Source organism: Pseudoalteromonas sp. Of11M-6, assembly GCF_022347905.1.
Lineage (GTDB): Bacteria > Pseudomonadota > Gammaproteobacteria > Enterobacterales > Alteromonadaceae > Pseudoalteromonas.
Map to the genome: position 1 here is coordinate 1 of NZ_JAKRFW010000042.1, position 49022 is coordinate 49022.

The window sequence follows — 49022 nt, forward strand, 5'->3', positions numbered from 1 at the left end:
CGCCAAATACAGAGAAAGGCTCGCAGATATTAGCTGGTTTATGCGAGTGCTTAACGAAGACATCGCCCGCCGAGCAAATAAAGAAGATAATTGTACAGGTCGGTTTTGGGAAGGACGATTCAAATCCCAAGCATTACTGGATGAGGCAGCACTGGCTGCTTGTCTCGCTTACGTAGACTTAAACCCCATTAGAGCCAAAATCGCCGCAACGCCTGAAACCTCAGACTACACCAGCATCAAAAAGCGCATCGACCACGCTAAGCTGGGCAAACAACCAAAAAGCCTACTACGCTTTGCTGGTAGCCCGCGAAAACATATGCCAAAAGGCCTGCCTTTTGAACTCAAGTCCTATATTGAATTAGTTGAGCTCACGGGAAAATGCATTCGAGTCGATAAACGCGGGTATATCAATGAAGTACAACCGATTCTTACTCGACTCAATATAGAACCTGAGAACTGGATAAAACTCACCACGCAATTTTCTCGGGTATTTCATGGTGCAGTGGGCCGAGAACGAACAATAACCGCTTACTGTGAAACACTGCAAAAAAGACGGCGGACAAACCTAACAAACTGCGAGCGTTTGTTGGCTTAGCAAAACTCACATTCTCAACTCTAGAATTTCTTACTGCTGTATTTGCAGCGCGTTGTCGTGCGCGATAAACCTGTTTTGGTGAAAAGATACGCTTGGGCGCTAAAAATTAGCCTATAGAAAAATGTTTTTGTACCCAGCGACTGAAGTATTTTTATACTTTTTACTTCACTTCCTCAGCTTTGACGTTAATAGTGGTGGGTGTCACTTCTTTTAGTTATAGCTGATTAGTGAAATCAATGATACTGAACCTCCAGCTTATCTAGCTCTGTTTCAAGAAATTTGACATCGTGTTTCATTCGTTCATTTACTTCTGCTAGTTTCTTGCACAGTTCAATGGAACAGTATGGTTTGTTTTTATATTCTTCAAATATACTTACCAAACAAGCAATATTGTTAGATAATTGACCCGCATAGTTAGCCCACTGCCATTGGTTTTTTACTACTATCGTATCAAGAGTGCAAAAGCGTGATGAAAGTTCCTCAAGCACCGCATCTATTCGCTGTTTTTCTACCTCAAGTAAATCGGTAGATTCTATTTGCGATGTTGAATTAGCGTATGCCGATATATACCACTGCATGTTTAGACTCTCAAATTTCCTTAACGATTCCATACAACTCCATATAAGCGATATATGTTTGCCGTACTTTAGCTGCTTCTTCCATACATCAATACCTCTATAAGCTGTGATAGCAGCTATTATTCCTGCACAACCACCAAAAAAACCTCCTAAGGAGGATAGCAAGTTTACTAACCCCAAGTGATTGGCCAGATCAAAGTCGCCACTGGCTACTAGAATCGATGCACCAAATATACCTATGCACAAGCAAACTAAACATAGTATTAAAACGGCAAAATTGTTGATATCGGGTATCTCCAAGCTTAAGGGTAACAAAACTAGTTAGTTAACATAAAACCCACACAGTCTCTGGTTACAAACAATCCAATACAATTCAAAAGTAGAACATTAACTTAAAGAGGTGGCGTACAATTTTGTGGTTATCTCGGGTCTAGAAAATCGATCAATGATTGCTTAAATAGCCGAACACCATCGGGGTTTAATTCTTGCAGGTAAGAATAAATAGCCTCTTTTGACATAAGTTGCTTCCCCGCATGCACCCTGATTAGTTTCTTAAATACATTCTTTGCCCTAGTTGATTCACCTTTTCCTTCAATTGACTTAACCCTCGGGAGCCTTGCGTCTTCACTCAGATACTGTTCATAAATGACTTTCTCAATGCTAGCAAATGGCAAAAAGAACACTTTATTATTATCTTTAACATAGCGTTCGCCTTTCTGATCACCGTCTAATACAGCGATTACGTTATCTGGCTCTGAAAGAAACTTGCCAACTTCATTTCGATCCATAAGGTCAACAACTTGAGTGCCTCCCGCAATATGGATAATTTGGTACCTAAAGAATGGATGTGTACCATCAGTTGCCAGTAAATACTTCATGTACTCTTCTAGGCACTCATCTTCGGTTAATATGTATCTGTCAAATCCGATAAACCCGTACATAACACTTTTTATGAAGTTGTAAGAACGCGGTGATAATGAAACTGAATTGCCTTGGTCGGTGCTCTCCATGTAGTAAAGTTCGCCTTTTTCCAGCGTTTTCATTAGTGCTAGGGAGTGGGTTGTGAATACAATATTTATTCCATACTGTGTACAGTACTCTCTCAGAAGTCCAACAAGGTTAACTTGAGCGCTAGCATCTAGAGATATATCAATCTCATCAATTACAATGAGTTTTTTTCGGCGAAGCATTTGTTTGTATAAATTTATAACAAAGTACTCACCCGAACTGAAATAATCTTCGCGGATATAGAATCGCTCTTTTTCATCTTTAAGAATGAAATAATAAATATTCTTTTTTATTTCAACCTGCTTTAAATTTTCAAACCTTTGGTCACCATAAACCTTTTCTAAGAAAGCGATCAGTTCTTCTGGTCTAGTGTATGTGCCAACAGCAATGTTTGCTCTGAGATCTTCGTCAATATCTGCCAAAAGCCTAAAATGATTAAACCTTTCACCATGAGGGATAGGAAGCTCTACATTTATCATAGAACGCACGCGGTCAGGAATATGCTGCTTGCTATCAATGCTCTTTAAAAAGCGGTTGTATGTAAACTCTATCGCGCCAACCCCTTCAATTTCATAGCTTATAGAGCTTTCGGAGGTAAAGATGTATGGAGCAGCGGTTTCTTGGAATGTATTATTAACAGATAAGTTTTTAATAGCCCTTATTAGGGTCGTTTTTCCCATACCGTTTTTACCTGCAATGCAAGTCAGTTTATTTTCGGACAAATCAAACGTAACTTGCTGCCTAGCAAGGTGCTGAACATTATTGATAGTTATTGTTACTTTCAAGTTAGGTCACCGACTTACGAATAAACATATCGATCACAGTATTCCCGTATTTTCTTCTGAGCTTTGCAACATACTGTTTATCCATCGCATTAAACGCTATAAGCTTACCAGACAACATGCCGATGGCTCTTTCTCTGATTGTTTTATCATCCGTTTCTGGTGTTTTACTATCAGCGCATTTTTTAAAGAAATCCTCAAACTTTTGATCATCCGTCAAGAAGAAGTACAGTAGCGACTCTACTTCTTTTTTATCCGGACTAGGGATTGTCACAACGCCATTAGGTAAAATGTTGAACCCTAGTATCTTAAAGCTATGCCCAACTTTATGGGTCTTTGTCTTTGCCTTATTGATACAGAGAGAATTATTTACGTGCTCAATGAGTAAATTATCAATGACCGTTTCTATTGATTCCGTAAAGTCGTTTAAACTCCCAGAAACAATTAGATCATCTGAGTACCTTGTATACTTGAGTTCATTAGCTTCACAGTATGCTTCTAATGCATTATCAAATCTAAACAAGCAGATATTGCTTAATAGTGGAGAAGTAGAGAAACCAGCAGGAATATGATCATCAATTACAACTAAATCAACAATCTTCTCAATGAACAAATCAATGTCGGATACTGGTGCATTCGACAGCTGACTTTTCAAAGCTGTCATCACATCGTCACGGTGAATATTATTGAAAAATTTAGATAAATCAGTTTGAAATATATAGTTGCTGTGTGAATGTATTTCTACTGCGTCACGGGTGCTAACCCCTTTCCTGTAGGAGAAAACAACATTAGTATTACAGTCAGCAAACTCAAGGATGGTTTTGTTAATAAAGCGATGCACCTGCTTCAATTTTGCTGAAGGAGCATACACTAACCTCTTTCTGAGATTTATAGTTTTAAACTCACGGTTTACGTCTAAACGCAAAAAGTCATCGAATGACATTTTGTCATGAAACGTCGAACTAAATATATCCTTTAGACTTCGTTTAGTGCTTTCATTGTTCAACGCGCTAATTCCTCAATAGCAAGCTTTTGGTACTTTCTACACTCTACAACTTAGGAACCTTTTGAGCTAGTCATACTACAAGATAATAAAGACAAATATATAAAGATTGGCACAATGAAGATTAGCGAATAAATACTTGGTTGGATTAATTGAAAAAGCAGTAGGTCTGGTGAATCTGATAAATGATAGTAATAGAAAGAGTTACTATTCCGTGTAGAACTCACAATCACAAAGAGTATCTACACGGACGTAACATGACTCATAGCCTGTAGTGACCTTGCAAAATGACCGGAGATTCTCCTAGTCGCATGGTATGTGTTTAGGATATGAGGTTTGAGAGGTAATTGCAAGTGATCCGCTTAGTTGTATCTGCAACTGCCCCAGCTTTAGTTCGGCTTGTTAGTAGAATCATACTGCCCCAAGATACCCAACTTGTAGCGGAGCATTTCTTCGAGCTATAAACCCGATATAAAGTACCGCGACACACAGCAACATAGGCACTGATTTTAAGTAAGCAAAATAGTCATAAAAAAAGGTTACTTCCCAGAACACCTTTGCGGTTTCTTCGTTTATACCTAAATGCTCCAGATTGCGCAGGAAGTTCTCCATCAACGCAAAAAAATCTATTAACGCTAAGGTCAAAACTAAGAAATGTAATGGCCCCTCCGCATAGTTTTTTTCAAACACTGAGGCACTTTTTCCTCGGGTAAGCAACACCGCAAAAGCCATCCGATGTTTTAGTAAAAAGAGTAATAAAAGGCTGAGCGAAAATTGAATGGTGAACGCACAGATATTCTTATGATATCCACTATCAAGAATTGGGAAAATAACATTTACCAGCGCATAAACAGCTACCGTTGAACACAAAAATACTACTACAAAGCAAAGCGTCAACAGCTGACTATTTTTGTCTTTGTAAGAGTAAAAGAACAAGACTAACAATAAGATAAATAAAGTGGACTCAAAAATAACGACGCCAAAAGCCGATCCCAAGATAAGCGTAAGAATACTGCCCTTGTCCTTCATATTGTCTGGATACAGTCGTGAGAGCGCTTCGGTATCATCCAAAATATCAGCGAGTTTAACTCTACATAAGTCAGCAAACTTCATTAACGTACCAAGCTTAAAAGAGCTAACACCATTGAGATAGTTGTCTAGCGTTCGCATGCCAATCCCGAGGTGGCGACATATGTCTTCTCGAGACATCCCGCGTTTATGCTTTAGACCTTTTATTAGTAGCCCTATGCGCTGGCTTACTTCGTACTCTTCTGGCGTTTGCATCGCCCTACCGTTTCCTGAATCTAATAATTAATCTATTGTTATTAAAAGTGTGATAGCTGCTGGCGGCTCTTCTTACGTGCGAGCAATCCAATATACAACAGAGTAATGCACAATAGTGTCGGAAAAGCTTTTAGATACGCAAAGTGGTCAAAAAAGAACGTAACTTCCCAGAATATTTTAGCAGCTTCCTCATCCACGCCTAGGCGATCTAAATTACGAAGAAAGTTTTCCATCAATGCAAAGAAGTCTATAAGCACTAACGTTAAAACTAAGAAATACAATGGCCCTTCCGCGTAATTTTTCTCGAATACCGAGGCTGATTTACCACGTGTGAAAAAAACTGAAAGTGACATTCGATACTTGAGCAGAAATAACAGCAGTAGGCTTGAGATTAACTGACCACCGTAGGCATAAATATTCTCTATGTAATAGCTTTCAACCACCGGAAAAACAATATTTTTTAAGTAAAATACCATTACTGCATCTAGTGAAAGCACAACTGTAAAAATCAAAGTTAGCGATAAGCTATTTTGATCTTCTTTACATAAATAAACTAAGACAAAAAGTAAAATACAGGTGATCGGCTCAAAAACTGTAGCACTTACTACCGTAGTCATTAGCAAGGCTAGAATACTACCTTTGTCCTTCATATTGTCTGGATATAGTCGTGAGAGCGCTTCGGTATCATCTAAAATATCGGCAAGCTTGACTCTACAGAGGTCAGCAAACTTCATTAACGTACCAAGCTTAAAAGAGCTAACACCATTAAGGTAGTTGTCTAGCGTTCGCATGCCAATCCCGAGGTGGCGACATATATCTTCTCGTGACATCCCGCGTTTATGCTTAAGACCCTTTATTAATAGTCCTATACGCTGGCTTACTTCGTACTCTTGTGGCGTTTGCATCGCCCGCCATCTCCTTATTCCGTGATTTACTTATCGACTTATTATTACGCGCTTTGGGGCTGCTGCGTATTTCTTTTCCGTGCAAGTACCCCTGCATAGAGAAGTGCTATACTAAGCAACATCAGCGGGGCTTTAAGGTATTCATAATAATCATAGAAGAAGGTCAACTCCCAAAATATTTTTACCTTCTCTTCATCCATACCTAATCGATCTAAATTGCGAATAAAATTCTCTATTAGCGCACAAAAATCAACAACTGCTAGGATCAGAGCAAGGAAGTAAAGTGGAGCTTCAACAAGGCTCTTCTCAAATACTTCGGAAGATCTTCCTCGCGTGATAAGCACCGCAAATTTCATTCTATATTTAATTAAAAAGAGCAAAAATAAACTTAGTGCCAAGTTTATTGAAAAAGCGTATACATTTTGAATGAAGCTATTAGCAGCTGCGGGGAAAACAACGTATTTAAGCCAGTAACCAAATGCATTACTTAATGCATAGATCACTACAAAAATTGCGACCATACATTGATTGTTTTTGTCTTTGTATGAATAGCAAAGCAACATAATTAACAAAAACAAAGTGAGTGACTCAAAAAGCATTGCCGTTGCAAGAGAGCCGAAAAGCAATGTAAGAATACTGCCTTTGTCCTTCATATTGTCTGGGTATAGTCGTGAGAGCGCTTCGGTATCATCCAAAATATCGGCAAGCTTGACTCTACAGAGATCAGCAAACTTCATTAACGTACCAAGCTTGAAGGAACTAACGCCATTAAGGTAGTTGTCTAGCGTTCGCATGCCAATCCCGAGGTGGCGACATATATCTTCTCGAGACATCCCGTGTTTATGCTTTAGACCTTTTATTAGCAGCCCTATGCGCTGGCTTACTTCGTACTCTTCTGGCGTTTGCATCAGTCCGCCGTCTCCTTATTCCGTGATTTACTTATCGACTTATTACTACGTACTTTGGGGCTGCTGCGTATTTCTTTTCCGTGCGAGTATTCCTGCATAGAGGAGTACTAAACTGAGTAAGATCGGCGGGGCTTTAATGTATTCGTAATAATCATAAAAGAAAGTTAATTCCCAGAATGTTTTAGCGAAATCTTCATCCATACCGATATGCTCTAAGTTGCGAATAAAATTTTCCATCAATGCGCAAAAATCAATGAGCGCTATCATCATTGCTAGGAAGCACAGAGGTGCCTCGATAGGGTTTTTCTCGAAGACATCTTCAGACTTGCCTCGCGTGATAAATACAGCAAATTTCATTCTATATTTAAGTAAAATGAATAAAAGTAAGCTTAAAGACAAATTAATTGAGAAAGCATAAATATTTTGATAGAAGACATTAGTAACCACGGGAAAAAGAACAAAATGCAGCCAGTAGTTAGCTACATTCGTTAATATATAAACAGTGACAAAAATTGCGACCATGCATTGACTGTTTTTGTCCTTATATGAATAGCAAAGCAGCGCTATTAATAAAAGCAAGAAAACCGACTCGAACAGCATAGCGGTTGTCCCTAAGCCAAAAAGCAATGTTAGAATACTGCCCTTATCCTTCATATTGTCTGGATATAGTCGTGAGAGCGCTTCGGTATCATCCAAAATATCGGCGAGTTTAACTCTGCAGAGATCGGCAAACTTCATTAACGTACCAAGCTTGAAGGAACTAACACCATTAAGGTAGTTGTCTAGCGTTCGCATGCCAATCCCGAGGTGGCGGCATATATCTTCTCGAGACATCCCACGTTTATGCTTTAGACCTTTTATTAGTAGCCCTATGCGCTGGCTTACTTCGTACTCTTCTGGCGTTTGCATCGCTCCGCTTTCCCTTTAACCAAAACACCAAATTAACCCAAACATTACATTTTGTTTAACATAAAGACAAGTACATGTTCTAAATAGATGAGAACAGCGTAGGTATTGGGGTTAAAACGTAACGAAGAGAATAAAATGTTCGTGTTTTCTAACTGTGGCGGGTGTTTGCAATATAAAATTGAAACGCAGTATTCGAAAGCTACTGCGTTTACATAAAATTTAGCTAATTTTGGATTGGCTGTCTTTTTGTTCTAACCACTAGCCCAACGTACAATAGGGTAACACACAGCAACATGGGAACACCCTTAAGATACTCAAAATAATCGTAAAAGAAAGTTACTTCCCAAAACACCTTAGCTGTTTCTTCACTTACTCCCAGTCTCTCCAAATTACGCAGAAAGTTTTCCATTAATGCAAGAAAGTCTACCGATGCCAAGATTATCACTAAGAAATATAGGGGTCCCTCAGCATAGTTTTTCTCAAAGACTGACGCTGATTTTCCGCGAGTAAGCAAGACTGCAACTGTCATTCTGTGCCTGAGCAAAAAAAGTAGCAGTAAACTAAGTAATAAACATATAGAAAAAGCAAAAATATTACCTATAAAATAATCATCAACAGCCGGATATATTAAAGTCTCGAGAACTAACATAGCAACTGAGGACAGAATAAACACAACTGCAAAACACAGTGTCAACAGCTGACTGTTGGCATCATTTTTTGATAGAAATACCAATAAAACCAAAGCTAAAGACATTGTAATCTCAACGAATGGCGCACTAACCATTGTTACCAATACAGCCGCAGCTACACTGGTCGAAAAAGCTAATTTAAATAAACTTTTCATACTTCCCTCCTAGTTTACCGGCGCTTGCTTTGTTTCTGCTTCGGCAACTTTTGGACCTCCATCTTTAGAACTCCCAACACCTCCAGAAACCTGTTTACACAATGAACGACTAAGATCTATTTTTATTGGCTTTTTCTGTGCAGCCTTCATTGTTCTTTTCCTCACTTTTTTCTCCATACAGGCCAGAGAGCTTATCTGTATCTTCTAAAATATCTGATAACTTTACTTTACAGATTTCAGCAAACCGAAGCAATGTCCCAAGCTTAAAGGAGCTAGAGCCATTTAAATAGTTATCAAGGGTCCTGTCACCCACACCTAAACGTCGGCTAACCTCTTCTCGGGTCATCCCTTTTTTGCGCTTTAGCCCCCGTATCAGTCGGCTGATACGCTGGCTTACCTCGTATTCTTCTGGCGTCTGCATCGCCCCACCATATCTCTCAATCACCCCAACCAAGTTAACCAAAAGTTTACATCCAGTTAAATATAAAGACAAGTAGATGACAGTACTATTTTTAGGTGCACACTCGCAAAAAAAACCCAAAACAGAAACAAACTTATCATTATATTTGAATTTTTGGTATCAATTGATTCAAGCAACCCTCGCTAAACCTGCTTATTTGTTGTTTTGCAGACCATTAAAATCAATAATTAAAAACACACAAACTTCTCTATTTTTATGTGAAAATGTTCACATTATTGTGTAGGCGCAGCATTTGCTTTATTTAAAACCTGCTTACGGCGCGCTGTTATTCCTGCGTATAAAACAAACATACAGAGCAGATAAGGCACGGCCTTAATATAAGCAAAGTAATCAAACATAAAGGTCAGCTCCCAAAATGGTTTGGCAACTTCTTCATCTATACCTAAATGCTCTAGGTTACGGATAAAGTTTTCCATCAATGCGGCAAAATCAATCAAAGCTAACGTACATGCGAGTGCATAAAGCGGCGCATCTACTTGGTTCTTCTCAAAAATACTGGCTGAATTCCCTTTGGTAAACCATGCACCTAAAAACATTCTGTATTTGATCATTAGCGCCAGCAGTAAACTCAGTAAAAATTGAGTCGCAAAAGCATAGATATTTTCAATGTAATAGCTTTCAATAGCTGGGATCAATACAAATTTAAGCCAGTAAACAACGGCGATTTCTAACGAAAAAGCAAATATAAAAATTGCAACAATGCTTTGGCTATTCTTGTCATTACGCGCATAAAAAAATAACAAGATCAGTAGTGCAATGAAGATAACTTCAAATACTAAAACGCTGACAATAGAACTCATAAATAGTAAAAAGATATTGCCTTTGTCTTTAATATTCTCAGGATACAAGCGCTTCAGCGCGTCGGTATCATCCAAGATATCAGCCAGTTTTACCTTGCAAAGATCCGCAAACTTTAACAATGTCCCAAGTTTAAATGAGCTCACTCCGTTTAGGTAATTATCTAACGTGCGCGAGCCTATACCTAAACGTTTACAGACATCTTCTCGGGTCATACCTCTGGTACGCTTTAACCCAAGTATTAACCTACCTATCCGCTGGCTTACCTCATATTCCTCTGGCGTTTGCATCTGTCCACCATTGTTTTACGTTAGCTCCCTTGAAATTAACCCAAACATTACATTTAGTTAAATATAAAGACAAGCTTCTCTCGATAAATTGCAATGAAAAAACAATAAAGCACTCAATACTTCACCAACTTTACGTAATTTGAAACATTTTCATCGTTTTTCACGCTTAACCGTTCTTTAAAGCCAAACCTTATTGAGGGTACACCCCTCATAGCCCTAAGTAATCCGCAGCCGGCGTATTAAAAAGATCGCTGGATAAACCAGCTCCTACGAGGTGGTGTATCGCTGGGTAAACCAGCTCCTACGCGGAGGTGTATCGCTGAGTAAACCAGCTCCTACGCGAGGTGTATCGCTGGGTGAACCAGCTCCTATGCGGTGGTGTATCGCTGGGTAAAACAGCTCCTACGCGGAGGCGTATCGTTGGGTAAACCAGATCCTACGCGGAGGTGTATCGCTGAGTAAACCAGCTCCTACGCGGGGTGTATCGCTGGGTAAACCAGCTCCTACGCGGAGGTGTATCGCTGGGTGAACCAGCTCCTACGCGGGGTGTATCGCTGGGTGAACCAGCTCCTATGCGGTGGTGTGGAGTCAGTATAAAGTGCTTTGTGCAGCGGTTGGTGCCTCATAAAGATCGCTGGGTAAACCAGCTCCTACATGGAGGTGTATCGCAGAGTAAACCAGCTGCAATATTAAAAGGTGATTGTTATGCTTTACAAAAAAGTACAGTTGTTCTATTTTAATAAAAGTACAAGTGTTCTTTTTTAGAGGTCAGGATGAAATTCAGCTACTTTAACGACAAAGACGGCTCGCTTATTACCAAGATAAGTCGGGGTGTTACAGGGCTTATGTGCACGCTTGCGCCACCTATTACTTCGAGGTTAGGTCAGGTACTACTGATGAGTCCGCATGGTAAGCGTCAATATCAGTTTAAAAATAAAAAACCCAATGGTGAGTTCAATATTCTGACCTCGCTTGGTCGCGTTCATGTAAACGTGTTTGGCCTTGGCCCGAAGACCGTTGTATTAAGTCATGGTTGGGCCGATAACAGCAGTTGCTTTGATACTTTGATCCCTGAACTCGTAGCAGCGGGATTTTGCGTTGTGGCGATTGATCATGTTGGTCATGGACAATCTCATGGTAAGCAAGCCCATTTGCTGGCTTTTGTTGAAGCACTGGATACCCTGATTGAGAAGCTAGAAGCCGATCGCCATGATATCGTGGCTTTGGTGGGGCATTCTATGGGCGCTGTGGCGCTGATGAACTTACCGGATTATCGCCTAGAAAATCGTGTGGTTATAAATGTTGCAACTCCCGTGCAGTTTTTTGAGCTGATGTTTGAGCGCGTTTCGCAAGCGGGCATTTCTGAAAAAATGCTGCACCAAGTGTTAGGCGCTATCACCACAAGATATGGCACGCATTGGCATTTGATCCGAGATAAATTCCACGACGGTGTACTTAAGTTTAAGCCGACATTTATTCACGATACCGAGGACCGATTTGCGCCATTTGAACACGTAGAGTCGCTTATCGCTGCCACTCCTGAGCGTTTAATCCAAACCTCAGGCCTTGGACATCGCCGCATTTTAGGCGATACTGGCGTTATTCAACGTATTACTCAAAGAATAACTGCATAAGTGATGAATAAAGGCGAGAGAACGAGACAAACCATTTTAGAGCAAGGTATGCGCTTTAGTAGCCAATATGGCTTAATAGAAGTCACTATTGGTTCTATGGCAAAGCTTTGTGGCTTGTCTCGCAGCGGGCTTATCTCGCATTTTGACAGTAAAGAAGATATGCAGTTGGCGATCCTCGATTACTGTGAAGATCAATTTATGCTGCATGTCGTCGCACCGGCACGGCACCAAGATCCCCTAGTGCAACTCAAAATGCTCTTTTCTATTTGGGCAGACTGGACTCGCGAATTATTTAATGAACCACATTCAACTTGCCCGTTTATCAAAGCGTTGGTTGAATTTAATTGCCATACAGACAGTCCTATTCATACCAAAGTTACCGAGCAACATAACCGATTATTTAGCTATATTAAGCATAAAATTGTGCAAGGGATAGAAAGCGGTATTTTTCATCCTGAGCTTGATGCGCAGTGCGCGGCGTACGAGCTATACAACTTGTATCTAGGCCATGCGATAGCGAAAAATACGGTACTAACAGAACATGCCAGCGAGTTGTTTAAACGTAATATTGAGCACTTACTTGAAAGTTATCAAGCTGATCCAAAAACACGGAGCGCATCTGCATGATTGAAATAATCTCTACCCCAACCCGCGATATTGTTGAGCAGCTTACTGAGCTATACATCGTGACCTTTTCAGCGCCACCACGCAATGAAGAAATAGACCAAGCAGCTATTCGCTTGCTTATGGAAAAGGAAATCGAAGAAGGCGAAGTACGTGTTATTTTTGATGACTCAACACAGCAACTTATAGGCAGTTTGTCGCTAGTGCCAATCGCGCATTTTAAAGATAAAGCGCGCTTTGATCTTACGTCAGGCCTATACATTTCGAACTTTATGGTTGATGCGAATATTCGCGGCAAAGGGATTGGCAAGCAATTACTACAAGACACCTTAGCCGCTACTCGCCAACCTATCCACACTCGTTGTCGAGTAGATGCCTTAGCAGTGAATCATTTATTTCAGCGCCATGGCTTTAAATTGGTTGCTAATTACACAACAATTATGAATAACTCGGTTGCGGCGCGTAATATCTACACCTATCAAGCTGAATAATCTGCGGATAATCCTTGGATTGTCATTGTTGATTAATACATTCACTCTTATACTTTGCCAAAGAGTCGTCGTGTAGAGTAATGAGATGCTGAGGTTTTTTTCGATTGAACACGGTGTAATTTCCGAAATGGAACCAAGCACCGACACCCCGATTGAAATAGCAATCAAAAACGCCCATTGGATAGATACTATTAATCCCACTGAGGAGGAGCGAGTTGCTCTGGCAAACACGCTAAATATTACCCTTCCTGGTGCGGATGACGTAGAAGAAATCGAAGCCTCTTCGCGCTGTTTTATCGACAGCGAAGGTCTGCATGTACACGCTTTATTTATGTCTCCCAATGACGGGCGTTTTAATACGGTGACCGTGGCCTGCTTATTACAAAAAAACTGCTTATTAACCATTCGTGATGACGAGCTTGCGGATTTTAGGTTGCTGCGACTGCGTGCGCGTAAAGGGCAAGTAGCGTGCGATAACCCAAAACAGCTGTTAGTGACTTTATTCGACCAAAAAGTCGAAAACCATGCGGACATGCTTGAGGATATGCACCACCAGCTTGAAAAGCTCAGTGCCTATGTGCTTGAGGAAGAAGACTCAGATCTAGAAGAAGCTGTTAGTCGTATTTCAAGGCTAGAAGATGCCAACGGTAAAGTGCGCTTATGTTTGATGGATACGCAGCGCAATATCTCATTTTTAATGCGCCATGTGGGGGTGCAATCTGAGGAGCGAGAAACGCTACGGGAAGTCACACGAGATATCGAAACCCTAATGTCGCACTGCGCCTTTCTCTTCGATAAAGTGAATTTTTTAATGGACTCTACGCAGGGTTTTATCAATATCGAACAAAACCAAATTATTAAAACCTTCTCCATTGCCTCTGTCGTATTTTTGCCACCCACTGTGGTTGCCAGTGTGTATGGAATGAATTTTGATAATATGCCAGAGCTAAACTGGGCTTGGGGCTATCCTTTTGCCATTGCTATTATGCTGCTCTCTGGTTTTGCGCCTTATTTATTCTTTAAACACAAAGGTTGGCTGTAAACTTTGGTTAATCTAGAGGTGTAACTTCATTTCAAGCAGGCAAGGTGTAAATCCCGCTTTTTCATAAGCGCGAATTGCTGCGGCATTACTACTGTATACATCAAGGTAGAAGTCGTTGACGTTTTGGGTTTTACACCAAGCGATTAAGTGCTCCATGATCGCTTGATTCAAACCTTTACCACGATGCTCAGGTGTTACATACATAAACCCAAGATAACCATGCTGCGTGTGCTGTAGCTGCTGTTTAGATGCTCTTATTTGCACATACCCTGTTGCCACTATTTGCTCTGATACTTCACCAACAACCACTAACGTATTCGAACAAGTGAGTAATTTTTCAAAATCGTAGTATTTGGCGTCTTGTGATTTGATTGTTGAGTTATACGGACGCTCCGCTTCGATCACTTGCTGTTCTAAACCTAGAAGTGTAGTTAAGTCGTTGATGGTGGCTGGTCTAATTATCATATTTTTTCCTTAAAAAAAGCCACCTTAGCTTAACTAAGGTGGCAAAGCCACTATCTACAGTGTTAAAAATTGTCAGGGACTACATGAGGTTAAGTGTTAATGGTCGTGAGATTCCTCTGCAGTAATACCAAGCCATACTAGTTTTTCTGGTACGTAATCTAGCTCAAATGTGTCTACCAGTTTGGCTTCTTCTAAATCAAACTTTTTAATTTGTTTTGCGATTGGGTCGCTCACATATACCGCTTGCTCTGAATGAGAAAATGTAATTTGGAAGCCGTGACCTTCTGGCATCGTAGTTAAATCAGCATCACTTACTTGTACTTCACCTGCAGCTTCAAAATGGTGTTCACCATCATGCTCATGACCGGCAAAAATGCTGAGTTTACCTGCAGTATCCATCACCACAACATGCTCACCCGCAAAGCTAAATCCAAAACTCGCAATGCGATAGTTATCACTTACTTGCCATTCAAGCTTCTCGATATGGCCGTGCTCTGGGTCAACCATCAGCACATCATTACCTGCTGATGCGATAAATTGCTCTGCATCATGGTGGCCTTTGAGGGTGCCAATTCGCTGCCCGTCAGCAAAGTAATCTGGATTAGCTAGTTTTACTGCACTAAAGCTTTCGCCTTGCTGAGTGATAACCGCAACACCATCACCACAACCAAATGCCACTGCTTCTTCATTTTGTGCGCTGCCGTGAAGTGCTGGACAGCTTACGTTAAATACCTGCTCTTGATGAAAATGGTCACCATGCGCATGATACAAACCAATTTGCGAGGGTAGAGAAGTTTCGGTTTGAGGGTCTCTGATCGTGCTAATTAGAAATTCGCCTCGAGCTTGCGCCGCACCGTGCATGTAAGTGTCGTAATGTAATGCAGCGACTTCGCTTTGCTCGCCGCTAATATGCGCTTCACTAAACATCGCGGCACTGGCATTTTGTTGGCTGTCTTTGTCGCCATCTGAGAACACAGCAATACCAGACTCACCGACAGTCACGTGTGTTGGCTTCACTGATTCTAAATGGAACGAAGCAAGTGCAGGCGACTCTTCGTGAGTATGGTGATGGTCGCCATGCTCCTCTTCATATAAACCACCGTCAATAAACTCCACTAAACCTTGGTCACGTTGTACCAAGACAGCAAAGCGGTGATTTTCAGAGCTATATACATATTTTGGATAGTGTGTAACGCCAATCGAGTCGATAAGTGATTTATCCGCCGTTGAGTACACATTCACAACGTTACTTTCTGCGCTAGTGACTAACAGGCGACCATTTGCGTCTGTGATCGCATCTCCATGATCATGATCATCATGACCATCGTCATCATTGCCATTATCTTGTGCTGGCGGGTCTACTTTTACAATTGTGTGCTCAGTACCACCACATGCAGAAAGAAGAATTGCGGAAATGGCAACTGCCAAAAGTTTACCTTTTAATACCATGAGAGAGATCCTATTTTTATTTATGTTATACCATAACTTTAAATATGTTATCTTATAACAAAACTAAAAACAACACCTCGACTAATCACCTATTGACTATTTTGCGCGCAAACCCAATAGTGAAGTATGAAATCCACTTGGCATTACCAGACAAAAGACACTCTCAAGATAACAAATGCCTTGATGTAACACTCCGGCTATATAAAAAGGACTACTTAATGGACTATTTGGTTGCTATCACTTTATTTGCTATTGCGTCTTCCGTAACGCCCGGGCCAAACAATATTATGGTAATGACGTCTGGTGTTAATTTTGGCTTACAGAGAAGCATCCCCCTGTTAAGCGGTATTTGTGTGGGCTTTTCGATCATGCTGTTGCTGGTTGGCTTGGGTTTTGCGCAGCTTTTTGAGCTATTTCCTAGTTTGCACTTTATTTTAAAGTGCATTGGCGTCATTTACCTTTTATATCTTGCCTACCTTGTCGCGATGTCTTCACCCACGACTGATGCAGACTCAACCCTTCAACCTTTTTCGTTTTTAAAAGGCGCGTTATTTCAGTGGGTAAACGCAAAAGCATGGATTGTGGCAATAGGTGCTATTTCAACTTATACCTCCGCTGACGCAGACTTCATGAGTCAAAACTTGATGATCACCATTGTCTTTCTGTTGGTGTCATTTCCTTGTGTTGGGATCTGGTTGGTGTTTGGTTCATCGCTGAAACATGTATTAAAAAATGAGCAAAGTCGTAGATGGTTTAATTTTGTGATGGCTGCATTACTTGTGCTTTCAGTAATGCCAATTGTGCTGGAGATCTTTGCAGGATAATACCCTGCAAAGATTACCGTGTTATTGTTACTTGTTGTCCGCTTTTTACCGACGGGCGATCACCCACACTGCATGCACAATTCCTGGTATATAACCCAACAATGTCAGCAAAATATTTAACCAAAAAGCCCCGCCAAGACCGACTTGTAAAAATACACCAAGTGGTGGAAGCAGAATTGCAATGATGATCCTCAATAAATCCATTGTTCTCTCCTAAAAGTTATAGACGCTTTCATCCTGCATGGGTTATGCCAACTCAAAGGAATGCCTTTTGCATTAACCCAATAACAGTATAGGAGATAAAAAATGCCAGATTGGATTAATCTTGATTTAGCACTCATTTGGTATCACTTTTACCAAATTGTTTTTGCGTTTTTACTTACATTACCTTTAGCTATTAATAGAGAAAGTCGCTCTGATAGCGCGGGGCTTAGAACATTCCCATTAGTCGCTATTTCCTGTTGTGCTTTTATTTTAACAAGTATGGATGTATTTGAGTCACATGAAGCACAAGCGAGAGTCATGTACGGTGTCATTACTGGAATTGGTTTTATTGGTGGCGGTTCAATTGTGAAAAACGATAATTCCACACATGGCACAGCAACCGCTGCAGGTATCTGGTTAACCGGGGCAATAGGGATCTCTAGTGCATACCAGCGATATGAAATCGCAATTGTATTAAGCGCGGTGGGCTTTATGGTATTTCGCTTACTTGAGCCTTATAAAAAGCCTTCCAGCTCCCAATAAGTTTACATTGAACCTTTAGTCCGCTTGCTCGTCACTTGACGTTTGAGCTCTAGCTTTTCACCAAAAAAGTATTCGTAAACGATAACTGAAGTAAAATAGAAGAATCCGAACACACTGATATCAATTAGCAATTTGCCAAAATCGAAAGGCTCTTCAAAAAGTAAATATTCAAAATCAGTGATGTAAAAGACTAATTTAGTTAAAAAAAGTGCGGGTAAAAGAGAAATGATAAATTTCAAATTAATGTCCTTTTAATTTGCGTGACCTACAATCCATAATGAAGTCTAACTGATTTATTCAGAGATTGCACGCAGTATACAATTTATTTCGATAATTTACAAAGAGTTACTATGTAAGCCCCATATTAGCTGAGCGAGCGCCCAGCTAATATGAACATATCAAAATTTAATGATAGTGGAAACCGCTTCCTCGTTTGCCGTTTCAATAGACATTTTCAGCTCACGATTTTGCCAATCAATGTCTATCAAGCCGTAGTTACTTCCCGATTTATTAATCAAATGGCGGTTAGATGTTGTCAACTTTGCGATATCTTTGCTAACTACGCCAACTCGTCCCGTTGGGATATTAGCACCAGCTGGCGCACAGTTGCCCCATTCACCCTCAATACCTTTTTGGTTATCATCCACTTGGGTATAACACCAAGGCTTATCATTGTCTCGCGTGATACAACCTTGATAGGTAATGCCTGCATATTTGAACGGTAGCTGACATGCTTTGGCAAAATTGCCATCCCCTTTGTCGTCTGCGTAAATAGGTAATCTTAATGGATTTTCAATATGATAAGGCCAGTTTTGACCAAAACCCGATGCCGTCACTTCGTAGACGTTAACTGCTTGACCATATGTGCTGCTTGCGGGAATAGTCTTTTGCAAAAGCTCTCCCCAATGCTGATCGCCAGACAAAAACACAACGGCTTTAGTCTTACCTTCGTTCACTGATTTCTGTACTAACCTAAGCAAACGTTCCCTTTGTGCTGGCATTTCAGCCCAAGACTCATAACTAGTACCAGACATATTTGTTTCTTCTAATGACGCGATGGCAGCATTAAATGTTTTGCCGTCTCCATAAGCACAGTAGTTAGTTTTACTTCTGCCTTGATGCAGCGGAGGCAGTACTTGAATGCCGCTTGCAATGAGCTTGATTTCTGATGGCTTTTGTAACTCTTGCTCAAGCCATTGCCACTGCGCCTCTCCCAATATAGTGCTACTTTCCCCCTCACACGTTCCGTAACTTGAGAAGGTTGGAGAGCGGAAGTAACGGGCATCTAATGTGATCACATGCGTGGTTTCGCCCGATCCCCCCAACATTTTTGCTTCATAAATACCAGCTTGACCGTTTAGTCTTGGATCAGCCTTATCAACATCAAAGTGACGCAAATATTCTTTTTGTGCGTTTACTCTCTCTGGATAATGTTTGCCTTCATTGTTCCAACCAAAATCATGGTCATCCCAAGTCGCCATCACAGGGATCTTAGCCTCTAAAAACTTGCGATATTCACTATTATTCTTTTTATCATCATACTTCTGGCGCATCACCGCCATATCAGTGGTATCTGCGTAGATATTGTCCCCTAACCAAAGAAACAGATCCGGTTGTTGGCCAATTAACTTAGCGAGCGCTTCTGGCATATCTCCTTTGGTTTTGAAACATGAACCTAACGCAACTCTATCTAATCGTTTACTTTGTAGGGGTTGAGTGTGAGCTAAAAGCGTTGGCGGCGCTTCTGGTTGACATTCTTCCCAACCGCCCTCTTCGACATAACACCAAGGTGCGGTGTGATTTCGGGTTGTACAGCCATAAAACTTTTCACCTTGATACTCAGATGGCGTTTTACATGCTTTTCCGGTTACCGTTTTGAATTCTGGGATGGTTTCTGTTCTGACATGACCCCATGTTGCGCCTTCGATGTTTTGTTTTAAATAGCACCACTGCGAACCTGAATTATTTTTATCCGTTGTCCCTTGATACTGTGCGGCTAGATAGTTAAAGGTGGATTTACAAGACTCGTAGTGAACTTCAGGTTCTGCACTGGCGACGCTGCTCATGAGCATCAACACGGCTGGCGTGAGAGTATAAGTTTTCATCGTTTCCTCGGTATTTGAATGTTGGCATCCTTGCTAGTTTTCCTTGCGGGAACGGAGTCTAATCCGGCAATGTTAAATTTTAGTTTAATATTTATTTCAAGTTCACATTTACTTCCGCATTCATGAAATAATACGAAAGTGGCTCAATAAATGAGCCATAACGAGGCCTTATGGCAAGTGATTGATAAGCCAATCAATAAATACTTGGATCCGAGCTCTTTTTGGTGAATAGGGATCAAATAACACATAGCGTTGCCATACCACAGGGTGAGGGGTATCAAAAAGCTGCACAATAAGGCCAGCTTGTTGAAAGTCTAAAAATAGCTCTTTGGAGACGATTGCAACACCTTGGCCTTTAAGCGCTGCACTCAATGCCATGTCATTAGAAGAGACTCGAGTGTGTGGGCCTTTGGCACAAATACTTGAACCGCATATCCCCTGAGACTCAAACCATTGCTCCCAGCTTACTTTATCATCGTCGTGGTGAATAAGATTGCACCTTGCTAAATCATTCGGAGACTTAATTTGCAGCGATTCTTTGTAGCTTGGTGAACAAACAGGGTAGTTGCTATCTTCCCCAAGATATAACTGCTCAAGTCCGGCGGGGCAGGCTAACTCTCGCTTGGTAGAAAACCGGATCGCGATATCAATATGATTTAAACGAATATCTTCAAAGCGATTAGAGCCAAGCACGCGAATTTGGATGTCGTCATGAGACTCGTAAAACGAGCACAGGTTAGGCATTAGCCATAAAGAGCAAAAAGACTGGGTTGACGTGATAGTCAAGCTACCAGCCAATTCTTGTGTTTGAATTTGGTTCAATCCCCCAATAATGCGCTTAAACGCACTTTGAGTAGACATTAACAACACTTCGCCGGCTTCAGTTAAGTGCATATTGCGGCCTTTTCTTACAAAAAGCTTAACTGCAAGTGCATTTTCTAATTGCCGCATTTGTTGGCTTACTGCCGCTTGCGTAATGTTCAATTCGAGTGCAGCTTGAGTGTAACTTTGGAGCCGAGCTGCACTCTCAAAACAGCGTAGTGCACTTAAGTGCCTTAACCTCTTATCCATAAGCTCAACTTATATTAATTGTAATTAACTATCGTTGGTATCCTGCCATATTTTGACCCAAGATACAGTCATAAATTACTTAACCTAAACGCAGTTTATTCACTACTACGACAGGAGCAACAATGAATTATTGTAAACCAAAGCCAAAGTCACAGTTATTACACTGGTTAACTATAATCGGGGCCTATCTGAAGCTAGAACACATAGTGAAACATAAGTAGTTTCAATATGTGGGAACATAATCAAGTACGGTGGAGTCTGTTACAATTTTTGTTACACAAAAAGTCGACTAGTCCACCTCTTCAATTTATTGATATTACTTAATATTTAAAATATTAGCCCGATAGTAAACCTTTACCCCCACTCTTTTTGCAACAAGTTTTGTTAAAGTAAAAGGAACATTGCGCTAACTATCTATGCTTTTATCACACCAAGTGACAACATACAGAGCATTGATTCGCAAGATAAATCAACAATAACAAAATGAATAAAGGATTTTTATGCTATCTAGGTCTTTAATATGCAGTGCTATTTTGCTGTCTATCAGCGCTTCAGCTCAGGCCCAACCAAATGCTGAACTTCATCGTCTAGCCACCGTGGCTAAACCTATAGAGCAAGCGGTCACATTTAACTTAGACCCTTCTAAAGAGCGTTTTTCAGGACACACGACTATAAAACTTGAGGTGCTCAAAGCCACCCAATTTATTGAGCTCAACGGATTAGACTATGCGATAGATACCGCTGAACTAGTCGGAAAAACGTCGTGTGAGCTCAGAGATAAAATGCTCGAAACCGGTAAAGTGAGATTGAGTTGCGAAAAAACACTGCAACCCGGTCGCTACACGCTTACTATCGACTATACCGCCCCTTTCAACCGTAATAGCGTCGGTCTCTACAAAACCATAGACAACGGCGTGCCTTACTTATTTACACAGTTTCAGATGAGTGATGCAAGAAGAGCAATGCCTACATTTGATGAGCCTGAGTATAAAATCCCATTTCAGCTCACTATTACAGCCCCTGACGATCAAAAAGTATTCGCCAACACGCCTGTTTTAGAGACCAAAAAGTCGAATGGTATGACCACCCATTACTTCGACAAGACGCCGCCTCTTCCTTCTTACTTAGTCGCCTTATCCGTTGGTCCATTCGAAGTACTTGATGTTAAAGGGATGTCGGTTCCGGGTAACATTATTACCCCACAAAAGAAATCAAATCTTGCCGCTTATTCCATCGAAAACACGCCAAAGATACTCAAAGCACTTGAAGACTATTTTGACTTACCCTATGTCTATAAAAAACTAGACCAAGTTGCAGTCCCTGAATTTCCGTTCGGCGCAATGGAGAATGCAGGCCTGGTGACTTATCGTGAGGATATACTACTTATTGACCCTGCAACGTCAACACAACAAGCTCAAACCTCACATGTGAATGTTATCGCTCACGAACTTGCACACCAATGGTATGGCAACCTAGTTACGATGAAATGGTGGAATGACCTGTGGTTAAACGAGGCGTTTGCCACTTGGATGGCTGCAAAGATCACCCAGCAGCTATTTCCTGAACTAGAAACAAATTTATCCCTATCTCAACACAATGCAATGCCCTATGATGCTCAAGCAACTACCTCACCGATCCGAAAACCGGTTATTACAGAGTCTGATGTAACAGACGGCTTGGGTCTTGCGTACAGCAAAGGTAGCGCGGTACTTTACATGGTTGAGCAGTGGCTTGGGGAAGAGGTATTTAAGCAAGGCATGCGCAATTATATCCGTAAATTTGCTTATAAGAATGCCGAAGCCAAAGATCTATGGAATGAGCTGGGTAAAGTATCTAATAAAGATGTAGCGACAGTGCTAGACTCATTTGTATCACAAGCTTCATTTCCACTTTTGACGATTAAGTTAGATGGCCAGAATGCCACCGTATCGCAACAACGTTTTGTAATAAAAGGACAAGAAGCAGCAGCACAAACTTGGCATATCCCCATCACACTGCGCTATGGTAGAGGTGACAAAACAGCCACTAAGACAATACTTCTAGACTCCAAGGCGCAACAGATTAAATTAGACTTTGAGCCTGAGTGGATCTTACCAAACGACAACGCGACAGGTTATTATCGCTGGGATCTTTCTGAGTCTCAACTCGCAAGCCTAATATCACATGCCCCAAACAAGCTAAACGAGCGGGAGAGATTAGACTTACTAAGCAATGTTGACGCGCTGATGGAGTCTGGAAAAATAAACGCCAATGCGTTGATGTTAACGCTCAGTGAGTTTATTAACGACACTCATCCCAAAGTAGCAAAGGCCGCTCTTACTCAATTACTATCACAACATAAACAGTATGAAGACGATTCAAATAAGTTACTTTGGGAGAAACTTTATACCACTTATGTTGAGCCTGCGTTTTCTCGATATGGACTTGAGGCAAATGCAAATGAACCAGCTGCCACATCGGAAATACGTGCAGCATTGGTCAGAGCACTGGCTTTCGAGACAAAGCATCAAACCATTATTAAGCATGCAAAAAAGCAAGCGAGTTTATATTTAACGTCACCTGATAAAGTTGACCCCTACTTGGCTAGAAGCTTCCTGCAAATTGCCGCTTACTACGGTGATGCTGAGCTGTTGAAGTCATACAAAAAAGTATTTGAAACCACCAATAACCCAACTCAACGTACTAATCTATTGCTTGCAATGGGTTATTTTGGTCCACAAGAATTGCAACAACAAGTACTAGATTATGCGTTAAGCGAGCATGTAACGGCCTCCGACTTTAATTACATATTAAGCGGGAATGGTAAAGGCGATGAGCGAAAAGCGCTTTATCAAAAGTGGTTTTATCAGCACTTTGAGCGCTTAAAAGAACGCTTCCCTCCTTTTGCAAAGCCACAGCTACCTTTTTACCTATTTACGTATTGTGACGCGGATGCATTAAAACAAGCTCAGCAGTTTTTTGAACCGATGCAAAAAGAAGTAGAAGGTTTAAGTAAATCACTTAAGCAGCTGGAACTGGCAACAAATACCTGCATCATGCAAAAGCAAAGAGAGCTAGCTTCAGTGAATCAATTTTTGAATAATCTGTAAAAGACTCCAACCAGTTGTGGCGCTTTTGGCTTTTGCCGAGCGCCACTATTTTTTTAGGATAAATATGTTACGCCCACTTTTATTATTATTATGTCTGCCATTCGTTTTGGCCGCTGAAACCGTAATTGATCCAGCTCGTGATAGAGCAATTCCAGTAGAAACTCATTTGCCAACCGACACCAACCCCTGTTCAAAAGCGGCACCTTGTCCTGTTGCACTGCTAAGCGCCGGCTATGGTGTCTCACATACTGACTATCAATTTTTGGTCAAGACGCTAAACCGAGCTGGATATTTGGTTATTACTGTAGGCCATGAGCTTGCAACTGATCCTCCTCTTTCCGTCGAGGGGAACTTATACGAAACACGCGCAGAAAACTGGCAACGAGGCGCTGATACGCTGGTGTTTATTCACGATTACTTTAAGCCAAAGTTCACCACCTTTGATTTTGAGCATATCCTCTTAATTGGCCATTCTAATGGCGGCGACATTTCAGCATGGTTAATCAATCACGGGGCTAAATTTGTAAACCAAATCATTACGCTAGATCATCGCAGAGTGCCATTACCGAGAAGCCTTGATGTAAAGGTATTGTCGATACGAGCAAGTGACTTTCCAGCGGACAAAGGGGTGTTGCCAAGTCGTACTGAAAAGCACAAATATCAGGATTGTGTTGTCACGATAGCGAGCGCAAAACACAATGACATGACTGACGAAGGTCCGAGCTGGCTAACCGACAAAATAGCACAAATTTTGGCTGATCATTTGGCTGGTATACCTTGCTTAGAGAATGAAAAAGCAAATGACCAATAGTCTAGTCGCGAAATGCAGAAAGGGAAGCGGGTAAATCTCACACCCCTTTCTGTTTATATGTTCTGCTTGAGCTGAGCTTTATTTAATTTCAGCCACAGGCATTGATAGCGGTTTTACACACATAAAATATGCCCAAGCAATCAATATGATTTGCAGTGGTGCTCTAATTAGCAAATAAACAGGTCCCCACTGATGTCCTCCCAGGCCAACGCTGTTGAGCGCGGCATACACATTTGCGGGAAAAAACAGCATAAAAATGGCAATTGCCGCTTTTGCTGCAGGTAATTGGTATTTTGGTATAAATAACAGAATCGCTACTACGAGTTCGATGACACCAGTGAAGTACACCAAAGGAAGCCTATACGGCACCCTACTAGGTAACATTTCTACCATCTCTTGTGCTTTTACGATATGGCCAATAAAAAAGAACATAAATGCGATACCGAGACCCCAACAGGCAAGCGTTGCTGCCTCTACCTGTACGTCTCTTATCTTTGAATAGATAACACCGAACAATAACGGGCCGCAAAGTAACAGTATAATGATGATTGGTGTAACCATGGTTTATGCCTTACCCCTTAACATTGTTAGCGGCTAAAAAGCCATCTAATTACGCCAATCATGTCACGTGATGTTCCTAAAAACAATAAAGGTCAGCAGGCCCTAGATTTTGCTGACCTTTAGCTCACCACTTTCATCAACTCCGCTTTAGTCTTGCCGATATCAAACTGCTCAACCATCTCTCGCAATTCATTAGCTTTACTCAACAACGACAGCCCAGATGCATTCGTCATCTCTACCAAGGTATTGTTTTGCTGCGTAATACCATCAATTTGTTTAATCGCTAGATTAATTTGCTCAATACCACTCGATTGCGTATTGCAAGCCTCAGCGATCGTTTGCACTTGCGATGCAAGCCCATATACACTTTCCACAATGGTTTTTAGCGTTTCACCGGATTCTGAAGCCAGCTTAGACCCTTGCTTCACTTTGACGTTACTGCTTCCCAACAGCTCAGAGATATCCTTTGAGGCACTTGCACTACGCAGCGCTAAATTTCTTACTTCTGAGGCTACGACCGCAAAACCTTTTCCTTTTTCTCCCGCTCGTGCAGCTTCAACAGAGGCGTTCAGTGCTAATAAGTTAGTTTGAAATGCAATGGAATCAATAACTTCAATGACTGTGAGTATTTCTTTGGCACTCTTACTAATCTCGGTCATTGCCTCAATCGTTGACTCAACAACCTTTCCACCTTGCTGTGCTTGCTGGTTAACTTCTATAGCCAACTGATTAGCAGATTGCGCATTATTGGCGTTTGAGTGCACGGTTTCGGTGATTTCACCGACTGATACTCGTGTTTCTTCAATAGATGCGGCTTGAGAAGAGGACCGCTCACTTAACTCTTCAATACCTGTGGTGATCTGCTGTACCGAGACAGTGATGGATTCCGCCATGGCCAGCAGCTTTTGCATCATATTGGCTAAGTTGCCAACGCTGGTATTCACAGATTGTTTCAACAGCGCAAAATCACCTGCATAGCTTTTTTCAACTTGGCGAGTTAAATTGCCTTGAGATAGCCCATCCATCACATTCATGCACTCCTTAAGCGGCGCTTCTATCGAGTCCAGCGTTTCATTCATGGCTGTGATTATACTGGCGTATGCGCCGTGGTGTTTACTGGCATCAGCTCTATGTTGTAAGTCTCCCTCACTGGCCGCTTCAGCAAGCTTTTCGGCATCGATTAGCATCAATTTTATCGCACCAACACAAGCGAAGAGGCTTTGATAGATGCTATCAAATTCTCCTTTATAACCATCATTCGTGAATGCGGGTAACTCTCCTTTTGCGATACTTTCTAGATATCCGCTTGTAAGTGCAACGGGTTTAGAGACCGCATCAAGCGTTTCATTAACACCACGAATGATTTTTCGAAATTCACCTTGGTGTTTAGCCTCATCCGCCCGAGTAGAAAGCCTCCCCTCTCCTGCAGCGGCAACTAAACTGTAAGTATCTTCAATAAGTAACGAAAGCGAAGACGTGGCACGTTGTAAGGCCATATGTATTTGCGCAAATTCGCCCTTAAACTCACCGTTAATCTGCTCAGGAATTTCTCCTTTTGAAAGCGAAGTAAGATATTGTTTTGTTTGACTAATAGGTTGCTCAACAGCATCAAGTAGTTTGTTAAGTCCGCTGGCTATTAATTTCATGGAGCCAACGTATCCCTCAAGGTTTAGACGTTCACTTAGTTTGCCATCGGAAGCTGATTTAATGAGCTGTTCAACCTGTTGCTCCGCACGTCTTGTCTGACTTAAATCCTTAAATTCAAATACCGTACCTAACACCCTACCATTTTGATCGGAGACCGGGTTGGCGGTTGCCGCAATGATTATGTCACCTACGCACCACTCCCACTCTAACTGGCGTACTAATTGACCCGAGGCTTGGTGTAGTGCTTTAGAGCTGTGAAGTAAAGCTTCGGGAATTGGATGATTAACGATTTCAGTAGGCACGCTTAGCGCAGTGCGGTAACGATCAAATAAAGACTCACATTGTGCGTTTACGTAGATCACTTGATTACTGTCATCACATAAAAGCACGGGCGCGGCCACGTTATTTAGCGCATAACGGATCCGTAAGTTTTCTTTTGCTTGTAGCTCTAGCTTTTGGGTCGCATCAAGTAAGCTAGTTTGCATTTGCCGTAGATTTGTCAGTAAGTTACCTATTTCATCGTCACTGTGTACAACGACTTTGTTGTCTAATCGACCACTCGCAATTGCCTTTGCCACATCAGATGCACGGCGGATTGGACGAGTGATTAAATGCTGCATATACCAAGTCAGTAATCCTAAAGTCACAAGCGCAACAACGATGAGTCCTAGGGTACTAAAAAAGATAAGTTGGTTTTTTGTTGCGACAATTTCACTCGTTCTCGTGTCTACTAACGCGTTAATTTGCTCATTAATTTCAAGTAGGTACACACTTGCTTGGCGGTCTATTCCACTCACTGAGGCATCAGCAAGGTTAATATCAAAGCCTGAACTTTTGAATAGATCCACCGCTTCACGATATTTTTGTCCTAAGGTGAGGTGCTCTTTTTGATATTCACGCAACTTATTTTCTAGGGTAGGTGGTAATGTATAGGCTGAAACAATTGAACTGAGTTGTTTTTGTACCTCAGCTTCTTTGGTTTCAAATCTTGACCAATATTTATTTAGCTGGGCAGGATCTCTTCCTCTAATGAGTACATTTTTCCACTCTTGTACTTGGGTTTTGAAATCATCGAGCACTATGTTTATTTGCTCGCGAGCAGCCAATTCATTGTCTATCATGTTGTCATACTGTTCCGCTACGCGTTTCATCACCAAAACAGTAACCATCGCCCCGATGAGCATTACCACTAAACCCGCTGTTACCGCAGAAATAAGTTTTGCCTTTACACTTTTCATTCTGAGTATCCCTAATTATGAAAAGATTGTTACATAAAGATAGAACAGGAATAGTGGTGCCACAAATCAATGCACTATTAAGGATGAAAAACCGTTATTGCACTTTGATTTACAATGTAAAACTTATGACATTCGTCATCATCACAGAGTCACAAATATCTGCTAGGATAGGTTCGCAATAGTATAAAGGAATAATACCTGCAGAGCAGGTTTTTAGCGGAGTAAGTAGATGTCGGCGTTTTTTCGCTATCCGACGGCTTGGTTAGTAACAACCATTTTCACTTGGTTAGCCGTTGCAATACCAAGTTTGGTTTATGCTCAGCAAAAAGCACAATGGCTGCCTTGGGTACAGCATATCGGTGTTTTGATCCTCGTGCTTTTATGTATCAATGAATCCGAAAAATACTATGGCTACAAGGTTAGATATTCGATGCTGTTTGTATTGGCGCTTTTGATCCAGTCAATTAACCTTACCTCCCCCGCCGCAATTCATCTCATTTACAATGTAAAACTCGTTGGGATCCTTGCTTTTTATGTTCCTTTGAGCTTTGCGCTTGGATATATCCTAGTTACCTCTTGCTTGTATGTTGCGTCGCAATACTTTTTTTGGGGACATGGCTTTGAATATCTCAACGCAGTGTTATTTGCCTGTTTTCAGTTATTTGCGTACGTGGTGTGTAAAAGAATGCAAAAGGAACAAGAAGCCAAAGAAGCGCTACAACTCGCCCACAGTCAGCTATCTGCAACGCAGTCTCTGCTAAGCCAAAGTATTGCTAAACAAGAGCGGCTTCAATTAGCACGAGAGTTACATGACGACGTTGGACATCAAATAACCAGTCTGATTGTAAATTTAGATGTCGCAAGACGAACTGCAGCGGCACCATTGACCGAGCTATTAGATAGCTGCTATTTGCAAGCTAAAGACACCCTAAAATGTATTCGCGATTTAGTCAGCGACAAGCGTAGCAACGAGCATATCGATCTCCATGATGCTTTGCTGAGGCTTACTGAATCTATCCCTCGTCTTAACATTGAACTCGACTATGAACATCACCCATTACTCGAGAAACTAAGTTATGCCAATTGCATTCTAAAATGCTGCCAAGAGGCCATCACTAATACCTTGAAGCACGCCAAGGCGGATAAAATGCAAGTACGAGTGTATTGTCAACAAGGATTAAAAGTACAAATAAGCGATAACGGCATTACCTTAAATAGTATTCGATTTGGAAATGGTCTGGCTGGTATGCAGGAGCGGATCCAAGAACTCGGCGGCAGTCTTGATGTGTCAACTCATCAAGGCGTAACATTAACTATCCATTTTGGGACGACAAATGGCTAAAATATCAGTTTACCTAGTCGATGATCAGGCGCTTGTGCGCCAAGGTATGCAAGCACTGCTTTCGCTGAGTGGTGACATTATTTGTTCTGGAAGCTGTGGCAGCGGCAGTGAGTTCATTCAACAGGTTCAATCAAACCAAATTACAGCTGACATTGTGCTTTTAGATATGCGAATGCCTGAGCTAGATGGTGTTGATGTGCTCACCGAGCTTTTGCCTTTGGCTATAAACTTTAAAGTCATTATCCTCACTACCTTCAACGATACTGCAAAGCTAAAATTAGCCCTAGAACTTGGTGCTAAAGGCTGCCTTCTTAAGGACGTGGACTTAGAAGAGTTAATTGATGCCGTTCGACAAGTCCATCAAGGTGAACTCATCATCCAAGACGAGCTTGCTGAAACCCTACTAAAACCTGACCCCACTTTAGATAAGCTCACCACACGAGAAAAGGATATTTTAAAACTAATCGCGAAAGGATATTCCAATAAGGAAATCGCCAATACGTTATATAAAGCGGAAGGTACCATCCGTAACTCGGTTTCTTGCTTGCTCGCAAAACTGCAAGTACGAGACAGAACGCAAGCAACACTAAAAGCTAAAGCGCTCGGCTTCGGAGATTGATATTGCTACACTGCCATATCGCCATTTTTGGAGCCGTTTTTGAACAACCCAAATTTACCACTAGTTTATCACGCTAATTACTCATTCAATTTTGATCCAAAGCACCGCTTCGTGATGAGTAAATTTGCGCGTCTTTACCAAGAAGTAGACGCATTAAGGCTCATTCATAACAATGTTTATAGCCCAGAGCCCGGCGACCCATCGCCACTTGAAAGCGTGCACTGCGAGCAATATATTTGGGACTTATGGCGTAATCAACTCGACGCTAAAATGATGCGCCGTATAGGTCTACCTTGGTCAGAGCAGCTTATGGCACGTACTTTTACCGCGCCTCTTGGAACGCTAAAAACTGCAGAGCTTGCGCTTAAACATGGTATTGCATGCCATTTAGCCGGTGGCACGCACCACGCACATTATGATTTTGGCTCCGGTTTTTGCATGGTAAACGATCTCGCCTTTACGGCCACACATCTGCTCGACAATAATCAGATCACCAATGCCTTAATCTTTGACTTGGATGTTCATCAAGGTGACGGCACCGCTGCCATGTTGAAGCACAACCCGTATGTTTATACCTGCTCAATCCACTGTGAGAAAAACTTCCCATTCCGTAAACATGCTAGCGATTTAGATATTGGCTTAGAAATAGGGATCAGTGACACACACTACCTCGAAATTGTTGCACATACGCTTGAGTCATTATTGATTGACCTAAATCCAGATATCGTGCTGTACGACGCTGGTGTTGATGTTTGGCAAGGTGATAACTTAGGTAAATTAGATATCTCATGGCTTGGCATTGCGAAACGAGATGCACTGGTGCTGACGTTATGTCAAAAGCATGGTGTCCCTGTCGCAACCGTGATTGGTGGCGGATACGATAAAGATCACCAAAGATTAGCAAAGCGCCACGCGATTGTGGTGCAACAAGCTGCAAAACTTTAAAAAATGATGATCTTTTTATTTTGCTCATTCGTTTATCATTATGAAGGGTTTGATTGGTGTAACACCTTTAGTTAATTTCCCCTTCACCATGGCACTGATTAGGCGCACCATATGGTGCGCTTTTCTTCTACTACTGAGTCAAGCTCCAAGTAAAATGACCGACAAATAACCTTTAAAGATGGGTTGTTACCTATAACGATCAAATTGCTACTATTCGTTATGGTCCAACAAACTCTTGATTGTGCTTCGCCAGCGCACGCCTAATTCTCTCTATTAACATAGGTTCTGTATCCTTGCTAAATGCCATACAGCCACGCTGTTGAGTAGCTTTGGTTACTTCTATCAGAGGTACAACCTCATCATAATTGAGCCCGGCCGCCTTAAGTTCTTCACTCATGATATATTCCGTTGACATTACAAGATCTATCCGCCCTTTGAAAAAGAGTTTGTAAAAGCTTTTTGAATCTGCGGCAACAACCAAGTGCTCTCCCTGAGCGAAGCCATGTTGGATTAAGAAATCATAATAGAGATTTCCCTTAACAACTGCGGACGTGTACTGCTTGGCATCTTCCAATGAAGCAACTTGAATATCTTTACGCGTTTTCAGTTTGAAGAAATACACGCCTACAGGGCGGATCAAAGGGCATGCCCATTCATAGTCAGCTTCACGCTCGGCTGTACGATAAATCGAATAAATCATTGTATTTGGTCGCTCTTTTGCAATTTTCATCGCCCGTACCCAAGGGTAAACTTTTATCTCGTAGTCAACTTCAGCAGCAACAAGCACTTCCCTTACCTTTTTTGTTGCTCTCCCAACAACCTCGCCTTTGTCATTGGTGAAATTGTATGGCTTCCACTCTTCGGTCACCACCAGTAGCTCTTTTGCAGAGGCACTTATACTCGTTAAAGAGAGTATAATCAGGCTATAAATCGCTAATTTTATTACATAAGCCAATATTTCTTCTCCGCTTTTTGCAATTCCACCTTAACTCATGCACCATATTAAAAATATAAAGTTTCTAGAACATCAATATGAAAAGCATAGTACTATTTATCCTACTCGTCGCTTGTAGTTTTACTAGCATGGCGAATGAACAAACAACGTCAAAAAAGCCGACAGAAAACCAACAACAACAGGCTTTGTCGCAATTACAAGAGCCCATGTATAGGCCCTTAATTGAGCGTTATATTCTTGATGAATTAAGAGCTGTTAGAGAAGATCAAATGCGCTTAAGAGCTGATATTGAAAAGAAAATCAGTCACTCTCAACTAGATACTGCAGATCGCGCGATTACCTACACCACAGATACCATCAATAATGTGCTCTTTTTGATCACAGCGGCCGCGTCCATCTTAGTGGTTGTTGGTTGGACTTCTTTTAGAGATATTAAGAGTAAAGTAGAAGATATCGTTAGCCTGCGCGTTGGCACAATCACCGATGAATATGAAAAGCGCCTTCAGGTTATTGAAGAAAAATTACGCGAACGCTCTGAAGAAATCCTCAATAACCAGAAGAAAATATCCATAACGAATGAAGTACACTCTCTGTGGATGCGGGCAAATCTTGAGAGTGACATGAACTCTAAAATTGAGATCTACGATGAGATCCTAAATCGCAAACCTGAAGATGTAGAGGCAATTGCCTACAAAGCTGATGCTTTATTAGAGCTTGGTCAAACCAACACGGCAATTGCTTTGTGTAATCAAGCGCTAGAAATAGACAGTGACTATGGTTATGCCTATTGGCAACGAGCATGTGCTTACTCGATGCTTTACAAGCACGCAGATGCGATGGCCGACATCCGTATGGCTTTGGAATATGCGCCTAACTTAAAGAACGAGCTGCAACACGAGCCAGCGTTTGCGAGTCTTGCAGACAACCAAAGCTTTAACGAGCTGGTGAATAGTTAAGTTGTTTTAGCAGCTCGACTTGTAATTGAGAAATCGCGTCGAGCTGCTTTTTAGAGATAATCAACGGATTTTCAATTTGATGGATGGCGGCACCTTGTAAATTAAAGTGCTTTTTCAGCTCAGTCATCATCGTACTGTCGTAAAAAAGGGCAGCCAAAGAGCCATCTTCAAGCACTTGTGTTAAACCATACTCTAGGCGTTTATAAAGTTTAATATCTTCTTTGCGGACATAGAAGTACACCATTGAAGGATAGAGCAACAGGTTCTTTTCGCCATAAGTCACTTGCTTGTTATCGAACGCCTTGAGCTCAGGTACTACTTCAATGACACCTCGTGGAAAGATCTTACCGGCACTATTTGCGAGCACTCGATAACTTGCCAAGCCATCAACATATTTTTCTACCGTAAAACCTGCCTTTTCAAAAATATGAACATCAGGCCAATCCTGCCCTAAAACAACGTTGAACTTTTGTAGCTCTGATAACGATAAATGCACATTAAGCTTGCCGCTGTCAGCCACATTCATAGCCAGTACTCTTATACCAAAGCTGCCAAACGCTATGGGAATGGCCACAGGCTTTGCCTGAGTGTCTCTAGCGGCTGTTGAAACCGTCCAAAACACATCGACATTGTGCTTTAGCAATTCCTTAAATTGTCGTGATTGATTAATTGGTAAATCAATCGGCTCTATCCAATACTCGCCATAACGTTCGCGTGACTTATCCAATGCTAACCGCAAGACTGACAAAAAATATTGGTTCTGCGGCGTGCCATTTTCTTCTGCTGCGTCCACGACCCTAATGACCTTAGGCTCTGCAGACACAGTGTTCGCGGTTACCAGCAGCAACAAGCACAAGAGATAAATAACACGAACTTGCATAGGTTCACCAATATTGCTCAACGGTGATCTGTCCAGGTTTGGCTCGCCTGTGGCGTTCATATCCCATACTCTGCAACTGAGCACTTAATTGTTTCACCATTTCGGGGTTACCACAGAGCATAAAATGGCTACTATCAGGAAACTGCTTATAGCCTAGGTGAGTTAATAATTGCTTATTTTCTATCAGTTCGGTGACACGGCCCTGACAACCGAGCTCTGGTTTTTGCCGTGTGACGAGCGGCACATAAGTAAAGCCGTCTCTTTGTTGTTGCAACTGCTCAAGCTCTTCACGGTAACACAAATCTGCATTTAGGCGTACACCATGAATAAGGATCACCCGCTTAACCTTCTGCCACACGTCACCTTCTCTGAGCATAGACAAAAATGGGCCAACCGCTGTACCTGTGCTTATCATCCAAAGCGTATCGCAAGGTGGTAGCTCATCTAGTGTAAAAAAACCGTTTGCTTGGTAAGTTACATCGAGCTCATCACCGACTTGTAGCTGATGTAAAGGCACAGAGAGGTTACCGTCGGGTACTTCGACTAACAATACTTCATGAATTGGTTCTGACGGCGGGTTTACAAAAGAATATGCTCGCGCGATGCGCTTTTCCCCTTGTTGCAAACTCAATTTAGTATATTGACCAGCCTTAAACGGTGCGATATCCGCTTCAAATTTGATACTAAATAATGTGGGCGTCCAATGTGTGATTTCGACGATTTCTCCTTTTACCCATTGCGACATTATTTCTCCAAAACTCACAAGCCGTATTTATTTAACGATAACATAACCATGGCAAAAAAATTGGCTTTGTCAAAGTTTCGGGCACCAGTGTTTTCCCAACTCAACAGGAAGCGGATCTCTGACGATGACCTGTGAAGTGACTTTCGGCAGCGACAGATTAAACTTGTCGATATGCGCATTCACCATGGACGCATATCCTGCATTCGCAGCGCCTAGCGAATAGGCTTTCATTGTTGTCGACACGGTTAAGGCTTGTTTGTTTTGCTCTAGCTGTTGTACCAGCTCCCGCAACCAACCAAGGTAAAGCTGATTATCTTCTATTAGGGCAGGTTCTGCTGCAATATTAGCAAGCGCTTTGCGATAGCTGGAGAAGTCTGAGTTAAGTACGTATATCCCAAGACTATTGATTGATACCTGCTTCACAGCTCTATAGTTTTCATCTTCTGCGTAATGGATCGCCGCATCAACAAAGTAGCTCAGCGCCTCATCGGTTTCGCCCATTGCAAATGTTGCATTGCCAAGCGCAGTTAACAGCCCTGCTTGCATAAAGCTTGGTAACATTTCTCTATCCACGCTTTTTAAGAGATTGTAGCCAATCGCGGGTTGTTCAAGGCGCGTGTACGCAATTGCGATGTTCACTTTAAGTGCAGACTTATGCTGGAAGCTGGCTGGAGCGTTCATTGCACATCGATAATGCCAGATAGCTTGTTCATTCTGGTTACGGCGACGATAGCCAACACCAATATTAGTCAGAATCTTCGCCCTGTCTTCGTCCGCCAAAGTCTTAAAGGGTGGTGCTTTAAGCGTATCTAGCGCTTTAATAAAAATGGCATTATTAAATGTACTGGCACTCGCTCTAATCGCAAGATAATGAAGTTGATATAAATCTTGAACTGGAAGATCCTCCCGAGCAATCGCGTTTTGGTATACCTTAAGCGCTTCATCTGGCGCGTTCTTAACCAGAGATTCAAATGCATCTAAGTCAACTTCGGCATTCGCCATCAACGCAAAAAAGCCCAGAGCAAGAATCGTCATCACCTAACACCAATACCTTATCATTAGAAAACTCTACCACCTTTGTGTAGTTTAAACTAGTCGAGGGAATTTTGGATGGACCAAGATCAAAAAAAAAGCCGCTTCAAGCGGCTTTTTTGGGTGTGATTCGCGTTGTTTTAGGCGTGTCTCCAAAACTCTGCGATTACGTTACCAAGGAACTTTTCAAATCGTATTAAATTGACTCTAGCGCAATTTTAACCATTTCATTGAACGTGCTTTGACGTTCTTCTGGTGGCGTTGCCTCACCAGTAATAACATGATCACTTACTGTGAATAGTGCCATCGCTTTTGCACCATATTCAGCCGCTACACCGTATAAACCAGCTGTTTCCATATCAACAGCCATTACGCCTAGCTTGTCTAATTCTCTATAAAATTCGCCATCGGCTTGATAGAAAGTATCTGTAGTGAAAACATTACCAACTTTTGCTTCAATACCTAAACGGCGAGCAGCGTTTACGCCATTTTCTAATAAACCAAAATCAGCAATTGCAGCGAAGTCATAGCCACGTACACGAGCACGATTCACATTTGAGTCTGTGCTTGCGCCTTGTGCAAAGATCACATCGCGGATCTTGATGTCTTGACTAATACCACCACATGTACCGATGCGGATCAGGTTCTTAACACCAAAGCTAACAATAAGCTCACGAGCGTAGATTGACATAGATGGAATACCCATGCCTGAACCCATGATGCTAACTGGCTTACCATTGTAAGTACCAGTAAAACCAAACATGTTGCGAACGTCAGTTACCTGACGAGCATCTTCCAAAAAGTTTTCTGCAATGTATTTTGCTCTTAGTGGATCGCCCGGCATTAATACCGTTTCTGCAAAATCACCTGGCTTTGCGCTAATGTGTGGAGTGCTCATATTGTTTCCTTTAGTTAGGCTTTTATCTCGGCCTTAAAGCCTTCACCGTACTGCGTTGCATCTAAATCAAACCACTGGGCAAGCGTTTGACCTATGTCAGCAAAACTTTGTCTTTCTCCTAACGGAGTATTGTTCATACCCGGTGTATATGCCAATACAGGCACGTACTCTCGCGTATGATCTGTGCCTTCTGCAGTTGGGTCACAACCATGGTCGGCAGTCACTAAAAGCAAATCATCAGCTTTTAGTTTGGCAATAATTTCCGGTAAAAATGCGTCAAACTCAGCAAGTGCTTCTGCATATCCCACTGCATTTCTGCGGTGACCAAACTTTTCATCGAAGTCGACTAAGTTGGTGAAGATAAGACTATGGTCTGGTGCTGTGTCCATCACTTCGCTTGTCTTTGCTAGCAGATTCAAAAGACCAGGCGCTTTGTGCTTTTGCGTGATCCCTTGATGCGCATAAATATCTGCAATTTTACCAATACTAATTACTTCGCCACCGTCATTGGCTAGCTTATCTAGCACAGTCGGCGAAGGCGGTAATACCGAATAGTCTCGGCGGTTACCAGTACGAATAAAGTCGGCACTTGAAGTGCCTATAAATGGCCGCGCAATCACTCGTCCTATATTCATTTCATCAAGCAGTGCCCGTGCGATTTCACATACTTGATAAAGCTTGTCAAGTCCGAACGATTGTTCATGAGCGGCTATTTGAAAGACGCTATCAACTGAGGTGTAGCAAATCGGCTTACCGCTTTGTACGTGTTCTTCACCCAGCTGTTCTAAAATCGTTGTGCCCGACGCGTAACAGTTACCCAAAATACCAGGGATGTCTGCACGTTTGCACAACTCATCTATAAATTCTTGTGGGAAGCATGGGTTAGTATTTGGGAAGTAACCCCACTCAAACAATACTGGCACCCCAGCCATTTCCCAGTGGCCAGACGGCGTGTCTTTACCACTCGATAATTCTTTTGCATATCCCCAAGCAGCACTTGGCTCTATGGTTTGCGCCACGGCGCAGGTTTCTTTACCTGCAGCTTCACATGCTGCAATAAGGCCTAGTTTAGAAAGATTAGGTAAGTCTAACGCTTGTCCTTTTTCTTCTTTATACGCCTGTAATAAATGAGCGAGAGTATTCGCGCCTACGTCACCAAACTTTTCTGCGTCCGGTGCTGCGCCAATGCCTAGGCTATCCGCCATTAAAATGATTGCTCTTGCCATAGATACCTCTCTATACTGCTCAGGCTGTTATTTATTCTTAAATACATGGTTACCTTAAGCGTTGGTTACTTTATGTTTGGTTAAAAAAATCGTACAGGACATAAGTCCGCTGTCATAAAATAGTCACAAAATTCACGAAAAGCTGCGATCTTGCTAATTTAGCTCTGTCGCCCTTAAGCGGACATAAGTCCTGTTTTGAGTCCGCTAAACCCGTTAAATTTGCTCATTAAGCGAGGCAAAAGAGATTAATCGTGTCTTTTTTGCTATTGTGATCTTCCAACATAAACAACTGCTGGGTGTGAACTTTAGTGACACGAACTATTATAGCCATAGCTGGCGCATCTGCGTCTGGTAAGTCTCTTTTTAGTCAAACGATCTACAACGAATTAGTGAATGAGCTTGCCTCAGGCACTATCGCGGTAATCGAAGAGGACGCCTATTATAAAGATCAATCGCATTTACCTATAGAGCATCGTACTCAAACGAATTATGATCATCCTGATGCGTTTGAACACGAGTTGTTACGCGAGCATTTAACTAAGCTTCGCCTAGGTGAATCCGTAGAGGTTCCTACCTACGATTACGGACAGCATACACGTAGTGATAAAACCCGAATAGTAAACCCTGCTAAGATACTAATCGTCGAGGGTATATTACTACTGAGCGATCCTGCATTAAGTGAAGAGTTTGATATCAAGGTGTTCATTGATACACCTTTGGATATTTGTTTGCTGCGTCGCATGCAAAGAGATATAGAGCACAGAGGAAGAAGTCTGTCATCTGTGGTAGAACAATATCAGGCGACGGTAAGACCGATGTTTTATCAGTTTATCGAGCCATCCAAGCATAATGCCGACTTGGTTGTGACCCGTGGCGGTATGAATCGCGTTGCGATTGATATTATTAAAAGTAAAATAAAATATTTGCTACAAGAATAACGGGAAATTGGCATGACAACAATTATGAGCTTAGTGGGCATGATGATGCTCCTAGGCGTAGCATTTGCGTGTTCGACAAATCGCAGTGCTATTAATAAGCGTACCGTAGGCGTTGCATTTTTACTGCAAGTCCTTATTGGTGGCTTTGTACTCTTTATTGAAGCGGGTAAAAATGTATTAGCTTCAATGTCTAGCGCGGTTGCCAAAGTGATTAGCTATGCTAATGACGGTATCGGTTTCTTGTTCGGGCCATTAGCCAAACAAGACTCGCTAGGGTTTATCTTTGCGATTCAGGTATTACCAGTGATCGTGTTCTTCTCAGCGCTCGTTGCTGTGTTGTATCACCTTGGTATTATGAACTGGATCATTAAAATTTTGGGTGGTGGCTTGCAAAAGTTACTACAAACGTCACGACCAGAGTCGCTTTCAGCTACGGCAAATATTTTTGTCGGCCAAACGGAAGCCCCTTTGATCGTAAAACCGTTTATTCCAAAAATGACGCAATCAGAGTTGTTTGCAGTTATGGTGGGCGGTTTGGCGACGGTGGCAGGCTCTGTTATGGCGGGCTATGTGGCGATTGGTGTTGAGCTTAAATACCTCATTGCCGCGAGCTTTATGGCAGCTCCTGGTGGTTTCTTAATGGCAAAAATGATTGTACCAGAAACCGAGAAGCCACACGAAAACCTATCTGATGTAGATAGTGGTGATGATAAACCAGTAAACGTAATTGATGCGGCAGCATCTGGTGCATCAAGCGGTATGCACTTGGCACTGAACGTAGGTGCAATGCTACTTGCGTTTGTGGCACTTATTGCGCTACTAAACGGTTTACTAGGCAGTATTGGTGGAATTTTTGATTACCCAACACTGACGCTACAAGAAATTTTAGGCTACGTCTTTGCCCCTGTTGCTTGGCTACTTGGGGTACCTTGGTCGGAAGCCGTGACGGCTGGTAGTTTTATCGGCCAAAAATTGGTAGTTAACGAGTTTGTTGCCTACCTAGATTATATGAATTATCGCGATACGTTGAGCACGCACACTCAAGCGATTGTCACATTTGCTTTATGTGGATTTGCTAACTTATCGTCGATTGCCATCTTACTAGGCGGACTTGGTGGTATGGCCCCAAGTCGTAGAAAGGATATCGCTCGCCTAGGGCTCAGAGCAGTGTTAGCAGGGTCTATGGCTAACCTCATGAGTGCAGCAATTGCAGGTTTCTTCCTCTCGCTAGCTTAGAAACTTATTGAGATAAGCCGCAGTTGCAAAACAATTGGTTGGTTGCTTTAAGGGGTTAAAGTGACCACACTAACTTGAACGATACTTCACCAAAGGGCCTTTTAGGCCCTTTTATCGTTTCTGAGAAACGCTTTTTTGACAGCACCATGTTGAGGGGCCGTCACTTCTCACCTACAGCTCCTTCATCGCTTTTGGTGGGAATATCTTTTCTTGTAACCCAGTTACTAAACTGACCCCAAGCAAAACTAAAATACTGCCAAGGATTGTGTTAGCACCGATTTGCTCTTGTAAAAAGAGATGCCCCCATAAAATCCCAAACACAGGAATTAAAAAGGTAACAGATAAAGCAGACGCCGCGCCGAGATCTTCGACTAACTTAAAATAGAGAATATAGGCAACGCCCGTACATAATATGCCAAGTCCAACCACCGCACTTATCACCGTAGAGTCAGGCGTTTCTCTCATTGGCATAAACCAAATAAAAGGCAATACCAATAGCGCAGAGCCCCATAAGTTCCCATGGGCATGATTGAATGCGCTCATTTTTGGTGCCGTTTTGGTGTAATGAGAGGCCACCGCATAGCTCAGAGTCGCACACAGGGTTGCAATAATAGGTAACCATGCACCCTCGTCCAATACAGTGCTATCCAACCCGACTAGTGTGATAACACCTGCAATCCCAAATCCACATCCTAGCCACACCGACTTTTGAGTCGGCACTTTTAACCAAAACACACTGATTAACACCCCCCAAAATGGTGCGGTTGAATTTAAAATTGAGAGCATAGAAGCATCAAGCGTTTGCACGGCATAAGCGAATAACATAAAAGGTAACACTGAGTTAAACAGTCCGAGGATTAAAAAGTGCTTTTTGTACTGCCAAAAATGTAAATTACGCTTTAGTACTAAAGCAACCGCGGCGAGCGTTAACGCACCAAATAAGACTCGAAATTCAATGAGTACAGCAGGACCAAGGACACCGGCAGCCACCTTCATAAATAAAAATGAGCCACCCCAAATTGCGGCAAGTAACACTAAACCAAGAAACCCTTTCACTCCATACTCCAAGGTTAATATTAATGGAGCTTTACCTTACGCCGATATATAAATACAGCACAAGCCATTTTTGGTACTGTCATTAGGATGTGTTTAACTTTCTTTGAGAAAGAGGGAAAGGCTAAAACTTAAGGTATAGAATGAGACTCGCTTTTTACGCAATGATAGTCGCTTTGCTTATCCTCACCGGATGTAGCAAAAGGCAAACTCTAGAGCCAACAGAGCAAATACAATTGACTCAGTTGCCAGTCAGCCTCGCCCAACTTTCAAATGACGCGGCGCTAACCTTATTACTCATTGACGATCATTTGCTACAAGTATGGGATAACCAAAGCCAACAGTTGATTAAACAAATTGAAGGAAGTAAATACCAACTTACTTTTCGCGATGCTTTAATAGCGCCGAGCAAGCGCAGTATTCTCAGTATTTCAGACACCCAACTTAACATCTGGCAATTACACTCAAACGAAGTTGTCAGTTATCCATTACCTGAACTTGACTCATTCATTCGCGTTACCAAGGCTCTGTGGTCCAGTGACGAGCAGTTTATCGCCCTTGGCTACAATGACGGCTGCATACTACTTTTGAGTTTAGATGAGCAGATCATCACCAGAATAAACCTTCATGAAAGTAGCATTACACATTTGATTTTTAACCGGAGTTTGACCTCGCTCTACTCGGCCTCTTTAGACGGTCACGCTAAAAGGTTTGAGTTAACTAGTAAAGAAGTCACTGTAGATTATGAGCTGCCTCATCGTATTACCAGTTTGGCATTATCGCAAAATGAAAACTGGCTGTTCGTATCAGACGCCCTGCAAGACCAAAAATTCATTGATACGCGCACAGGTCAAGCAGTGTTATCTCTATCCTATCCTCAGCGCTTCAAGTTTTTTCGTAGTGCGCAATTCGTCGCTGACGACAAATTTCTGCTAACCACCTCTTCCAAGGAATATATATCGTTATGGGAATTAACGTCGGGAAAAGAAATTGTCAGTTGGCCAATTGCACAACTGAATTTGGGCAGCACCGTTTATGATGTACACATCTCCGATAGCAATATGCTCACGACGATAAGTTCAGATGGAGTACTAGAAAAGTGGGCCTTAACACCTATATTGTTTGATTATTAGAGACAAAAAAAGGTAGCATTCATCGATATTAAAAATATAATAAATACATCTATGGATCACGCAAATTTTGACAATCAATCGCACTGTTTAAATTGTCACACTCAACTTGTTGGCGAGTACTGCTCAGGTTGCGGACAGAAAAAAGCCTCAAGACTGACCTTTAAACACTTACGCATTTTGCTTCAAAGCGCACTGCTTGAACTCGAATCCCCTTTTTTTAAGTTGCTTTTTGGATTATTACTTAGACCTTTTAAGACTATTCTTGGATATTTGAATGGGCAGAGAAGCCGCTTTGGTAATCCCTTCAAGTTTAGTTTTATTCTACTCACCGTGATCGTGCTTGCCTCGCATCTACTTGAAATCAGTTTCATATCCAGCAGTCAACTTTTGGAATCGAAAGATCAGCTCAAATGGCAATCTGAAATCGCACTTTATGAGGCAACTCATGTTTATCGCGTCTTTATCCTGGCATTTTTACTCGGATTAGCCTCTAAGCTAGTGTATCGCTCTGTGCCCTACACAATGCTGGAGTACGCTATAGGACACCTACTCATTCTAACCTTAAGCGTCCTGCTATTCTCAATTCCACTACTGCTTGGTATCTTCGGCGAGCAGCTTTACGCAATTTTTTCGCTCTTATTTTCTGGTTTGTACAGCATAATACTTAACTATAAAATGGCGGAACATGAGTTGGTAAAGTGGAGAAATTGGGGTAAGGCAGTCCTAGCCTATGCAATAGGCTCGTCACTATTTTCTTTTATTCTCACATTTTTATTTGGGGTATACAGTGGTTTTACTCACAAAATTTGATCTGTATGTGAGTTATTTAGCTAGGGCTAGACAAGCCTGAGTTTGTCTAGCCCTAGCCATTAATGTTACTGTTTTAGCTGTGCTTTTGCAGCCTCAACCTTTTCAAAATCAAGACCTAATTCGTTAACTGCTTCTTTGATCAATGCAGGGTTTTGCATTACCAAGCCCATCAACTGTTGAAGCTTTTCGGGTGGAATTCCTAGTTGCTGAATAGTCGCCATCGCCATCATTGGATTTTCAGTCAGCTGGGTAAATACCGCTTGGATCTGTTCATCCGAAATATTGTGCTCTTTAAGTAATGCAATGATTGGGTTCATCTTGTTTCCTAACTATTTTTTACTAATCGTGCGGCGTAAAAACCGTCAAATTCTGAATTTACTCCTGGAAGTAAACGTAGTGAGTCTTCTAACTGCCAATTGGGGTTATTTGCCAAAAAGCGTTCAACCTGCTGCTCATTTTCAGAAGGAAGAATTGAACAAGTTGCATACACCAGTTTGCCGCCCACCTTACACATTTGACTGTAACGCGCTAGAATATCGGTTTGCAAAGCAATAAGTGTGTCTAAATTTTGCGAATTCAAGTGCCACTTTGCATCAGGATTACGCTTTAATACACCAAGACCTGAGCACGGCACATCCAATAGCACGCGATCAAACTTCTCCTTTTGCCGCTTAATAGTTTTATTGTTTTGAATAACGCGCGTTTCAGCAACATGCACACCAGCACGTTTCGCTCGTTGTTTCAGCGTTTCAAGCTTATGTTCATGGATGTCCATAGACAACAAGCGACCTTTATTCTCCATTAGCGCCGCTATATGCAAACTCTTACCACCAGCGCCTGCACAAGCATCAACCACTTTATGACCGGGCTGTATTTCCAAAAAAGGCACGATTTGCTGAGAACCTGCATCTTGCATTTCAAACCAACCCGCCTGAAATGCTTGAGAGCGGAACAGATGGCTATTGGACTCAACTTTTAGCGCGACATGAGAATCAAGCGCCACGTGTGAAACCTTGATCCCTTCTTTTGCCAGAGAATCTGTTACTGTCGCAATATCGCTTTTTAGGCTATTGACTCGCAAATATTGTTGAGCACTTTGATTTAGCGCGGATGCAACCGCTGGCCACTGCTCACCCAGTTGCTCATTCGCAATCTCGTTTAACCAATCTGGTAAAGATAAGCGAACAGCTTGAGGCGCCTGCTCGATTAAACTTTGTAGCTTTTCCAGATTATAACACTCAGTATCCACCCACTCAGGTAGCGGCTGCGCTGTAACAACTTGGCAAGTTAGCCAATAGCCAAAGCCATCTAGCGGCATTTCTTCATGCTCAAGTAGGTAAGCCAGTAACCGTTTAAAGCGAAAGATATGGTAATAGTTACTCACCACATACTGCCTTTCATCAAGGCTCCACTGAGGGTTGTTCTGTAGTAATTGAGTTAATGCTTTATCGGCATGAAGAGAAGTATCTAGCACATGTTCAATGCACTCAGACAGAGTTTGGACTAACGAGCGAGTTACAGACACGATATGGTCTCGATTATTGCTAAAACACTATTTTAGCGCGCATACCAAGGGGCTTCAATTGGAGTTTATGATATTAGCTGAAATTAAGGTAATGAATCGAAGTACACAACAATATGCGACTTCGATTCATTTTTACATTATTACAGCGAGTCGATTATCGGCTTAAATATCCAATACGGTTGAGCTCATCAGCTCGGTGACGCAATGGGTCCTGAATACGGCAGATCCCCTGCCCTTGTTCAATAAACTTAGCGAGCGTCTCGTTTCCTTGATAGCCACCAGAATCATTACAAGAGTCTGGTAGTAGTCTTGTTTTTAACTCCTGAGGGTCAAAGGTGCTCACACCCATTTCAGTAGCAAGCTTTACCTGCTCATTTATCGCGTATGATGTTGCAACTGGTGTTGTCCAAGAGGAGCCATACAAAGCTTGCTCTACACCATAGCGCATACCAAGCACATCAGGTTCCATTTTAGGCGTACTATTTTTTGCCGTGCTGTCGTATGGGTCATAGCCGACATTAATATACAAATCTATGCTTTCATTGCCCACAAAACTGTCTGGCTGCTCTATATAAACCTGTTGCCACTCAGATTTTCCAAATGGCTGAATTGTCGTGTTTTTTGCTGAAGTTGAATACTGATAAACCCGAATTCGATTGCTAAATTGCATGAGATCCAAGTCATCATTGCTTGTCACAGCATCAATGTTACCAGCATGAAATGCAAGCGCGCTGGGTGAGCTAAATATTGCCTCATAAACAGGCTTCAAAGCATATAAAAACTCTGTAGCTTTTGCGTTATTCAGCTCTCCCGAACACGCATTCTGCTCCCATGCGATATACACATCTTGTAGCGTAAAGCCGCCCGAATAGTTAATAAATTCAACTTCGTTCGCTTCAATAATATCAGCAGTTAACGAGCTTGCTGCACTGGTCATGAAACGAGAAAATTCACTGACATCTTGCGCACAGAGCGCGTTTTTATGCTGAATAAAAGGTGAGAAAGACTCAGTATCAATAGCAACAAACTCTGCCTCAGGGTTATGCTGAGCAAGATAACCAAATACCTTAGTGCCGTGACTATTAAAATTACGCTTCGTGACTCTATCTGCTTTATCAGCAGGCACTACTGCCCTATATTTAATAGCGAGATCAGATAACCACGCGGCGGGTAGAAATGCAGGCTGCGGAGAGTCAAATTTTTCATTCGTAAAGGTAAACTGATTGACCTCTGTTAATAGTTTAACTCCCAGCTTTGAAAGGTTTACCTCTGGATTATCCGCGATAAAAGTTTTGGATTGAGGGTCATATTTAAACGCAGCCTTAACTCGAGAGCGGTATCTAAGCGCCGTATGAAAGTCCATTCCATAATCTAAAACTAGCAATGTTTGCGATGATTTTGTCCGAGATTGATCAAACACACCATCATTAAACTTTACATTAACGATATCGCACATTTCATGGGTCGCTGTCGTATCTGTACAGTTTATGCCTTGCGAGGTCATTACTTCGATTGCATCTGCGACGTACTGTTTGCCCTGCTGTTCAATTGCGTCCATAAACACACTGGGATCGGGCTCAACTATAACTGGATCTGGTGGCGGTTTAATTGGATCCGGTATAGGATCATTTGAATCACTCCCTCCACCGCAACCAGAAATAAATAACAAAGACGAAACGGCAAATAAAGTACCTGTTATTTTAACCATAAAACCTATCCTTAGAATGGTGCTCGATACATTATATTTTGCCTACTAAGCAAAATATTCAACCATAACAAATTAACAAAAATTTTCTTAGAGACTATATCATGGATTGTCAAACAGGCACTATAACGTAACAAATTAGTACAAAGTCCTAATTAGCTACTCAGGACGGGAGCGAACTGTAAATTGACGAGTATTGGGCTTTTATGATCTGATTGAGCATCGCAATTTTTTAGGTCGTTACAATGAGCATCATTGCACATTTAGGCTGGATTGAAGACCCTAGAACTGATGTTAATATTAAAGAACCTGATGTAATGGTCTTGTCAACATATTAACTTTGATTGCCATATTTAGTGGCGCTGACGGATGGAAATCAATTCAAAAGTTTGGTGAGCTGCAACTGGATTGGCTAAGGCATCATTGTTCCTTTGAAAATGACATTCCAAAACGTCATTGTGTTGCTAATATAATCAGAGCATTAGATGCAGATACTTTACTCGAGGCACTGTTAAAATGGATTAATTCTCGTCGAGAAGCACCTCAAAAGCCACACATAGCAATTGATAGATGCTTCGAGGATGCTGGAAAGACAATGTGTACAATGCGCTAAATGTGGTTAGTGCATTTGATGTTGATAATGGGCTAGCCTTATTTCAACAAGTTGCGCAACATCAAGGTAAAAAGACCGTTTAGCTGCGAAACGAAGAAGAACAGATTGGAAAGGTGATTTTAGGACGGAGTTACTCTTTGGTTAATCTGTGAGCAAAAGGGAATCCCATCCTAGCACCTTAGCCACAACGAAGTTACATATAAAAAACAACAAAATGTACATCAATAAAAACTCAATTAAGCGAAACAAAGAACAAATTTGGGAATTTTTTCAAAAACTTGAAAAACACAACATACAGTTTTTTAAATATTAAAAACTATAAAAAAACCAAAAACCATCAAAAAACAATTAATAAAAACAAAAAATTAAATAAATAACAATAAAATTTCAGTAGTAATAAGACGGGGTGTTTTTAAAAAATAAATAGAACTAAAAGTAATACAAGGTGAGTTTTAGGAAAAAATAAATCTATTAAGAATAGAGGCGGGAAACCCGCCAACACTATCTAGTTAACAGCCAACCAAGGGCCAGAGCCATCGGCAGCAGGTATATTGCCTTTAGTCCACCACTTGGCTTCGTAGATCACACCATTGTAGCTCGCTCTATCACCTTTTAAGTAAACCTTGTCGGCATCCCAAGCGGGTACACCGTCAACAGGCGGTTCGGTAGGATTGGTTGGTAAATCATCGACAACTCGTACTTCAGGCCAGCTTGCGTGTGATTGATAAAAGTTTGTCACGCATTTCTCGTAGTCTCCTGGTACAAGCGCTGAATAAGCCGTTTGATACCCCACGAGTTTACACTCAAATGAATATCCTCCGGGGCGATCTGCATAGTAAGCCCAATCACCTTCCCAGTTGGTGTAGAGGACATCAGTTGCGCCGTCAAGATTTAAGCTTCCGTATGGTGTTTGCTGCCAACAGGTGTTTTCTTCATCGGCTTCAATCGTGATGTTGTAATAATGCGAAAGCCCTTCCCAATAACGAATGCGGTTAACGGGCTGGCCCTTGTCTTTATTTTGCGCGCCACACTCAATACCGCCATTGATAATATTAATCGTGGTACCAAAGCCATAACCAATCCCCGCCTCACTTTCACGCAAGGATGGCGTCCAAGTTCTATCAATAACGTGTAACATTGCAGGTTTTGGCGCTTGCGGCGTTAAGAAAAACCAAATTGCAGACGCTAAATTTAGCCAAGAGTCAGCCACTAAGCCCGGATTGTTTAATAACACCGTGGCATCACCGTTAAACATGACTTCACTGAACGCGCCGTAGTTGAAGTGATATGAAAGCTGCTTAGCGCCTCGGCCAAAATATCCTTGTCCCGCCCCACATGGCCAACGGCGGTTTTGCCAGTCATTTTGTCCACACCCGGTGGTATAACCAACTTGTCCTTCTGACCAACCCATTTCACGCACATGCACCAAAGCTTGTTGCCATTCTTCTAACCCGAGAGGGTTATCAGAAATGTTGTCTTTGGCAATATGCCCCCCTGTTTCTTGGGCAAAATGCGCAAAAGCAGTCACAATAGAGCGTTTACAAATTGCATCGGCATCTCGGCCATCAGTATAGTCGCCGCAAAATGCGGGAAACTTACCAATGGCACGTAAAAAACGCGTGTAGGTGTATTCAGGTGCCGCCATTTGCGTAAGAAATTGCCACTGGGTTTGACCAAATACCCGTTCAGCTCTTTTTACATTATCAGGGTTACTGGCAAGGCCCGGCGAAATTGCCTCTACAACTGTATTATCTCTTGTTTCCAGTGCTTTAGACCAAATAGCATACATAGGGTTGTTGGTTTTCGCGCTCTCGGCATTCTTCAATTCTATTCGAGAAACAATATAACCATTCGGGTTTTGTGGATCGGGCAGCGGACTCATGGCCATTACTTGACTTGCCGTTATGGCAAGCGAAACTGCAGTCGCTAGTTTTAGAGTATTCATACTTTTCCTTTACATGTTGTTGTTAATAATGAGACTCATCAATTCAACAATTATTAACAAAATGACATCGCTGTCAAATTTTGTTCACTTTTTATTCTTACAACATATGTAATAACATTTACTCAAATCGATGAACCTTAGCGTTTTTGGTACATAATCTAACGTGATATGCTAGGGCCTGTTTACCTTTGCTGTTTGATTTTTGTTCTCCTGAGTGTGTTTTGGTCGCGACGCTCGACTTGCCGCCTAGTAATCTAGGCAAAAGTTGAGCAACAATGAACAA

43 protein-coding genes and 2 pseudogenes are annotated in these 49022 nt (G+C 41.8%); 16 read left to right on the forward strand and 29 right to left on the reverse strand.

The genetic code is table 11. The features are described from left to right. Positions 1 to 595: pseudogene (locus tag MHN32_RS17845) on the forward strand (transposase); the annotation flags it as partial. A 233-nt stretch (positions 596 to 828) separates the two neighbouring features. Here the strand turns inward: MHN32_RS17845 and MHN32_RS17850 are convergent. From MHN32_RS17850 to MHN32_RS17895, 10 genes and pseudogenes are all read right to left on the reverse strand, one after another. Continuing rightward, a complete protein-coding gene (locus MHN32_RS17850; RefSeq protein WP_239422439.1) occupies positions 829 to 1173 on the reverse strand; it encodes a hypothetical protein in 345 nt (114 codons plus the stop codon). A gap of 419 nt (positions 1174 to 1592) precedes the next feature. Then, positions 1593 to 2966 carry an AAA family ATPase gene (locus MHN32_RS17855; protein ID WP_239422440.1) on the reverse strand — a complete coding sequence of 458 codons (1374 nt, stop codon included), beginning with the start codon at positions 2964 to 2966 and terminating at the stop codon, positions 1593 to 1595. Between the two features lies 1 nt (position 2967). After that, positions 2968 to 3969, reverse strand: a complete 1002-nt coding sequence (locus MHN32_RS17860; protein WP_239422441.1) for a reverse transcriptase family protein — start codon at positions 3967 to 3969, stop codon at positions 2968 to 2970. Between the two features lie 408 nt (positions 3970 to 4377). Further along, a complete protein-coding gene (locus MHN32_RS17865; protein WP_239422442.1) occupies positions 4378 to 5250 on the reverse strand; it encodes a helix-turn-helix transcriptional regulator in 873 nt (290 codons plus the stop codon). 41 nt (positions 5251 to 5291) lie between these two features. After that, entirely contained in the window at positions 5292 to 6155 is an 864-nt protein-coding gene (locus MHN32_RS17870) for a helix-turn-helix transcriptional regulator (protein ID WP_239422443.1), read from the reverse strand. 44 nt (positions 6156 to 6199) lie between these two features. Next, on the reverse strand, positions 6200 to 7063 hold the full coding sequence (locus tag MHN32_RS17875; protein ID WP_239422444.1) for a helix-turn-helix transcriptional regulator: 864 nt from the start codon (positions 7061 to 7063) through the stop codon (positions 6200 to 6202). 45 nt (positions 7064 to 7108) lie between these two features. Continuing rightward, positions 7109 to 7972, reverse strand: a complete 864-nt coding sequence (locus MHN32_RS17880; protein ID WP_239422445.1) for a helix-turn-helix transcriptional regulator — start codon at positions 7970 to 7972, stop codon at positions 7109 to 7111. Between the two features lie 223 nt (positions 7973 to 8195). Then, complete coding sequence (locus MHN32_RS17885) at positions 8196 to 8816, reverse strand: hypothetical protein (RefSeq protein WP_239422446.1); 621 nt, start codon at positions 8814 to 8816, stop codon at positions 8196 to 8198. A 154-nt stretch (positions 8817 to 8970) separates the two neighbouring features. After that, positions 8971 to 9237: pseudogene (locus tag MHN32_RS17890) on the reverse strand (helix-turn-helix transcriptional regulator); the annotation flags it as partial. 272 nt (positions 9238 to 9509) lie between these two features. After that, entirely contained in the window at positions 9510 to 10385 is an 876-nt protein-coding gene (locus tag MHN32_RS17895; protein WP_239422447.1) for a helix-turn-helix transcriptional regulator, read from the reverse strand. A gap of 773 nt (positions 10386 to 11158) precedes the next feature. Here MHN32_RS17895 and MHN32_RS17900 point away from each other — a divergent pair. The 4 genes from MHN32_RS17900 (at position 11159) to corA (ending at position 14176) form a co-directional block, all read left to right on the forward strand. Beyond that, a complete protein-coding gene (locus MHN32_RS17900) occupies positions 11159 to 12019 on the forward strand; it encodes an alpha/beta fold hydrolase (protein WP_206472464.1) in 861 nt (286 codons plus the stop codon). Positions 12020 to 12022: 3 nt separating this feature from the next. Further along, a complete protein-coding gene (locus MHN32_RS17905) occupies positions 12023 to 12646 on the forward strand; it encodes a TetR/AcrR family transcriptional regulator (protein ID WP_039496548.1) in 624 nt (207 codons plus the stop codon). Next, the gene (locus tag MHN32_RS17910; RefSeq protein WP_239422448.1) at positions 12643 to 13134 is read left to right on the forward strand and encodes a GNAT family N-acetyltransferase; all 492 of its coding nucleotides are present in this window, start codon (positions 12643 to 12645) and stop codon (positions 13132 to 13134) included. The genes MHN32_RS17905 and MHN32_RS17910 overlap by 4 nt, the downstream gene beginning before the upstream one ends. An 85-nt stretch (positions 13135 to 13219) precedes the next feature. Beyond that, positions 13220 to 14176, forward strand: a complete 957-nt coding sequence (gene corA / locus MHN32_RS17915) for a magnesium/cobalt transporter CorA (protein WP_239422449.1) — start codon at positions 13220 to 13222, stop codon at positions 14174 to 14176. A gap of 12 nt (positions 14177 to 14188) precedes the next feature. Here corA and MHN32_RS17920 read toward each other — a convergent pair whose 3' ends face one another. Beyond that, positions 14189 to 14641, reverse strand: coding sequence for a GNAT family N-acetyltransferase (locus tag MHN32_RS17920; RefSeq protein ID WP_211865105.1), 453 nt, complete (start codon positions 14639 to 14641; stop codon positions 14189 to 14191). A 96-nt stretch (positions 14642 to 14737) separates the two neighbouring features. Continuing rightward, on the reverse strand, positions 14738 to 16090 hold the full coding sequence (locus MHN32_RS17925; protein WP_174169502.1) for a hypothetical protein: 1353 nt from the start codon (positions 16088 to 16090) through the stop codon (positions 14738 to 14740). Between the two features lie 218 nt (positions 16091 to 16308). Between MHN32_RS17925 and MHN32_RS17930 the strand changes: the two genes are divergently transcribed. Beyond that, positions 16309 to 16914 carry a LysE family translocator gene (locus tag MHN32_RS17930; RefSeq protein ID WP_239422450.1) on the forward strand — a complete coding sequence of 202 codons (606 nt, stop codon included), beginning with the start codon at positions 16309 to 16311 and terminating at the stop codon, positions 16912 to 16914. Between the two features lie 45 nt (positions 16915 to 16959). Here MHN32_RS17930 and MHN32_RS17935 read toward each other — a convergent pair whose 3' ends face one another. Next, the gene (locus MHN32_RS17935) at positions 16960 to 17118 is read right to left on the reverse strand and encodes a YqaE/Pmp3 family membrane protein (RefSeq protein WP_010369885.1); all 159 of its coding nucleotides are present in this window, start codon (positions 17116 to 17118) and stop codon (positions 16960 to 16962) included. Between the two features lie 102 nt (positions 17119 to 17220). Between MHN32_RS17935 and MHN32_RS17940 the strand changes: the two genes are divergently transcribed. Next, the gene (locus tag MHN32_RS17940; protein WP_010603704.1) at positions 17221 to 17661 is read left to right on the forward strand and encodes an MgtC/SapB family protein; all 441 of its coding nucleotides are present in this window, start codon (positions 17221 to 17223) and stop codon (positions 17659 to 17661) included. 2 nt (positions 17662 to 17663) lie between these two features. Here MHN32_RS17940 and MHN32_RS17945 read toward each other — a convergent pair whose 3' ends face one another. The 3 genes from MHN32_RS17945 to MHN32_RS17955 form a co-directional block, all read right to left on the reverse strand. Then, entirely contained in the window at positions 17664 to 17900 is a 237-nt protein-coding gene (locus MHN32_RS17945; protein ID WP_010603705.1) for a hypothetical protein, read from the reverse strand. Between the two features lie 159 nt (positions 17901 to 18059). Further along, positions 18060 to 19766, reverse strand: a complete 1707-nt coding sequence (locus MHN32_RS17950; protein ID WP_239422451.1) for an alkaline phosphatase D family protein — start codon at positions 19764 to 19766, stop codon at positions 18060 to 18062. 168 nt (positions 19767 to 19934) lie between these two features. Next, positions 19935 to 20837, reverse strand: a complete 903-nt coding sequence (locus MHN32_RS17955; RefSeq protein ID WP_010603707.1) for a LysR substrate-binding domain-containing protein — start codon at positions 20835 to 20837, stop codon at positions 19935 to 19937. A 500-nt stretch (positions 20838 to 21337) separates the two neighbouring features. On the opposite strand from MHN32_RS17955, the gene MHN32_RS17960 reads away from it, so the two are divergent. Together MHN32_RS17960 and MHN32_RS17965 are read left to right on the forward strand one after the other, a co-directional pair. Then, positions 21338 to 23926, forward strand: coding sequence for a M1 family metallopeptidase (locus MHN32_RS17960; protein WP_010603708.1), 2589 nt, complete (start codon positions 21338 to 21340; stop codon positions 23924 to 23926). Between the two features lie 64 nt (positions 23927 to 23990). Continuing rightward, positions 23991 to 24737 (forward strand): alpha/beta hydrolase, encoded by a 747-nt coding sequence (locus MHN32_RS17965; RefSeq protein WP_211865109.1) that lies wholly within the window; start codon positions 23991 to 23993, stop codon positions 24735 to 24737. 78 nt (positions 24738 to 24815) lie between these two features. On the opposite strand, the gene MHN32_RS17970 is transcribed toward MHN32_RS17965, so the two are convergent. Both MHN32_RS17970 and MHN32_RS17975 read right to left on the reverse strand, forming a co-directional pair. Beyond that, entirely contained in the window at positions 24816 to 25298 is a 483-nt protein-coding gene (locus tag MHN32_RS17970) for a hypothetical protein (RefSeq protein ID WP_239422452.1), read from the reverse strand. Between the two features lie 119 nt (positions 25299 to 25417). Then, a complete protein-coding gene (locus tag MHN32_RS17975; RefSeq protein ID WP_239422453.1) occupies positions 25418 to 28183 on the reverse strand; it encodes a methyl-accepting chemotaxis protein in 2766 nt (921 codons plus the stop codon). 229 nt (positions 28184 to 28412) lie between these two features. Between MHN32_RS17975 and MHN32_RS17980 the strand changes: the two genes are divergently transcribed. Genes MHN32_RS17980 through MHN32_RS17990 form a run of 3 tightly spaced genes read left to right on the forward strand, consistent with a single transcriptional unit; the run spans position 28413 to position 31089 of the window. Then, on the forward strand, positions 28413 to 29525 hold the full coding sequence (locus tag MHN32_RS17980; protein ID WP_039496529.1) for a histidine kinase: 1113 nt from the start codon (positions 28413 to 28415) through the stop codon (positions 29523 to 29525). Continuing rightward, positions 29518 to 30144: a response regulator transcription factor gene (locus MHN32_RS17985; protein ID WP_010603713.1), complete on the forward strand. Its 627-nt coding sequence runs from the start codon at positions 29518 to 29520 to the stop codon at positions 30142 to 30144. The genes MHN32_RS17980 and MHN32_RS17985 overlap by 8 nt, the downstream gene beginning before the upstream one ends. 39 nt (positions 30145 to 30183) lie before the next feature. Continuing rightward, positions 30184 to 31089 carry a histone deacetylase gene (locus MHN32_RS17990; RefSeq protein ID WP_010603714.1) on the forward strand — a complete coding sequence of 302 codons (906 nt, stop codon included), beginning with the start codon at positions 30184 to 30186 and terminating at the stop codon, positions 31087 to 31089. A 217-nt stretch (positions 31090 to 31306) separates the two neighbouring features. Here MHN32_RS17990 and MHN32_RS17995 read toward each other — a convergent pair whose 3' ends face one another. Then, complete coding sequence (locus MHN32_RS17995) at positions 31307 to 32044, reverse strand: transporter substrate-binding domain-containing protein (protein WP_239422454.1); 738 nt, start codon at positions 32042 to 32044, stop codon at positions 31307 to 31309. 77 nt (positions 32045 to 32121) lie between these two features. Here MHN32_RS17995 and MHN32_RS18000 point away from each other — a divergent pair, with 77 nt between their 5' ends. Beyond that, positions 32122 to 33000, forward strand: coding sequence for a tetratricopeptide repeat protein (locus MHN32_RS18000; RefSeq protein ID WP_102058410.1), 879 nt, complete (start codon positions 32122 to 32124; stop codon positions 32998 to 33000). Here the strand turns inward: MHN32_RS18000 and MHN32_RS18005 are convergent. The 5 genes from MHN32_RS18005 to MHN32_RS18025 all read right to left on the reverse strand — a co-directional run bounded on the left by MHN32_RS18005 (position 32978) and on the right by MHN32_RS18025 (position 37781). After that, entirely contained in the window at positions 32978 to 33880 is a 903-nt protein-coding gene (locus MHN32_RS18005; RefSeq protein ID WP_199539711.1) for a hypothetical protein, read from the reverse strand. The two genes, MHN32_RS18000 and MHN32_RS18005, sit on opposite strands and share 23 nt — an antisense overlap. A 4-nt stretch (positions 33881 to 33884) precedes the next feature. Further along, positions 33885 to 34625, reverse strand: a complete 741-nt coding sequence (locus tag MHN32_RS18010; RefSeq protein ID WP_102058408.1) for a ferredoxin--NADP reductase — start codon at positions 34623 to 34625, stop codon at positions 33885 to 33887. A 69-nt stretch (positions 34626 to 34694) separates the two neighbouring features. After that, a complete protein-coding gene (locus MHN32_RS18015; RefSeq protein WP_010603720.1) occupies positions 34695 to 35660 on the reverse strand; it encodes a hypothetical protein in 966 nt (321 codons plus the stop codon). Positions 35661 to 35853: 193 nt separating this feature from the next. Further along, positions 35854 to 36555, reverse strand: a complete 702-nt coding sequence (deoD, locus tag MHN32_RS18020) for a purine-nucleoside phosphorylase (RefSeq protein WP_102058407.1) — start codon at positions 36553 to 36555, stop codon at positions 35854 to 35856. A 14-nt stretch (positions 36556 to 36569) separates the two neighbouring features. Continuing rightward, complete coding sequence (locus tag MHN32_RS18025) at positions 36570 to 37781, reverse strand: phosphopentomutase (RefSeq protein ID WP_010603722.1); 1212 nt, start codon at positions 37779 to 37781, stop codon at positions 36570 to 36572. A gap of 308 nt (positions 37782 to 38089) precedes the next feature. On the opposite strand from MHN32_RS18025, the gene udk reads away from it, so the two are divergent. Next, the gene (gene udk, locus MHN32_RS18030) at positions 38090 to 38719 is read left to right on the forward strand and encodes a uridine kinase (RefSeq protein ID WP_010603723.1); all 630 of its coding nucleotides are present in this window, start codon (positions 38090 to 38092) and stop codon (positions 38717 to 38719) included. A gap of 12 nt (positions 38720 to 38731) precedes the next feature. After that, positions 38732 to 39955, forward strand: a complete 1224-nt coding sequence (locus MHN32_RS18035; protein WP_010369948.1) for a NupC/NupG family nucleoside CNT transporter — start codon at positions 38732 to 38734, stop codon at positions 39953 to 39955. A gap of 171 nt (positions 39956 to 40126) precedes the next feature. On the opposite strand, the gene MHN32_RS18040 is transcribed toward MHN32_RS18035, so the two are convergent. Continuing rightward, entirely contained in the window at positions 40127 to 41011 is an 885-nt protein-coding gene (locus MHN32_RS18040) for a DMT family transporter (RefSeq protein WP_239422455.1), read from the reverse strand. Between the two features lie 140 nt (positions 41012 to 41151). Between MHN32_RS18040 and MHN32_RS18045 the strand changes: the two genes are divergently transcribed. Continuing rightward, the gene (locus tag MHN32_RS18045) at positions 41152 to 42141 is read left to right on the forward strand and encodes a hypothetical protein (protein WP_239422456.1); all 990 of its coding nucleotides are present in this window, start codon (positions 41152 to 41154) and stop codon (positions 42139 to 42141) included. Between the two features lie 875 nt (positions 42142 to 43016). Here the strand turns inward: MHN32_RS18045 and MHN32_RS18055 are convergent. From MHN32_RS18055 to MHN32_RS18070, 4 genes are all read right to left on the reverse strand, one after another. Continuing rightward, on the reverse strand, positions 43017 to 43268 hold the full coding sequence (locus MHN32_RS18055) for a DUF2999 family protein (protein ID WP_010369956.1): 252 nt from the start codon (positions 43266 to 43268) through the stop codon (positions 43017 to 43019). 8 nt (positions 43269 to 43276) lie between these two features. Continuing rightward, positions 43277 to 44476, reverse strand: coding sequence for an RsmB/NOP family class I SAM-dependent RNA methyltransferase (locus MHN32_RS18060; RefSeq protein WP_239422457.1), 1200 nt, complete (start codon positions 44474 to 44476; stop codon positions 43277 to 43279). A gap of 154 nt (positions 44477 to 44630) precedes the next feature. Then, complete coding sequence (locus MHN32_RS18065) at positions 44631 to 46184, reverse strand: hypothetical protein (RefSeq protein ID WP_239422458.1); 1554 nt, start codon at positions 46182 to 46184, stop codon at positions 44631 to 44633. A 1115-nt stretch (positions 46185 to 47299) separates the two neighbouring features. Next, the gene (locus MHN32_RS18070; RefSeq protein ID WP_239422459.1) at positions 47300 to 48739 is read right to left on the reverse strand and encodes a chitinase; all 1440 of its coding nucleotides are present in this window, start codon (positions 48737 to 48739) and stop codon (positions 47300 to 47302) included. Positions 48740 to 49022 lie beyond the last annotated feature (283 nt).

Bases quoted from the DNA above. Each gene is read 5' to 3' on its own strand.
- MHN32_RS17850 (WP_239422439.1), bottom strand. From the start codon at position 1,173: ATGCAGTGGTATATATCGGCATACGCTAATTCAACATCGCAAATAGAA.
- MHN32_RS17865 (WP_239422442.1), bottom strand. From the start codon at position 5,250: ATGCAAACGCCAGAAGAGTACGAAGTAAGCCAGCGCATAGGGCTACTA.
- MHN32_RS17870 (WP_239422443.1), bottom strand. From the start codon at position 6,155: ATGCAAACGCCACAAGAGTACGAAGTAAGCCAGCGTATAGGACTATTA.
- MHN32_RS17875 (WP_239422444.1), bottom strand. From the start codon at position 7,063: ATGCAAACGCCAGAAGAGTACGAAGTAAGCCAGCGCATAGGGCTGCTA.
- MHN32_RS17880 (WP_239422445.1), bottom strand. From the start codon at position 7,972: ATGCAAACGCCAGAAGAGTACGAAGTAAGCCAGCGCATAGGGCTACTA.
- MHN32_RS17885 (WP_239422446.1), bottom strand. From the start codon at position 8,816: ATGAAAAGTTTATTTAAATTAGCTTTTTCGACCAGTGTAGCTGCGGCT.
- MHN32_RS17895 (WP_239422447.1), bottom strand. From the start codon at position 10,385: ATGCAAACGCCAGAGGAATATGAGGTAAGCCAGCGGATAGGTAGGTTA.
- MHN32_RS17900 (WP_206472464.1), top strand. From the start codon at position 11,159: ATGAAATTCAGCTACTTTAACGACAAAGACGGCTCGCTTATTACCAAG.
- MHN32_RS17905 (WP_039496548.1), top strand. From the start codon at position 12,023: ATGAATAAAGGCGAGAGAACGAGACAAACCATTTTAGAGCAAGGTATG.
- MHN32_RS17910 (WP_239422448.1), top strand. From the start codon at position 12,643: ATGATTGAAATAATCTCTACCCCAACCCGCGATATTGTTGAGCAGCTT.
- corA (WP_239422449.1), top strand. From the start codon at position 13,220: ATGCTGAGGTTTTTTTCGATTGAACACGGTGTAATTTCCGAAATGGAA.
- MHN32_RS17920 (WP_211865105.1), bottom strand. From the start codon at position 14,641: ATGATAATTAGACCAGCCACCATCAACGACTTAACTACACTTCTAGGT.
- MHN32_RS17925 (WP_174169502.1), bottom strand. From the start codon at position 16,090: ATGGTATTAAAAGGTAAACTTTTGGCAGTTGCCATTTCCGCAATTCTT.
- MHN32_RS17930 (WP_239422450.1), top strand. From the start codon at position 16,309: ATGGACTATTTGGTTGCTATCACTTTATTTGCTATTGCGTCTTCCGTA.
- MHN32_RS17935 (WP_010369885.1), bottom strand. From the start codon at position 17,118: ATGGATTTATTGAGGATCATCATTGCAATTCTGCTTCCACCACTTGGT.
- MHN32_RS17940 (WP_010603704.1), top strand. From the start codon at position 17,221: ATGCCAGATTGGATTAATCTTGATTTAGCACTCATTTGGTATCACTTT.
- MHN32_RS17950 (WP_239422451.1), bottom strand. From the start codon at position 19,766: ATGAAAACTTATACTCTCACGCCAGCCGTGTTGATGCTCATGAGCAGC.
- MHN32_RS17955 (WP_010603707.1), bottom strand. From the start codon at position 20,837: ATGGATAAGAGGTTAAGGCACTTAAGTGCACTACGCTGTTTTGAGAGT.
- MHN32_RS17960 (WP_010603708.1), top strand. From the start codon at position 21,338: ATGCTATCTAGGTCTTTAATATGCAGTGCTATTTTGCTGTCTATCAGC.
- MHN32_RS17965 (WP_211865109.1), top strand. From the start codon at position 23,991: ATGTTACGCCCACTTTTATTATTATTATGTCTGCCATTCGTTTTGGCC.
- MHN32_RS17970 (WP_239422452.1), bottom strand. From the start codon at position 25,298: ATGGTTACACCAATCATCATTATACTGTTACTTTGCGGCCCGTTATTG.
- MHN32_RS17975 (WP_239422453.1), bottom strand. From the start codon at position 28,183: ATGAAAAGTGTAAAGGCAAAACTTATTTCTGCGGTAACAGCGGGTTTA.
- MHN32_RS17980 (WP_039496529.1), top strand. From the start codon at position 28,413: ATGTCGGCGTTTTTTCGCTATCCGACGGCTTGGTTAGTAACAACCATT.
- MHN32_RS17985 (WP_010603713.1), top strand. From the start codon at position 29,518: ATGGCTAAAATATCAGTTTACCTAGTCGATGATCAGGCGCTTGTGCGC.
- MHN32_RS18000 (WP_102058410.1), top strand. From the start codon at position 32,122: ATGAAAAGCATAGTACTATTTATCCTACTCGTCGCTTGTAGTTTTACT.
- MHN32_RS18005 (WP_199539711.1), bottom strand. From the start codon at position 33,880: ATGCAAGTTCGTGTTATTTATCTCTTGTGCTTGTTGCTGCTGGTAACC.
- MHN32_RS18010 (WP_102058408.1), bottom strand. From the start codon at position 34,625: ATGTCGCAATGGGTAAAAGGAGAAATCGTCGAAATCACACATTGGACG.
- MHN32_RS18015 (WP_010603720.1), bottom strand. From the start codon at position 35,660: ATGACGATTCTTGCTCTGGGCTTTTTTGCGTTGATGGCGAATGCCGAA.
- deoD (WP_102058407.1), bottom strand. From the start codon at position 36,555: ATGAGCACTCCACACATTAGCGCAAAGCCAGGTGATTTTGCAGAAACG.
- MHN32_RS18025 (WP_010603722.1), bottom strand. From the start codon at position 37,781: ATGGCAAGAGCAATCATTTTAATGGCGGATAGCCTAGGCATTGGCGCA.
- MHN32_RS18035 (WP_010369948.1), top strand. From the start codon at position 38,732: ATGACAACAATTATGAGCTTAGTGGGCATGATGATGCTCCTAGGCGTA.
- MHN32_RS18045 (WP_239422456.1), top strand. From the start codon at position 41,152: ATGAGACTCGCTTTTTACGCAATGATAGTCGCTTTGCTTATCCTCACC.
- MHN32_RS18055 (WP_010369956.1), bottom strand. From the start codon at position 43,268: ATGAACCCAATCATTGCATTACTTAAAGAGCACAATATTTCGGATGAA.
- MHN32_RS18065 (WP_239422458.1), bottom strand. From the start codon at position 46,184: ATGGTTAAAATAACAGGTACTTTATTTGCCGTTTCGTCTTTGTTATTT.
- MHN32_RS18070 (WP_239422459.1), bottom strand. From the start codon at position 48,739: ATGAATACTCTAAAACTAGCGACTGCAGTTTCGCTTGCCATAACGGCA.